The organism is Cognatundibacterium griseum (assembly GCF_014284195.1).
Classification (GTDB): Bacteria; Pseudomonadota; Gammaproteobacteria; order Burkholderiales; family Burkholderiaceae_D; genus Undibacterium; species Undibacterium griseum.
Genome location: NZ_JACOGC010000002.1, coordinates 230,507 through 288,177, shown reverse-complemented (window position 1 = coordinate 288,177; position 57,671 = coordinate 230,507). Strand labels below are relative to the sequence as shown.

Below are 57,671 nucleotides of genomic sequence, written 5' to 3'. Positions count from 1 at the left end.
GAGTCACGCACGACACAACCGCCAAAAATCTCAGCTCCGATGCCGGTATTATTTATCGCGCAGCCCTCTGCTATCAGCTGACAACGAACCGTACCTACGCCAGTCATGCCCAAACCATGATTGATGCCTGGAGCAAGACTGTCAAAACCGTTGGCAAGGGACAGGGAGCATCCGATTTTAATTTTAATATGCCGCAAATCATTATCGGCGCAAGCCTGGTGCGGCATGTGAATCAATGGGATGACACGGCATTCAGAACCCTGCTCGCAGATAAAGCTGCCGCCACGACACATGCGGATAAAACTAATAATCATGGGAACTGGGGGGTATTACTGGATGCCAGTATCGCGGCCTATCTCGGGGATACTCAGCAGTTGGCAAAGGCGAGTCGCCGCTGGCAGGCGCTGATGCAAAGTCAGGTCGCCGATGATGGTTCTCTGCCGCTCGAAATATGTCGCAGCAATACCAGCAATTACTGCGGTGGTGCAGATAAAGGAATCAACGGTCTGAGTTACACCCATTACACCCTGTTGCCCACCACGATTGCAGCTGAAATATTGACCCTTCGCGGCTTTGATGTATACCAAAGTGAAGCCGGGCGAAAACTGGGACTGGCCTATGCCAGGGCCGCCAGCTGGACGCGTTACCCGGATACTTTTCCCTACTATCAAAGCAACGATGGCAAACTGAATGGCATACGCAATGCTGCCTACTTTTCCATTTTGCAAAAGCACTACCCCAATCCGGATGCCGGCACTGTACTGCGTGAAGGGAAAGTCGGAATGAACGGACTGGAATTGTTGATGCTGTTCCCTGCCGGCTGAACCATGGTCAAACGCCGGAAGCAAACGGATCTGTGTTTATTACGCCTTGCTTCCCGCCACTCAGCAGCGCATCCTCAGAAAATCACGCCGTCGGGCCGGAGACCTGCCCTGGGCGATACATGACACCATCACCGCAAAGCGTCTGTATTGCGGTGAGCACCATTTTTTTCCTTGCCATACTACGGGGAAAACACAAGATACTCCCCCGGAGTATCTTGAACAATCCTTTATTAATATTGAGAACAGGGTGTTTTTCCCCCATACTCCCCATTAACGGATAATTTGACTCATCTTTGCAGCCAGCTCAGACATTGGTTCTGACCAAAAAATCGACGCCGATTTCACGCCAGCATTCGATTTCTTTCTGCAGCCAGTAAGCGACTGTCGGATGTCCCGAAACCCAGTCTCTGCGCATTTCGAGCTCGATGGCTTTTTTCATTTTCAGACGCATGTCTTCGTACTCGATCTCAGCACGGGAATGCATCAGCATGACGGAGAGCCGCAACGCCAGCACTGCTTTGGTAAAGTCGGAATCGGACAGACCTTCCGCCACCTTTCTGAGGTTGCCTTTCTGGCTCAGGATAAATTTGCTCATGATGCGCTGTTCGCGCGTCGTGAAACCGGCCATATCGGCATTTTCAATCATGTAGGCGCCGTGTTTATGATAGCCGGTGTGGGATACCACCATGCCGACTTCATGCAGCGTGGCACTCCATTGCAGCAGGCGCAGGTATTCGTCGCCAGCAGGTCTGAGTTGCAGGTACAGCGATTTCACCATATCTGCGACGCGGTTGGCACGCGACATATCGGTGTGGAACAGTTGCGCCACGTGCTGCACCGCCACTTCACGCCGATCGCGTTTGTTGGCACGCAAATGCAGATCCCACATGACGCCCATGCGCAGACCGGCTTCAATCGGAATCAGCACTTCAATCTGGAATTCTGTCATCAGACCGATCAGAATTGCCAGCCCGCCCACGACCATTGCCACCCGTTCCGGTTTAATGCCGCTGAGCTCCAGATCGCTGATCTGCCCGCACTGTACGCAATACTGCTTCAGTGCATTCAGGCTGTTGAGCGTCAGCTTGCCGTCGCCAAGACCGCCTTTGATAATCGCATCTGCAATCGCCCGCATGGTACCGGATGAGCCATATGCCTTGCGCCAGTGCTGTGGCTGATACGGCGGCGCCGCATCTTCAAACATGGAACGCGCCGACAGTACTGCTGCTTCAAACGCCGCTTCCGTCAGGCGGCCATCCGGGAAAAAACTGGCGCTGTGCCTGACCGTTCCGATGCTGAACGATTCGACCTTCACAATTTCATGGCCACGGCCCAGAATCACTTCTGTGGAGCCGCCACCGATATCCATTACCAGCCGGCGTTCTCCCGGTATCGCCACAGCATTGGCCACCCCCATGTAAATCAGGCGGCCTTCCTCTTCGCCCGAAATCACATCGATCGCATGACCGATCGCCGCTTCGGCACGCGGCAGTAACTGATCGGCATTTTTTGCAATACGGATGGTATTGGTCGCCACGACCCGCAGGCTGTCAATCGGATAGGCGTTCAGGATTTCGCGAAAACGCGCCAGACAATCGATTGCACTCTGCATGGCCTCAGGGGTAAGATTACCGTCCTGATCCAGCCCTGCTGCCAACCGGATCGGTTCACGGGCGCTTTTGACAACACGGATCGCATCCCCTTCATGACGCGCAATATGCATACGAAAACTGTTGGAACCCAGATCAACGGCGGCCAGCATGTTTTCTTTCCTTTTCTATCAAACTCGGTCAAACGGTGAATGAAGTCACAGATAAAACGGCATTGCATGGTGCTGAAAAATGATATTAATCATTTTTTGTGACCAGCAGGTGACGCTTGTTTTATGGTGTGACAAAAAAACGTCTTTGCAAAGATTCCAGCCCTGTCGTTTTCAATACTTCAGCCAGACGCTCCGCAGGTCGTTTGGCGGGTAAACCTTTGTATTCAGCAATAATCAGTTCATTTTTCATGGAATGTTCCCATCCCACCAGCTCGGTCACCCGGACCTGATAACCGTGCGCTTCAAGTTGCAGGCAACGCAGTACATTGGTGATCTGGCTGCCAAATTCACGTGTGTGGATCGGATGCCGCCACATTTCAGACAAAGGATTATGACGGACGGCATCACCCTTATTTTTGCGCAGCTCTGCCGCGACCTCGGCCTGGCAACACGGCACCAGCACCATAAAGCGCGCCTTCTTTTTCAGGGCAAACTGAATCGCATCATCAGTTGCCGTGTCGCAGGCATGCAGTGCTGTCACCATATCCACCTGTTCCGGCAACTCTCTGGAAGTGATCGAATCCGCCACCGACAGATTCAGGAAAGACATGCCCGGAAAATCAAGGCGCTGCGCCAGCTCTGCTGATTTTTGGACCAGTTCGTCGCGGGTTTCGATTCCGTAGATATGCGCTTTGCTTGTTGTCTGCCCGGCCTTGAAAAACAGGTCGTAGAGAATAAATCCCAGATAGGATTTTCCGGCACCGTGATCGACGAGACAGATATCAGTATGATCCTCTTGCAAGGTGTTGAGCAAAGGCTCAATAAACTGGTACAGGTGATAGACCTGCTTGAGTTTGCGGCGGCTGTCCTGATTCAGCCTGCCATCCCGCGTCAGGATATGCAACTCCTTCAACAACTCCAGTGACTGCCCCGGGCGGATATCATGCTTTTCCCCGGTAAGTCCTTCTTTATTCTGTGAGGCTGGTTTGCTGGCAGATTTTTTCATGGTGGCGCATCCGGTAACTGAATCGGAATGATAATTCCAATTCGCTGGTTCTGGCGAACTGCGCGGGGAACATCAGAAATTTCATCATTCCCCAATGCGCAAGCTGCCGCCAAAAACAAAAAAGGACACAGGTTTTCACCTGCGTCCTTTGTTTTGGTAGGCCGTGCGGGATTCGAACCTGCGACCAACGGATTAAAAGTCCGCTGCTCTACCAGCTGAGCTAACGACCCAAAACTTGCTAAAAAATAAAAGACTTATTGGTACGACATAAGTCTTTTTGGTATTCGTGGTAGGCCGTGCGGGATTCGAACCTGCGACCAACGGATTAAAAGTCCGCTGCTCTACCAGCTGAGCTAACGACCCGAAAGACCGAGATTATAGAACGATCGGGGCCGGCTGTCAATGGTGCCGCAGGATTAATAGCGTGATTCTATTTTGCGCTCAGACGATTTTTGGCAGCCTGCGCCGCTTCAGTATCAGGATACTGGCTGATCAATGTTTCCAGCGTTTTTTTGGCCGCAGCTTTTTCTTTCAGCTCGGTATAGCATCCCGCAATGTTGAGCATCGCATCGGGTGCTTTAGGATGATCGGGATAAGTTTTGACCAACTGCTGCATCGCCGGAACCGTGTTCTTGCAATCACGCTGCGCGTAATAAGAATTACCCAGCCAGTATTGCGCAGAACCGGCATATCCCGATTGCGGGTAAGCGTTCAGGAATCCGGAAAATGCTGTAACCGCATTTTTATAGTCACCCGCTTTGAACAATGACATCGCCGCATCATAGTTGCGCTGCTCGGTCGGCTCAACCGTCGTTTCCTTGCCATCCACTGTCATGCGTTTAGGCTCGATCTTGCGCAGACGATTATCGAGATCCACATAAAAATCCTGCTGACGACGCTGTGTATTGGCGACATCATTGGCCAGCACTTCCAGTTGCCCGCGCAGTTTCGCCATTTCCGCACGCAGCTGCTCGTTTTCATTTGCCAGATCGAGCGCGGTGTTTTTATCTGCCTTGGTATCGAGTTTCGCATCAAGGCGGGTATTAAGCGCATCGACTTTGCTGCGCAAATCCAGAATCGCCTTGCGCGCCTCATCGTCATCAAACAAACCGGCAGAAGCAAGTGAAGGAGCCAGCAACACAGACAGGGCTGCAATGGCAACAGAGTGGCGGACAGAAATTAATTTCATAGCATTCAGAAGAAAAATGAAAACGCCGGATCACCCAGACAGGGAACCCGGCGTCATACACGGTAAGACCGTCATGACGACAGTCCTGTCAGGTCATTACTGATAAACGATATCAGCACGGCGGTTTTCTGCCCATGCAGCTTCGTCATGCCCTGCTGCTTTTGGTTTTTCCTTGCCCAGGGAAACAGCTTCCATCTGACCATCAGACACGCCCAGCAGATTCATGGACTTGCGCACGGCCTCAGCACGTTTCTGGCCCAGTGCCAGGTTATATTCGCTGCCGCCGCGCTCATCCGTATTTCCCTGAATCAGGATCTTGCGCTTATTGGAAGTCAGATATTTGGAGTGTGCCTCGACAACAGATTTGTATTCATCCTTAACGACATAGCTGTCAAAATCAAAATACACACTGCGTTTTGCCAGCACGCCTTTCGGGTCGTCAAGCGGATCAACAGAGCCGGTTGATACGGTTTTCACTGCATTCGGATCAGCAGGTGTGGATGTCGTCGCGATCGGCTTTTCTTCAACCTTCGCCTTTTCTTGCAACGGTACTTTAGAAGCACATGCTGACATCAGCACGACACTGGAAATCATTAATGCCAGTGTTTTTGATTGGGAAGTGAGTCGCATTTTTTCTCCTGATTAAAAATAATTACACTATCAACGATAACGTTCAATGCCCATCATTTATTTCATAAAGGGACCCCAGGTGGGCTCCCTGATATCTCCGGCTTGCACCGTCAATTTCTGTTTCACCTTGCCATCGACTGACACCACGGCCAGCGCACCCCGGCGCCCGGATTCCGTTGCATACATGATATAACGGCCGTTCGGTGAAAAACTCGGGGATTCGTCTTTGGTCGTATCAGACAAACGCTGCTCCTGCCCTGTTGCCAGGTCCAGCACATACAGTTGGAATTTGTTATCACGTCGCGAGATATAGGCCAGTGTGCGGCCATCAGGGGAAATGCGCGGCGTGATGTTATAGCTGCCGTTGAATGTGACCCGTTTTGCCTCGCCGCCGCTCGCATTAATCCGGTAAATCTGCGGACTGCCGCCGCGGTCGCTCAGGAAATATACGGATTGCCCATCTGCTGAAAACTGCGGCTCAGTATCGATGCCGCTGCTGCTGGTCAGTTTCTGCAAGCCGGAACCATCTGCGTTCACCGTGTAGATTTGTGTCAGACCGTCGCGTGACAGTGCCACAGCCAGCCGGCTGCCGTCCGGTGACCATGCCGGAGCCGAATTGTTACCTTTAAAATTAGCCACGATACGTCGTTCGCCCGTTACCAGATTCTGCACCCAGACGACGGGTTTCTTGGCTTCAAAAGAGACGTACGCAACCTTGGTGCCATCAGCAGACCATGCAGGAGAAATGATCGGTTCATTGGAGCGCAGGGCGACCTTGATGCCATCACCATCGGCATCAGCCACTTCGAGACGATACTCATTGCCGGCTTTAGTCACATAAGCGATCCGGGTCGCAAATGCGCCGGGGACGCCAGTAAGTTTTTCGTAAATATCGTCAGCGATTTTATGCGCTGTCAGACGGGTGTTGGTGGGTGGAGTGGCGACAGAAAAACCTGACAGCGACACGGACTTTACCGTATCGAGCAAGCGATAACGCACATCGAAACGACCATCTGCGAGTCGCTGCACACTGCCGACCACCAGCGCCTCTGCACCACGCTTTCTCCATTCATCGAAATTCACGGACGCCGTTTCTGTGATCACCGCATCCGCATCGATAATTTTAAAATAACCGCTGCGGTTCAGATCATCTTTGATAATAGAAGTGATCTGCTGCGGCGCCAGTATTTCATCCGCAAAAGCGGCAATCGCCACCGGAATCTGGCTGGAACCGACGCCCGATACCTCCACCCGTAACTGGGCCTGCACCGGTGTGTGCAGCAAACTGCCCATCGCCAGCAATGCGGCACTGAATATAATTTTATTGAATACAGAACTCATTCAGAATTACTCTTCTTTCATTTTGTAAACCAGTTCCAGGCTTGGCGGGGCAAAGCCCGTTTTGTCGCGTGGGAATGGCGCAGATTTTTCAATACCTTTGGCTACGGCCTCATCAAAACCGGGCACACCGGATGATTTCAGTTTGCGTATTGGGCCACGCAGCGAACCATCGACCAACAAGTCAATATGGTATTCCACAGCAGGATTACCCGCTATATTTTCCATACCGCTGAAATTCGTATTCGACCGCACTTTAGCAGCAATTTTGGCAGCATAGCTCGGATCACCACGATTATTACCGGTGGACTTGACAGCTGTACCACTGCCACCGCTGCCGGTCACGCCAGCCTGCGCTGCCAGCCGCTGCATATTTTCTTTAAAGAGCTTATCGCTGGCTGCTTTTTCTTTGGCTTGTTGCGCTTTCTGATCAGCCAGTTTCTGTTTTTCCAGCTTCTCTCTGTCGCGCTCTTTGTCGTGCTCCTTTTCTTTCAGGCGGTCTTGTTCGCGTTGCAGCTCTTTTTGTTTCTCACGCTCTTTTTCTTTTTTCAACTGCTGCTCTTTTTCTGCAGCCAGTCTTTTTTCTTCTTCCAGCTCACGCTGGCGCGCCTCTTCTTTTTTTTGCTCGGCGAGCTGACGTTTTTTCTGCTGCAAGGCAATTTCAGGATCTTCTTTGGGTAATTCTTCCCTGATGACTGGCGGCGGAGTGTCTTTTTGCAAAACCGGTTCAGGCGGCGGTGAGATATCGGCCACCGGCTGAGGCGCGGCTTCACGGGTCGTCATATCCCAGACTTCTGCCTCGACGGCAGTCGATTCTTTATTTTGCCAGCGGATTCCCACCCACAGAAAACCGATCAGTAAAATATGCACCAGAGCCGCCAGCGCGACGGAGCGCCACTGACCGGACTGTCGCTGCGGTGACCGCGGATATCCCGGAAGAGAAACTGAATTCATAACAGATTTGGACTCGCCAACACGGACATGGTTCCGGAAATGGGTAATGGTACAACAGAGGCGCCATTCATTGAATGTTGCCTGAGGTGAAATTATAAACCTCTCAGCGATTTCTGTATGAGAAAAGCCAATCCGGCATTTGTAACCCACTGTGACAATTTCCTGCCCGCCCACATATCAGGTAATAGCGCCGGCACACGTTGAGTTCTGTAAAAATTCACGATAAAAATCGATAAACGCACGAACTTTTGCCGGAATATGACGCCCCGGCGGCAATACCGCATAAATTCCGCCGGACGGCAAACTCCATTCCGGAAAAATACGCACCAGATCACCATTGCGCAATGCATCCTGCAATGACAATTCCTCCATGACCGAAATACCTGCCCCCTGCCGTAACAGTGCCAGCAGCGAACTCGGTGCATCAACCTGAAAGCGCGATTTCATCTGCACTGTCAGCGTGCTGCCATCTGTATGGGTAAATGCCCAGGTCAGTGGTGCAGGCAACAAAGACAAGCTGATCCAGGCATGCCCGCTCAACGCTTCGGGATGTGCAGGTAAACCGTGTTGTTTCAGGTAAGCCGGAGCTGCCACGACAAACTGACGAAACTCTCCAAGTTTGACAGCGCGCTGACTGGAGTCGCGCAGCCAGCCCATGCGAAACGACAAATCAATGCCATCGGCAATCAGATCGCTGATTTTGTCACCTGTGCGCAGATCAATCCTGAGCCTGGGATGCAAACCGGCAAAACGGGCCAATGCCGGCGCCACGGACAAACTCGCCTGATTCACGCTCGCGGCAATCCGCAGGCTCCCAGTCAGCACACCCGGCGCGGCGGTGCGTTCATTCCCGGTCTGGATCAGTGCATCCTGCAAGCCCTGTAGCAGCGGCTGACTCTGCTGTTGCAAATAGCGCCCGGCCTCCGTCAGCGCCACCTTTCGCGTGGTGCGGGTAAACAATGCAGTGCCAAGCTGCTGCTCCAACCGGTTAATCTGAATACTGACTTTGGCCTTGGCCACATTTAATTGCTCTGCCGCTGCCGTGAAACTGCCACTGTCGGCCACCGCAACGAAAATTGTCAGGGCATTCAGATCAATCTGATCCAGCGCAGCCATTTGTACTTCCTCATTCAAACTTAAATTGATAAGGATTTTAAAACAATTAATTATGAATTACACGATTTATCGTACTAATGAATCCTGTCACACTTCCAGGCATGCGTCACACGGTGACCAGACTATTTTATTTACCACAGATACAGGACTGATTATGAAAATTGCACTGATCGGCGCCACCGGCTTTATCGGTTCCGCTTTATTAAAAGAAATTTTATCCCGCCATCATCAGGTCACCGCACTGGTATCCCGTCCGGAGCGGCTGGCAGCCAATCCTCCGCAACTCAGCGTAGTGGCCACTGATGTGCAGAACCCTGTTCAGCTCACACGCCAGCTTGCCGGTTTTGACGCCGTCATCAGCGCTTTCAGCGGTCATGCCAATGGCGATGTTCTGGCTTATTACCGCTCAGGCATCCGTCACATTATCGATGCGAGCAAAGCAGCAGCCGTACCACGTTTGCTGGTGGTCGGCGGTGCCGGCTCTCTGGAGATCGCACCCGGACTGCAACTGCTGGATACGCCGGAATTCCCTGCCGCTTACCGGGCATCAGCCGAAGGTGCTCGTGAAGCGCTGCAGATGCTGCGCGAAGAAAAGACACTGAACTGGACGATGCTGAGCCCCTCCGCCATGATCGCCCCGGGTGAGCGTACCAGTCAGTTCCGCTTGGGCACGGATCAGTTACTTGTTTCAGCGAACGGTAAGAGCCACATTTCTGTAGAGGATTATGCGGTCGCCATGATCGATGAACTGGAACAACCAAGCCATTCACGCCAGCGCTTTACCGTGGGTTATTGAGCCATCCAAACACCTTGCCTGATACCGGAAAGCGACCAGGTTTTCCGGTACAAGGGAGCACAAAACAGCACTGTCCGTTGCAGATGACGCTGCTTTTGATTTTCAATTAGCAATAATGGATGCTATCTGCAACACTGCAATGGCAGTTTCTGCGTGCAGGAAATGTTTTTCGCTGAAACAGCAACTGCTTCCCCACTGTGCTTCCCTTTTCAGGCTTGTCTGCATGACTATGCAGCAAGCCTGTTTTTCTCTGGATGTCGCCTCATCAAAGGTATCCGGATCTGATCTTTGCCAATCTGTAAAAATCGAAGATCAAAAAAAACGGGGCTGAGCGCCCCGTATGATCTGAGAGTGAGGAAAATCACTGCTGATGATAGGACGTAACCCGTTCTACTTCATTTTTTGACCCCAGGAACACGGCAACCCGCTGATGCAGCGAAGTGGGCTGAACATCGAGCATGCGCTGCTGGCCATTGGTTGATGCGCCACCTGCCTGTTCAACGATGAAAGACATCGGATTAGCCTCGTACATCAGGCGCAGCTTGCCGGCTTTATCCGGCTCACGCTGATCGGCAGGATACATAAAAATCCCGCCACGGTTCAGGATGCGGTGCACATCGGCAACCATGGAAGCGATCCAGCGCATATTAAAATCCTTGCCACGCGGTCCGGTTTTACCAGCCAGCATTTCATCGACATAGTGCGTAACAGGTGGATACCAGTGGCGGGTATTCGATGCATTGATCGCAAATTCTTTGGTATCTTCCGGAATCTGCATATTGCGCTGTGTCAGAACCCAGGAGCCCATTTCACGGTCCAGCGTAAAGCAGTTTACGCCATTACCCGTTGTCAGTACCAGCACCGTCTGCGGACCATAGACAGCATAGCCAGCGGCAACTTGTTTGCTGCCTGCCTGCAGAAAATCCTGCTCGGTCGGTTCAGTCATGCCTTCCGGCGCTTTCAGTACTGAGAAAATCGTGCCGATAGAAACATTGACGTCAATGTTGCTCGAACCATCCAGCGGATCGAATAAGAGCATGTATTCGCCCTTCGGATAACGATTGGGAATCTGGTGGATGGTTTCCATTTCTTCGGATGCCATCGCAGCCAGATGGCCGCCCCATTCGTTAGCCTCCAGCAGAATTTCGTTGGACAGGATATCGAGCTTTTTCTGAACTTCGCCTTGAACATTTTCACTGCCTGCACTACCCAGCACTTCGCCGAGTGCACCTTTGCCAACGGCGTGGCTAATGGTTTTGCAGGCCCGGGCGACGACTTCGATCAGCAGACGCAACTCTGCCGGAATCGAATTATTCAGACGTTGTTCTTCAACCAGATACTGGGTCAGACTAACACGTTTCATAATGCTCCTCTTCATTAAAATTTTCAGCGGCCGCCGATATCCAGTTCGGTCCGGCGGCCATTTGCTTATGCTGCCAGCGCCTTGCTGACAACTTCTGCGACATCTTTGGATAAATTCTTGGCAGCAGCGACCTTACCCAGCGCCGCTTTCATTTTTTTCTGCAGATGCTCGGGGTATTTTTTCCAGCGATCCAGGCTGCGCGCCAGGCGGGCGGCAACCTGCGGATTGATCTTGTTAAGTGCAATCACCAGTTCCGCCCACAAGATGTAGCCGCTTCCGTCTGCAGCATGGAAACGGGATGGATTGGCATTGCAAAAACCAAAGATCAGACTGCGCGCCCGGTTAGGATTCGTCAATGTAAATGCGGGATGCTCCATCAGTTCACAAATAGTCTTCACATCGGTCGTGTGTGCAGTGGCCTGCAACATGAACCATTTGTCGATGACCAGCGCTTCCTGTTTAAATTCTTTATAGAACTTTTTGAGCGCCTTGGCTGCCTGCTTGATCTGTTTGCCGCTGCCGTTAAAATTGGTCAGCGCTGTCAGCGCAGCCAGCCGGTCGGTCATGTTTTCAGCCTCATCAAACTGCGTCAGCGCCAGCGCCAATGTGCTGTCATCGACCCATTCCAGCAAATAGGATAAGGAAAGATTTTTCAGACTGCGCTTTGCCATCGACGCTGCATCAGGACTATATTTTCCCGGTGTCAGATAAGTTTCGTAGGTTCGCAGCAAATCTGCACGTAAATGCTGCGTTAATGTGGCACGAACAAACTGGCGTGCGGTATGAATCGCTTGCGGATCAACCACGCTGAATTCTTCGGCAATCATCGCTTCGGAAGGCAAAGTCAGCATCAGTTCGCGGAATGAAGGATCAAGCGACTCATCGTTCAGTATACTGCGCCATGCCTCGATAAACAGCTGGTCGAGCTCCAGTTTCTCACCTTGCTGCACCGCTTTGGTCAGGCGAACCAGACGGCGGGACGCCAGACGCTGTCCTGCTTCCCAACGATTGAAGGGATCGCTGTCATGCGCCAGCAGATGGCTCAGATCATCATCGCTGTATTCAATATCCAGAATCACCGGTGCAGAGAAATTTCTCAATAGCGAAGGCACTGGCAGGCTTCCGACCTGGCTGAAGCGGAAAGTCTGCGTGGCGTCAGTCAGTTCAAGTACCAGATTGCTTGCTCCGGCCTGATTCTCGTAACCGTCACAATACAAAGGCATATCATGTCCGGCACTGTCCAGCAGTCCCATCGCCACCGGGATGTGGAAAGGTAATTTTTCTGCCTGCCCCGGCGTCGCTGCACAGGATTGTGTCAATGTGATTTCATATATCTGGGCCGCTGCATCATACGCAGTCTGCACCTTGACATGCGGGGTTCCGGCCTGGCTATACCAGCGCTCAAACTGCGTCAGATCACGGCCACTGGAATCCGCCATCGCAGCCCGGAAATCATCGCACTCCACCGCCTGACCATCGTGTCTCGCAAAGTACAGATCCATTCCTTTGCGGAAGCCATCATGCCCCAGCAAGGTGTAGTACATACGCACAACCTCGGCGCCTTTTTCGTAAATCGTTACAGTATAAAAATTGTTGATCTCAACAAAAGAATCCGGACGCACCGGATGCGCCATCGGCCCGGCATCTTCCGAAAACTGCACCTGACGCAATACCCGCACATCTTCAATCCGCTTCACCGCACGGCCGGTCACCGTGCCGACCAGATCAGCAGAAAATTCCTGATCCCGGAAGACAGTCAATCCTTCTTTCAGCGACAGCTGAAACCAGTCACGGCAGGTGACCCGGTTACCAGTCCAGTTATGGAAATACTCATGTCCGACAACGGACTCTATACCTGCGTAATCGACATCAGTAGCAATACGCGGATTGGCAAGCACATACTTGGTGTTGAAAATATTCAACCCCTTGTTTTCCATCGCCCCCATGTTGAAGTCACTGGTCGCGACAATCATGAAGCGATCCAGATCAAGCTCCAGACCAAAGCGGTCTTCATCCCACCGGATACTGTTTTTCAGCGAATCCATGGCATGCTGGGTTTTATCCAGATTACCGTCTTCCACCCATACCTGCAGCAGTACCTTGCGGCCAGATTGCAGCCTGTATTTTTCTTCCTGGCATACCAGCTTCCCGGCGACCAGGGCAAACAAATAAGACGGTTTTTTGAAGGGATCTTCCCATTTTGCAAAATGGCGGCCATCGCCCAGATCACCTTCTTCAATCAGATTGCCGTTTGCCAGCAAAACAGGGAATTTCTTTTTATCAGCGCGCAGCATCACGGTGTACTTCGCCATCACATCCGGGCGATCCGGGAACCAGGTGATCTTGCGAAAACCCTCAGCTTCGCACTGAGTGATGAAGTTGCCGTTGGATGCGTACAGACCGGACAAAGAAGTATTTTTTACCGGCTGAATCCGGGTTTCAATCTCCAGCACCACCTGATCAGGGGCATTGGGGATCCGCATGATTTCGCCATCAATCGTATAGGCGGACTTCTTGAGATTCACGCCGTTCATCCGCAATTGCAGCAGCTTGAGTGACGCGCCAAACAGCACCAGATCTTTTTCCGCACTGTCGTAATTTCTGCGCATGGTCAGTCTGGTCGCAACATGGGTATGGTCAAGATCCAGATCAAAGCCCATTTCTACCGTATCTACCCAATAACCGGGGGCAACATAGTCTTTACGGTAAATGGCTTGAGGTGTTGGTGCGGTATCGTTACGCATAGCCTGATGTCTCGCTGAATGAAAAATGAGGGAAGTGGTCAGAATCTTGTGAACCTGACCGGAATGCACGGATTCATGAGTCAAGATGAATTCAATATGTTCCTACACCGTCATTCTACCAATACCAGCGCCTGCAGGCACGAAACGATGCACTCACAGATATGTCTGTATGCGGAAAAATGAACGAAGCAGAACCACTTATCGGGGAACCCCGCGGCAGATAAGCAATCAGACAGTTACATACCGAAATGGAAATCAGCAATACTTCGTCTTATCATAGATACATGAACAGGCATATCGGCGTGACATCTGAATTCAGGTCAGCCCACATTGCGGTTTCAGCCCCGATATGTCCGATTATTTCAGTAAGGAGTCAATCATGAGACATTTTTTATCCGCTACTGCCATCTCTTTAGGTATGCTGCTGTCTGGATGCGCAACTACTTTTACCGGCCAGGTCACGACTTTCCACGAGTGGCCGCAACAACTATCGTCGACCAGCTACATTGTCGAGCGTTTACCGGCACAGGAAAATAATCCGGAATACAAAGTTTATGAAGAGGAATTGCGACAGCAATTGGGCTTGCATGGTTTTCAGGAAGTCGCAGCGGGCGCGACGCCGGCGCTGAAAGTGAACATGCAATATGCGACATCACCAAGCGAAATCCAGTATTCGATGCCGTGGGGCCCTTCCATGATGGATCCTTACTGGCGACTTCACTTCAGTCGGGCATATCAGTTCTATCCGTATTCGCCCTACTATTTCGGCAGCCCTTTCTACATGCTGAGAACGTCTGATGTGACGGTACGTCGCTATTACCTGCACCAGCTGGAAATCAGCATCAGTGATTTTTCCAATGGCAAGAAGCTGGCTGATATCAAAGCCAGCACGGAACAGTTGAATCCAAATATTACGGAAAGCATGCCCTATCTGATCGAGAGCGCCCTGAAAAATTTCCCTGGGCAAAACGGCAGCACAACCAACGTTGAAATTCCGCTTAATAAAAATTAACCCACTGCGGACACAAGGAAATCAGGCCGGTGGATCGCGCAGGGCCTCGACCAGAGCGCGGTCCACAATCGAGCTGGCGGAAACCTCCACGGCATCACCGGTACGCAACTGCGCCAACAGCTCTTCGCTGGAAATGGAAAAGGAGTCATACCCTTTCCTGTTAGTGAAAATGTAGCGTGTCCGTTTAGGGCTGACCCAGGCCAGTTTAAAGCGGTTAATAACGCCACTGCTGCTCATAAAATCGAGCCAGATGCCACGCTCCATTTTATCCAGCACGGGCAGCCAGGGATCGGGTAATTGCTCCGACTGATCGGTCACCTGCCGGTTCAGCTTTTTCTCGCTTGCGCGCTGGGCAATGTTGACCGCTATTTCCAACTGCCGGCGCGGTGAAAATTCCAGCGGTGCCCGGGCAATAGCTGCATGGCGTTCTGCCAGCTTGGAGAAAAACAAGACCCGCTCCGGCTCATCCCATTTGATTGCATTCAGCCAGGCATTCAACAATGTCAGCATTGCTGGCAACTTGCTGACCAGCTCTTTCCGCTCTTCCGGATTATTCTTGGGCTTCAGGCTCCAGATCAGGTCGTCCATCGTCCGCAACGCATTTTCCAGCGCATTCGGCTTTTCTTCCTTGACGTTATGCGCAATCGTTAAAATACGTATCCATTGATTGCGTAAAAACTCCTCCAGGAATCCGGCGACCTCTCCGGTTTCAACGCGGATAGCCACATCATTTTCGGCAAATTCCCGCGCCAGGCGCATCTTTTCCTGCTGCAGCGCCTGCGCAACCGGTTCGGAAATCGCCTGTTCTGCCTGCTGCTCTTCTTCCTTCAGAAAAGCTTCCAGATCGGCGACCACATTAGAAAACAACTCAATCTGCTGGTCGAAATCCTGCTGCACCCGGTCAACAATACCTTCGATCATCTGGTACAACGGATCTTCATTACTGGCATCCTGCCCCAGAAAAACACTTGATTTTGCCAGCGTATCGATCAGTACCCGGGCCGGATGGCTCTCTTTGAAAAAGAAATCCTTATCCAGCAAAGCCACTTTCAATGTCGGAATCTGAAGCTGCCCTATCAGAGACTTGATTTCTTCGGGAATGCTCGGATCATTGAACACATAATCAAAAATCCGCGCCAGAAGTTCAATGGTATTCTGATCTATGTGCGTCAGTTCCGCTGCCGGCGCTTCCTGACTGAGACGCCGCAAATAGGTGCGGTCATCCGCGGGCTGATTCTGGAATAACTGTTTCTGCAAGCCAGTCAGGTAGTCAAAAAAACGCCGGTCGATCGTCACCATCTCTGGTGCTGCCACCATCCCTTCGTCTCCTGGTCCAGCAAACGACGAGCCCGACCAGGACATTGGTTGTCCGCTTCCTGTTTCACCAGCAGCATTTCTGACCGCAGCACCCTGCCCTGTCTGCCCGATTTTCTGTGCGTTAGCAGAAAAAATACTGCGTAGCTTGTTTTCCAGATACGGGTCGCCCGACTCATGCTGACGGTCACGGACCGGAGTATGACGTTTTTTGTTTTCGCGCTTGACTGCATCGGTATCGACAACAACACCGCGCTCATGCAAAGCATCGTTTAGTCCCTGGTACACAGTTCCTAACTGCAGAAACAGGTCAGGCTGCATCAGGCTCAAGATCAGCCGGGGCGTTTCCTGTACCGATTCAAATTCCTGCCACGACTGGACGACGGCGTTTACAAAAACTTCAGGCCGGAACGGGTTTTGGGAGACGCTGATCGGAGTGCGGTTCAGTGCCAGCCCAATCCGGGAATTCAGCTCCACCAGCTTCTCGGCATTATTCACTTCCAAGGCCTTGATCAGGTTATTGCTCAATACCTTGTTTTCCATTTCCTCAAACGTCACCAGAGAAAAATCTTTGGCGCCAGGTGTTTCGGTATATTTTCTGCGGGTATTGATGATACTGACTTCTTTGGTCAGGACAGCGCTGATCTGGGATGCCAGCAAGCGATAAAACGTGGAAGGGTTGCGCTTGAGCAACTGATAAGCCTGAAAGCTTTTTGCTGCTTCTTCCGGCTGGACAGTCTGGTCCGAGACTTTAAACAAAGCCTCTGTCAGCCGCGACGAAAATGCCTCCAGCTGAGATGAAATTAGGTTGGTTGCCACCGGCACCAGACTCTGCAACATGAGCAGACGCCCGGAGCTGGAAAACTCATGCTTTTTGGCAGTATTTAAAGGAATTGTATCCATTACCCAGTTTTCAGCGCCTATCAATAATCTTTCAGACAATTTTTCCGGAATGATAATCCGCTGCACCAGATTCAGCCACCCCTGTTACGGACTGTAATAAGCTTCTGTCGCCACCGTAATCAGCACAATCAGCATCACTGCAAAAAACAGAACGATTAACAAACGCCCGAACTTGGGCGTGCCGTCATCCGTTACCGGAAAATTATTGTCAGATTCACGCATATTTTATGGTCTTATTTGTTGCTTTATGGAATCAACAAGGTGGAACCTGTTGTTTTTCTGGCTTCCAGATCGCGATGCGCCTGCTGAACTTCGCTCAAAGGGTAACGCTGACGGATGTCAATTTTCACTTTTCCGCTTTCCACCATTGCAAACAACTGTGCCGCCATCTGTTCCAGGTCTTCGCGCTTTGCCGTGTAGTTCATCAGGCTTGGCCGGGTGATGAACAATGAGCCGCGCGATGCCAGCTCGTTCAGACTGAATGCCGGTACCGGACCGGAAGCACTGCCGAAGCTGACCATCATCCCCATGGGCGACAGGCAATCGAGTGAACCAGTGAAAGTATCGCGGCCAATCGAATCGTAAACCACGGGAACGCCCTTGCCTCCGGTGATTTCCCTGACCCGTTGCACAAAATTTTCTGTATTGTAGTTGATTACATGCGCACAGCCATGTGCTTTTGCCAGTTCAGCCTTTGCATCCGAACCGACAGTGCCGATCATGGTGACGCCAATTGCCCGCGCCCACTGACAGGCAATCAGACCAACCCCGCCTGCTGCGGCATGAAACAGGATGGTTTCGCCGCCACGCAGAGGGAATGTCCGGTGAAACAGATATTGCACGGTCAGCCCTTGCAGCATCATCGCCGCCGCCGTATCAAAAGAGATACTGTCTGGCAATCTGACGATGTTGTCAGCAGGCATGATGCGCGCCTCGGCATAAGCGCCCACCGGGCGCCCCGCGTAGGCCACGCGATCGCCAACGCGCAAATGGCCGACCCCTGAGCCGACCGCCTCGACAACACCAGCAGCTTCCATCCCTAATCCGGCTGGTAAAGGCTGGGCATAAAGGCCAGTCCGGAAATACACATCAATATAATTCAGGCCGCATGCATGATGTCTGACCCTGACTTCCCCCGGTCCCGGTTCGCCGATTGGGACATCGACGTATTCCATGACTTCCGGCCCGCCGGTATGCTGAATTCTGACTGCTTTCACCATCATGCCTCCTAGATTTTTTTCTTCGATAAAAGATACATGCCGCCCATAACCAGCGCCGTACCGGCAAGCTGCCAGCCGGTAATGGGTTCGGCCAGGAAAAATGCACCTAAAAACAATGTTGAGACCGGTCCGATCATCCCTGCCTGGGAAGCCGTTGCCGCGCCGATCCGTTTTACTGCAATCATCGTCATGAAAACCGGCAGCACCGTACAAAAAATCGCATTCACCAGTGACAGCCAGTAAACCGGCATCGGCTGCCATAACATGCTGCTGGGTCTCAGGATGAAAAACTGCCCGATGCAGGCGGCACTGGAAACGCACATGGCGTAAGACACCAACCGCAGCGAACCGATCTTCATCACCAATTGTCCGGACTGAATCAGATATACCGCATAGGATACCGCAGCCCCCAATACCAGCAAGGAACCCAGCAAGACATCCGCACCACCGAATTTCAGATCATGCAGAAAAACCAGCACGATGCCCAGATAACTGACAATCAGGGCAGCCCATTCCAGCGGGGAGACCGATCTGCGGTAATACACTGCCGACATCAGCAGGACGAAAGAAGGTGTCAGAAAAAGAATCAGACGCTCCAGTCCGGCAGTAATGTATTGCAAACCCAAAAAGTCCAGAAACGAAGACAGGTAATATCCCATCAGACCAAGGATCACTAAACGCCAGCGGTCTGCAGCTGGCAAAGCAGCTGACTGGCGCATCTGCCACAGCGCAATACCAGCGAACACCGGCAGGGAAAACGCCATGCGGAACGTAATCAGCGTCACCGCATCGACGTGATAGCGATAAATCAGTTTGGCAACAATGGCCTTGGTTGAAAACAGGACTGCCCCGGCAATAGCGATCATTAAACCGCTGAGATAATGTTGCCGGGCACGTGAAGTCGGAACGGGAGAATCCATGAAAGAATTTATATTATTGAGCAGCATCTGACCGGGCGTGGCACGACTTAGCTAAAAGGTATTGTCATGCCATCTGCAATCCATTGTACGCAATCCCGCGATTTTCTTCCCGCGTAACAATTTTTTTCATCTGTCTGATCTGTATCATCGAACTGCATTTACATGACCTGAGGCATGGCTCCTGCCGGATTTCTGTCATGTCTATATGGTAAAATGCGCGTCTTCAATATCAAACCAAGCTAGGCAGGACAGCGGTTAGCAATCATCCGTTAGCGCCGATTCAGGAAAGAACGACCATGGCAGGACATAGTAAATGGGCCAATATCAAACACAAAAAAGCCGCGACTGATGCAAAACGCGGCAAAATCTGGACCCGGCTGATTAAAGAAATTACCGTTGCGGCACGCATGGGTGGCGAAGATGTGGATTCCAACCCCCGCCTGCGCCTGGCTGTCGATAAAGCGGCTGACGCAAATATGCCGAAAGAAAACGTCACGCGTGCCATACAGCGCGGTGCCGGCACTCTGGAAGGTGCGAACTATGAAGAAGTCCGCTACGAAGGCTACGGCATCGGCGGTGCGGCACTGATCGTCGACTGCATGACCGACAACCGGGTTCGCACGGTGGCAGAAGTACGTCATGCATTCAACAAATTCGGCGGCAACATGGGTACAGAAGGTTCTGTCGCTTTCATGTTCAAACATTGCGGCCAGATGTTGTTTGCACCGGGCACCAATGAAGATGCGCTGATGGAAGCGGCGCTCGAAGCCGGTGCCGAAGACATCGTGACCGATGAGGAAGGCGGAATTGAGGTGCTGTGCGCGCCGTTCGATCTGTCGGATATCCGCGCCAAGCTGGAAGCCGCAGGCTTCAAGCCGGAAGTGGCCGAAGTGACGATGAAACCAGCGACTGAAACCGTATTTACCGGTGACGATGCAGTCAAAATGCAAAAGCTGCTCGACGCGCTGGAAAACCTGGACGACGTACAGGAAGTTTATACCAACGCCATCATAGAAGAATAAGATGAAAATTCTCGTTGTCGGCTCAGGTGGCCGCGAACACGCTCTTGCCTGGAAACTCGCTCAGTCTGAACGCGTGCAGACAATCTTTGTGGCGCCGGGCAACGGTGGAACAGCAACCGATATCCGTCTCAAAAATATTCCGATTACGGATCCTGCAGCGCTGGCTGATTTTGCAGAACAGGAACATATCGGCCTGACCGTGGTTGGCCCTGAAGTCCCGCTGGCCGCCGGTATTGTGAATATTTTCCGCGACCGCGGCCTGAAAATTTTTGGTCCGACCAGAGAGGCTGCACAACTGGAAAGCTCCAAGGATTTTGCCAAAGCATTCATGCACCGCCATGCTATTCCGACTGCGGAATATCAGACTTTTGCCGATCTCAGGGCCGCACACGCATACATTGATGCCAAAGGTGCGCCGATTGTGATCAAGGCCGACGGGCTGGCTGCCGGTAAAGGCGTAGTAGTGGCAATGACGCTGGACGAAGCCCATGCAGCTGTCGATATGATGCTGTCTGACAACAAGCTCGGTGATGCCGGTGCGCGCGTCGTGATCGAAGAGTTTCTGGCTGGCGAAGAGGCCAGTTTCATCGTCATGGTCGATGGCAAGAACATTCTGCCGCTGGCAACCAGTCAGGACCATAAACGCCTGCTGGACAATGATGAAGGTCCGAATACCGGCGGTATGGGCGCCTACTCCCCTGCCCCGATCGTCACACCGCAGCTGCATGCACGGGTCATGCGCGAGATCATCGTCCCGACCGTGCAAGGCATGGCAAAAGACGGGATCGTTTTCACAGGCTTTTTGTACGCCGGTCTGATGATCGACGATCAGGGTAATCCTAAAACGCTGGAATTTAACTGCCGTATGGGAGATCCTGAAACCCAGCCTATCATGGCGCGGCTGAAAACCGATCTGGTCCAGGTCATGGAACATGCAGTCAACGGCACCCTCGACAGTGTCGAACTGGAATGGGACAGACGCACGGCCATGGGTGTGGTGATGGCGGCGGCCGGCTACCCCGATACCCCGCGTAAAGGCGATAAAATCACCGGCATTCCGGCAGAGACGGCGGATTGTGTGACATTCCATGCAGGTACAACGCTGACTGACAAGACACTGAGCTGCAACGGTGGCCGCGTGCTGTGCGTTGTCGGTCTCGGTGACACCGTGAAGCTGGCGCAAAAACATGCTTATGACGCGGTCGAAAAAATTCATTTCGATGGCGCACAGTATCGCCGCGACATAGGCTGGCGCGCGCTGAACCGCAAACATTAATCGGCAGGTGGGAGGTGGATGCCTCCTTGTAATCGTGATGGGTTGGACGCTGTCCAGCCCGTCTTGCTTTTGAAGAAAGCAACGGCATGACGGACATAACACATACTCAGGCAGTCAAACAATATTTTCTGGGACTTCAGAATCATATTGTGTCGGCGCTGGAAGCGACAGACGGAAAGCTATTCATTAGCGATAGCTGGGAGCGTCCCGAGGGCGGCGGCGGGATTTCGCGCGTCATCGAAAATGGTCAGGTATTTGAACGCGGCGGAGTCAACTTCTCACATGTCCGTGGCGCACAACTACCGGCATCGGCCGCCGCCAGCAGACCGGAACTGGCAGGCAGAGCCTGGGAAGCGATGGGCGTGTCGCTGGTATTGCATCCACGCAATCCTTATGCGCCGACAGTGCACATGAATGTCCGTTTTTTCACGACCCATGCAGCTGACGGCGAAGCAGTCTGGTGGTTTGGCGGCGGCATGGATCTGACGCCTTATTATGGTTTTGAAGAAGATGCCCGTCACTTCCACCAGACTTGTAAAGATGCGCTCACACCGTTTGGCGATCATTTGCATCCCCGTTTTAAAAAATGGTGTGACGAATATTTTTATCTGAAACACCGTCAGGAGGCTCGCGGTGTCGGTGGCGTATTTTTTGATGATTTTCATGAGCTCGGATTTGAGCGCAGTTTCGCCATGACACAGGCTGTCGGTAATGCGTTCATTCCCGCTTATCGCCCTATTCTTGAAAAGCGCCAGAACCTCGCCTATGGTGAACGGGAGCGTGATTTTCAGACCTACCGGCGCGGACGCTATGTGGAATTCAATCTGGTTTTTGACCGGGGCACCCATTTTGGTTTGCAATCCGGCGGTCGCACTGAATCCATCCTGATGTCGATGCCGCCTGTCGTAAAATGGCGCTATAACTGGACACCGGAAGCCGGCACTCCGGAAGCAGCACTGACGCAAGACTTTCTGGTGCACAAGGAATGGGTGTAAACACCGCGACACGCTGCATACTGGTTCTGGGCGGCAGTTTTGATCCGGTTCATGCAGGTCATGTCGCCCTTGCCCGCAGTCTGGCCAACATGCTGAGGCCAGATGAATTACGCATTATTCCCGCGGGTCAACCCTGGCAAAAAAACGCTCTGACGGCTACATCAGAGCAACGTGTAAGTATGCTGAGACTGGCATTTGAAAACTGGGCAAACTGCCCGGTCTGTATTGACGAACAGGAGATACAAAAAACCCGCCAGCGCCAGCCGACTTATACCATAGACACCCTGCGTGCACTGCGCAGCACATGGGGTGATGACGTATCCATCTGTTTTGCGATGGGTGCCGACCAGCTGCAAAATCTGCATACATGGCATGAATGGCGCAACCTTTTTGATGTGGCCAATTTGTGCGTTGCTGCCAGACCGGGCTTCAGTCTGGACATCGCCGCACCAGCAGTGGCCGCCGAGTGGTACCGGCGTGCAGTAACGCCGGATGTCATGCGCAGACAGGCTTATGGCGGCACCTGTATAGAACCGGAGCTGGCGGTGGATGTGTCTGCCACCCAACTGCGCACAGGATTGAAACAGCATAACCCGACAATGAGATTGCTAGTCCCTCACAAGGTGCTAGACTACATACAACAACATTCAATTTATTAAAAATGGATATTAAAAAATTACAAACGCTGGTCGTCGACGCTCTCGAAGACGTTAAAGGCCAGGATATACAGTTATTCGACACGACCCATCTGACCAGCCTATTTGATCGCGTCCTGATTGCTTCAGGGACATCCAATCGTCAGACCAAAGCGCTGGCAGCCTCGGTGCGCGACAAGGTCAAGGAAAACGGCGGTCAAATCGTCAGCATGGAAGGCGAAGTCACCGGCGAATGGGTGCTGGTTGATCTGGGTGATATGGTCGTACACATCATGCAACCGGCGATCCGCGCCTACTATCGTCTGGAAGAAATCTGGGGAGACAAGCCGGTCAAACTGGGCGCCGCCAAACGTACTGCAAGAAAGAGCGCCAGCCCAAGTGATGATGTTGCAGATAAACCGAAACGCACATCACGCAAGCCAGCCGGCAAGGCAGCGCCGCTGGAAGTGACTCCGGATATGATGGCAATCCAGACCACGCTGGATGACGAACCGAAAAAAACGACACGCAAGCCGCGCACCACCAAGACGGCTGACGGCGATGTCAAACCGGCGCGCAAACCGGCAGCAGCAGGCGCAGCAGCCAAGCCAGCCAAAATTCCAACTGGTGCACGGGTTAAAGTTGCAGCAACCAAAACAGCCATCGCGTCAGCAAAAGAGGCTGCGGCCAAACGTCCTGCGCGCAAGAAAGCTGCCGAATAAACCGGTTGCTCCATTGTTGAATGATGCTGAAGAAATGGCTGCCTTGCGCAGCCATTTTTTTAGAAAGCAGTTTACGTATATATTTCGCTGAAACTCCGTATGCAATTAATTATCGTTGCCGTTGGCCACAAAATGCCAGACTGGATAGAAACCGGTTTTCATGAATATGCAAAGCGCATGCCTCCGGAATGCCGGCTGTCCCTGAAGGAAATCAAACCGGTGGAACGTTCCGGCAGTAAAACGGCCGAAACCGTCATGGCGCTGGAACGTGCCAGAATTGAAGCTGTGATCCCCAAAAATGCCCGGATTATCGGGCTCGATGAACGGGGCAAAGACTGGACCAGCGTTGCGCTGTCTCAGAACCTGACACAGTGGCAGCAAGACGGGCGCGATGTCGTATTTCTCATCGGCGGTGCAGATGGTCTCGATGCCGGACTCAAAGCCAACGCAGACACCCTGCTGAGAATTTCCAGCCTGACCCTGCCGCACGGTATGGTCAGGGTATTGCTGGCAGAGCAGTTGTACCGCGCATGGAGCATCACGCAAAATCATCCTTATCACCGCGTCTGAATCTCACTTTCGACAAACATGCTGCCTGATAACAAAATTTACCTCGCCTCCAAAAGCCCGCGCCGCAGAGAATTGCTCTCGCAAGTTGGCATCGAATTTGAATTGCTGCGGTTACGCGATGCATCGCCACGTGGCCCGGATGTCAGTGAAATCGTCTTGCCGGGCGAACTGCCGCAGGCATATGTGAGCCGTGTCACAAAAGAAAAAGCCGATATGGCATGGAAAGTCATGCACATGCGCAAATTACCGGTACGTCCGGTGCTGGCGGCAGATACCACCGTCGTTTACGGAAATCAGATATTGGGAAAACCGGCCAGCCGGGAAGCAGCCATCGAGATGCTCACGATGCTGGCCGGTCAGACCCACCAGGTGCTGACCAGCCTCACGGTACAGCACCTGAACGGGCAGATCAGCATGACACAGCATTCCGAAGTCACCTTCAGCCCCCTGACTGAAAAACAGATTCTTGCCTATTGCAGCACCCAGGAACCCTACGACAAAGCAGGCGGCTACGGCATACAAGGCGCTGCCGCCCGCTTCATTTCACACATCAATGGCAGTTATTCTGGCATTATGGGGTTACCCTTATTCGAGACCTGTCAGGCATTACGTCAGTCCGGCATTTTTATTCCTTAATTTCCGATATTCATGAGCGAAAACCTCCTCATTAACATTACTCCGCAAGAAACCCGTGTCGCCCTGATTTTTCAGGGAGCAGTACAAGAGTTGCATATAGAAAGAACCTTGTCCCGCGGACTGGTCGGGAATATTTATCTCGGTAAAGTCGTGCGCGTGCTGCCTGGCATGCAATCTGCATTTATCGATATCGGTCTGGAACGGGCCGCTTTCCTGCATGTCGCCGACATCTGGGATGCCCGGCCACAAGAAGGCAATGCGAACGCACCGCTGATTCCGATTGAAAAACTGCTGTTTGACGGCCAGTCAGTCACCGTGCAGGTGATCAAAGACCCGATAGGCACCAAGGGTGCCCGCCTTTCGACCCAGATTTCGATTGCCGGGCGCATGCTGGTGTATCTTCCTCAGGATTCGCATATCGGCATCTCGCAAAAAATTGAAAACGAAGCTGAACGTGAAGCGCTGCGCAGCAAAGTACAGGGACTGCAGCAGCCAGATGAAAAAGGTGGCTTCATCGTCAGGACAATGGCTGAAGACGCTTCCGACGAAGATTTAAAAGCCGATATCGATTATCTGCGGCGCACCTGGTCCACCATTACACAACTGGCAAAAACCCAGCCGCCAACCACATTACTGTATCAGGATCTCAATCTGGCGCAGCGCGTGCTGCGTGATTTCGTGAATGAAGAAACCGACAGTATTCAGGTGGATTCCCGCGAGAATTATCTGATGCTGCAGGAGTTCGCCAACCGCTACATGCCTTCCGTGCTGACCAAGCTGCAGCATTACACCGGCGAACGTCCGCTGTTTGACCTGTATGGCGTCGAAGAGGAAATCGAACGGGCGCTGGGTCGCCGCGTCGATCTGAAATCCGGCGGTTACCTGATTGTCGACCAGACCGAAGCCATGACGACGATCGACGTCAATACCGGCAGCTTCGTCGCTGGTCGCAATTTTGACGATACGATCTTCAAAACCAATCTGGAAGCGGCGCACGCCATCGCCCGTCAGCTGCGCCTGCGCAATCTGGGCGGTATCATCATTCTCGATATCATCGACATGGAAAATGATGAGCACAAAGCCGCTGTGCTGTCGGAGCTGAACAAAGCACTGTCTCGCGACCGTACCAAATTGTCAGTATCTGGCTTCTCTGCTCTGGGCCTGGTTGAAGTCACCCGCAAACGCACCCGCGAATCACTGGCCCACGTCCTGTGCGAAACCTGCCCCGCATGTAACGGCAAAGGACAGGTCAAGACCGCCCGTACCATCTGCTACGAGATACTGCGTGAGCTGCTGCGGGAAGCCAAGCAGTTTAATCCGCGCGAATTCCGCATCATGGCCTCGCAGGTCGTGGTGGATATGTTTCTGGAAGAAGAATCGCAGCATCTGGCCATGCTGGGTGATTTCATCGGAAAACCGATTTCCCTGCAAGTGGAAAACATGTTCCATCAGGAGCAGTACGATATTATCCTGATGTGACAACCATGCAGCAAAAGCGCGAAAACTGGGTTGATTTTGCCAAGGGAATCGGCATTTTGCTGGTGGTATACGGCCATGTGAGCCGCGGCGTCGTCAATGCAGGCATGGCTGTGGATCTGGCCTGGTTTACAGTGGCCGACAGTGTGATCTACAGCTTTCACATGCCGCTGTTTTTTTTCCTGTCAGGTCTGTTCCTGCTACCCGGCCTAAAAAAATACGGCAGCCGCGGGCTGATTGCAGAAAAGATCGACAGCATTCTTTATCCCTACCTGCTCTGGTCGCTGCTGCAGGGCGGCACAGAAGTGCTGTTGTCACGTTTCACCACTGCCAAGACAAACATGACGGAAGTCTTGTCGCTGCTCTGGCAGCCGCGCGCGCAGTTCTGGTTTTTATATGTCCTGTTCGGCTTATTTGTGCTCATGGCAGTCACGCTGCGCCAGCATCAGCCTGTGACTGGCCGCACAACGCTGCTGGCTGTGGGCGGCGCACTGGCCGCATGGTGTTTGTCTGTATGGCTGGCGCTGTCTTTTCCGCTTGATTTCCTGGGCGGATATCTGATTTTCTTTTTGATGGGCGCTTATGGCTTTTACTGGAAAGACGAACTGCATCGCTATCTGGCACCTTACGCGATACCATTGCTGATCGCATCAGGAGTGCTGTTTGTGAGTGCCGAATGGCTGTTTCATGCGCCGTTGCGGCTGCTGTTCAGCGATCATTCTCCGTTGAACCTGTTGCTGGCCTGCAGCGGCATCATGCTGGTCAGTGGTCTGGCGATGTCAATGGCACGGTCAGGCATACGCTGGCTGCAGATATTTGAAACGTTGGGGTATTACTCCATGCCGGTTTATCTGATGCATATTCTGGCGGGCAGCGGCATGCGGATTGTTTTGAGCAGATTTCTGCATATTGATTCAGCCTGGCTGCATTTATTGGCAGGCTGCGCCGCGGGAATACTGCTTCCCGTGCTTGTTTTCCGGCTGGCACAACAACCGGTGTGGCGACCGCTGCAGTATTTATTCAGACCTCCGGCCTGGCTTTCTTTCAAGCCGGACAGACCCGCTTAGGGCCAATAATCGCAGAAGCATCCATTGCAGCAATCCGGCCTTCATCCGTCGGAACAACCCAGATTTCGACCTGGCTGTCTGCTGCATGAATGGCCATAGTCTGATCGCCGGTAGCGGCAGCATTTTTTTCCGGATCGATCTTCAGTCCCAGATAATGCAAGCCCTCCACAACCTGTCCGCGCAATACCGTATCATGTTCTCCTATCCCGCCGGTAAAAGCCAGCACGTCCAGCCCGCCGGTGCAAGCGGTCAGGCCGGCACACTCGCGCATGACCCGGTATGTGAACAAGGCAATTGCAGCCTGTGCCGCCGGTGAACCGCTCTGGCGCAATGTCCGCATATCGGCTGAAAGCCCGGAAACACCCAGCAAACCGGATTCTTTATACAGCGTCTTTTCCAGTCTGGCCGCATCCCATCCTGCCTGCATCAGATACAGTAAAACTCCCGGATCCAGCGCACCGCACCGGGTTCCCATCATCAGGCCATCCAGCGCCGAAAAGCCCATGGTGGTAGCGACACTCTTTCCTTGCAACATGGCGCATGCACTGGCACCGTTACCCAGATGTGCCATGACGACACGCTGCGCTGCTTTGCTGCTGTATTCTGCCAGTCGCTGCGCGACATAGCGGTAAGACAGCCCGTGAAAACCATAACGACGGATTCCGGCATCGCGCAATGATTGCGGCAAAGCCAGCGTTTTTTCACACACCGGCAATTCTGCGTGGAATCCGGTGTCAAAACAGGCAATCTGGGGAATGTCCGGATAGGCACGCTGAAACGCCAGAATACCTTCAAGATTATGCGGCTGGTGCAGCGGTGCCAGTGGATTCAGGGTTTGCAGGTAACTCACCGCAGCGCGATCAATCAGTACCGAGGCCGCATATTGCTCGCCGCCATGCACAACCCGATGCGCAATCGCAGTTACGTCAATATCCTTGCCGTACGACGCAATCAGGCGACGCAATTCGGTCAATGCTGCCGTAAAGGCGTCACTTCCGGTGACGCCGGTGGTCAGTGGAAAAGTCTGGCGCCCCGTTTGGTCACTGAGGCAGATACAAGGTTTCCCACCCGGCTCCAGCCCTTCCACCACGCCGGAGACAACAGCAGCATCCACCAGTTGATCGTGCAGCGGGTATAAAGCAAACTTCACCGTCGAGGAACCGGAATTCACCGACAGGATCGCTGGCTGCCGTTCTGCGGTAATGCTGTGGGTTATGGTCATGGTGTGTTTTTTCTGTATTCATGCGCCAGCAATTTCACCAGTGCGGCCGAGGCAACACGGCTTGCCACACCATCGGCACGGCTGGTCAGCGCAATCGGAACCCGCGCGCCCAGCACGATACCGCAAGTGGCCGCTCCGGCCAGATATTCAAACTGCTTGGCCAACATATTGCCGGACTCCAGATCGGGTACCATCAGGATATCCGGATCACCAGCCACTGGAGAATCGATCCCTTTGATATGCGCTGCCTCTGCAGAAATTGCGTTATCAAACGCCAACGGGCCATCGACCAATGCGCCGGTAATCTGTCTGCGCTCAACCATCTTGCACAATGCGGCAGCATCCAGTGTCGACTGCATTTTAGAATTGACCGTTTCCACTGCAGACAGCAGTGCCACCTTGGGCTGGGCAATCTGCAATGCGTGTGCCAGATTAATGGCGTTTTGCAGGATATCCGCTTTTTCCGCCAGCTCCGGTGCGATATTCAAAGCAGCATCTGTCAGCAGCAGCACTTTGTGATACATCGGCACATCCAGATGAAAGACATGCGATAAGCGGCGCTTGGTACGCAGCGCTGTGCTGTGCACCACCGCTCCCATCAGTTCATCGGTATGCAGACTGCCTTTCATCAGCGCTTCAACTTGCCCGCCTTCCGCCAGCGCAACCGCGCGATCTGCCGCCGCATGGCTATGAGGAACATCGATCAGTTCAACCTGACTGATATCGAGTCCGGCGCACCGGGCAACATCACGCAGTTTTTCAGCAGGTGCAATCAGCACGGGAATAATCAATCCCTGACGTGCGGCATCAAGCGCACCTGCCAGTGAATCAGCATCACAGGGATGAACCACGGCACAACGCACTGGCTCCAGTGCGCTGACACTGTCCAGCAGTTTTTTCTGCCGCATGCCAAGCTCAAACATGGCCACGGTCGGCAACTGCATACGTTGCCGGCTGACCTTTTCCGTCGGCGCAATTACCAGTGCATGACCGGACACAACGATGATGTCCTGCTGATTTTTAATCAGACAGTCCAGAGTAACCCGTTTTTTCTCGTCATCTTTGGACAGCACCGTGACAGTGACAGTCAGGGTGTCGCCGATACGTACCGGTTTGGAGAAATGCAGATTCTGCTCCAGATAAATCGTTCCCGGTCCGGGCAGCTGGGTTCCGAGCACAGTTGAAATCAGCGCCCCCCCCCACATACCATGCGCAATCACACCATGAAACAAGGTATTCCGGGCATACTCAGGATCAAGATGCGCCGGATTCACATCGCCGGAAACGGCTGCAAATGCCTGAATATCTGCCTGATTCAGCGTTCGTGTGTAACTCGCACTCTGCCCGATCCGGATATCGTCATACACGACATTCGAGATCAGTCCCTGCTGTGTATGCACAGGATAAACAGGATCATTCATTTTGACTTCCCCAGGTTGAAACAGACAAGGTGACGGATCTTGCCGGATTTGTTGTTAATCTTTATCTGCCGGCCGCCATCAGACGGCACGCTCAGTTCACAATATGGTAACCGCCATCCACATACAGGGTCTGGCCAGTCATACCCGATGCGGCATCGCTGATCAGAAAGGCGGCAAGCTGACCAATCTCCTGCAGAGTGACCAGGCGCTTTAATGGCGCATTCGTCTTTGCTTTTTCCATCAGCACATCAAATTCCTGCAAACCGGATGCAGCGCGGGTCGGTACCGGTCCGGGTGAAATCGCATGCACCCGCGTTCCGGCCGGTCCCATCTCCACAGCCAGATACCGCACCAGCGATTCCAGCGCCGCCTTGACCGGCCCCATCAGGCCATAGTGCGCCACCGCTTCATCTGCACCGAGATAGCTCATGGTCATCAGACTGGCTCCCGGTGCCAGATGTGGCTCGGATAAACGGGCAGCCCGCGCAAACGAATGACAGGAAATATTCATCGCCTGCAAAAATCCCTGCGCGGAACTGTCGAGCACACGTCCATGCAAATCGGTCAGCGGAGCCCAGGCAACAGAATGAATCAGGAAATCAATTTTACCCATTCTGTCTGCAGCGAACTGAATCAGCCGCTCCAGCTCGTCCTCCTTTTCAACATCGCATACCAAGAGCGGTGATTGCAACTGCTCCGCCAGCGGCGCCACGAACTGCAGCGCTTTATCGTTCAGGCAGGACAATACCATCTGCGCCCCCAGCGCATGGGCAACGGCAGCGCAGCCATACGCAATGCTGTGCGCATTTGCCAGCCCGATGATCACACCACGTTTGCCTGCTAATGAAAACAAGGATTCCGGCGTCATAGTCAATTCCATTTAAAACATCTCTGATGGCACTGCAGGTTCAGGCAAACTGCCGATGAAAACGCCGTATCGTACTGATACTGACGAGCACGCCGATACAGAAGATACCCAGAAACATCGGCCACAGCACGACGATCCCGGCACCTTTCATCAGAATGCCATAACTGGCATTGATGTAGTAATACAAAGGCGACACGTACATCCCGAAACGCATCACGGCAGGCATTGCCTCAGGCGGAGTCCAGGCTCCGGATAAAAACATCATCGGCGCCAGAATCAGAATCACCATCATGCCTGCCTGCGCCATATTTCTGGTCACGGTCGCAATCAGGATTCCTATTCCTGCCAGCGTGCTGACGTATAAGGTTGTCAGCGCAAAAAACAGCAACAGACTGCCGTTAACCGGAATCGAAAACACCGGAATCAGCATGCCAAACAGCCCCAGTGCGGTTCCTGCCAGAATCACGGCCACCATCGCTATCATCTTTGGCACCATGATCTGCATCGGTGACAGTGGCGATACCAGCAACTGTTCGATCGTTCCGCGTTCTTTTTCCCTCACCATGGCGGCTGCCGGCAAAAGCATGGAAAATAAAGTCACCACATTCAGTAATTCCGAGATTCCCATAAACCAGGCATCGTTCTGATTCGGGTTAAACCAGACCCGCGTGTGACTCCGGATCATCGGCAAATCCCTTGCTGCATTTCCGCCGCCCGGGTTGATGCCCCATTGCCCGGCGATCTGCTCCAGCCCGAACCGCGCCACAATCTGCGTCGCATCCACCGATGCGAGAAAACCCTGCACGGAATTGGAAGCATCAATCTGCAATTGCACTGCCGCTTTTTCGCCACGGGCTAAAGCGGCACCAAAGCCAGGCGGAATATCCAGCACAGCCATCGCCTTTCCATCATCCAGCAGCCGCTGCCCCTGCGCAGCATGGCTGATCGTGCCCGCCCAACGGAACTCTGGTGGCATGAAACGTCCGGCCAGTTCACGGGAAGCCGCACTGCGATCCATATCCGACAAGACTAATGCCGCATTATTTAACTGGAATGACACGCCGGACGCAGCGTTATAAATATCGGCAGAAAATGCGTACAGCACAAAAATCAGCAGCACCGGATCGCGGAATAACTGCAATAACTCTTTCCAGGTCATCGCCTGCAGGCGGCTCCACCAGATACGGTCAAATAAAAACATACGTCGGGCTCCAGAGCATCAGGTGATTCGGCGGCATCAATAACGCGGACGTTTATGAAATGCCAGAAAACCGGCACTGAACAGCACGGCGGCATAGGCTGCCAGAATCAGCATATCCGGCCACAGGGCCATCAAACCAACACCTTTCAAAAAACTGCCGATCACAATTTCTGCGTAATACATTCCAGGCAGCAGGTGCGCGATCACAGCCGCGACCGCCGACAGGGAAGGAATCGGAATAATCATTCCGGAATAGAGTACGGCAGGCACCACTGTCACAATCGCTGTTCCCACCATGGCAGCCACCTGAGTATTGACCACCACCGATACCAGCAAACCGATACCGGTCGTGCAAATCACATACAAAATCGTAGCAAGGAGAAAGAAAAGCAGATTGCCCTTGAACGGTGCGCCGAACAGCAATAACACAAACGCCGTCAGCGCACAGGCATTGATGACTGAAATACCGACATAAGGTAATAATTTCCCGATCAGGTATTCCCCCCGTGACAGCGTGGAAGAATACACATTGTAAATCGCTCCGGATTCCTTTTCCCGCACCACACCGAGCGCGGTCAGAAACGGCGGTGACAGCATCAGAATCACCATGATCAGCTTCGGCGCAACCGACCAGATGCTTTTCACTTCCTGGTTATACAGATAGCGGGTTTCCAGCTGTACAGGCTGCAAATGTGACTGAATATCTTCCTGCCGGACGCCGCTGAGTGCCGACACATGGGCCGACAGGTTTTCCAGATTAACAGCAGCATTAATGGCCGTGACATATCCTTTCGTGGTCAGGGCGCGGAATGGAAAAGTACCGTCAATCCAGGTCTGGACATCGGTTGCACGTCCCGCTCTGAGATCTTCACCGAAGCGAGGAGGAATAATGATGACTGCCCGCAGCGTGTTATCGATGACCAGTCTTTCCACCTCGGCCTCTCGCTGTGCATAGCCCTGAAATGAGAAATAGCGGGAATCCGTGAAGCGGTGCGCATAATCACGGGACAGGGATGACTGATCGTAATCAATAATCGCGAACGGAATATTTTCCACATCCAGCGACAATCCATAACCGAACAGCAGCATCAGCAAAGAAGGTACAACGAAGGCAAGTATAAAGAATAATCTGTCGCGCACGATTTCGCGCCATTCCTTATATGCCACTACCCGGATACGTCGTAAATTCATGACTGTCCTCCCCCCGGATGCCGGTCTTGCGCCTCCAGTTTGGTCACGATATGCACAAATACATCTTCCATCGATAAGCGTCGCGGCAGGATACTGACTGTTCCGCTACTCCCCAGCACGGCAGTTATCTGCTGTAAATCGCGTTCAGGCGATGGCAGCAGGACATGAATCCGAGATCCGAACAATGCTGCGTTCAGAAATCCTGCAGCCTGCAGTTGCAGCATTGCCGCCGGTGCATCCTGACAATGAATTTCATACAGTTTTCCAGCCTGCTGCTCCACATCCAGCTTGAGTTGTTCCGGTGACGCATCGGCAACGACCCGGCCTGCAAACATGAGTGCAATATGATCGCAATGCTCCGCTTCCGACATGTAATGCGTGGTTACCAGAATCGTCACATTTTCTTCCCGCGACAACCGGAACAGCACATCCCAGAAAGCGCGCCGCCCCAGCGGGTCAACGCCGGAAGTCGGCTCATCCAGAAACAGAACCTGAGGACGGTGAATCAGGGCACAGCCTAACGCCAGCCGCTGCCGCAGCCCCATGGGCAAACTGGCTGTCAGGCTGTGTCCGAAAGGCCGCAGACCCGCCATATCGAGTATCCAGTCCATACGGGCAGCCGTTTCTTTCCTTGTCAGGCCATAAATACCGGCATACAGGCGGATATTTTCCAGCACCGATAAATCGAGATACAGGGAAAATGCCTGCGACATATAGCCAATGCGTTCACGGATCTGGCGACCTCCGGTACGGACGTCGGCACCGGCAACCCGGCCTTTTCCTGCTGTCTGACTCAGAATGCCGGTCAGCATTTTAATCACGGTGCTCTTGCCCGCACCATTGGCGCCGAGCAAGCCAAAAATTTCCCCCTGGGGCACCTGAAAACTGACCTGATCGACTGCCTTGAACTCTCCGAAAGTGCGGCTCAGCTGTTCCGCTTCGATTGCCAGCCCCTGCGTGCTGCAGCGCGGGCCGTCAGACGGCAGTTGTGCCGTGCCGGCTTCAGTTTCTTGACGTACCAGATTTTTTTGCCGCAACAGGGCAATGAACACATCTTCCAGTTCAGGCTCCAGCACTTCACAAGCGGATAAGGCAATTTCCTGCAGGCATTCCAGCACCATCGCCCTGGCCTGCTGTCTGTCCGTTGTATCGGTGAACACGCGTATTTCCTGGCCCAGCACTTCCATTTGTGGAAACTGCGCAGACAAACGATGCGCGGCCAAGACTTGCTGCCCGGCGTCTGCGCACACTCCGGCGACAATGCTTCCGGCAGCCAGTACGCGGATCTTTTCCGGCTCGCCGGAAGCCAGGATTTTTCCGGCGTGCATCAGAGATACGCGGTGAAAGCGGCTGGCCTCATCCATATATGCCGTTGATACCAGTGCAGTAATGCCTTTTTCTTTCAGCAAACGTGCCAGAATGCTCCAGAATTCGCGGCGGGAAACCGGGTCAACTCCCGTTGTAGGTTCATCCAGAATCACCAGTCTGGGTTCGTGGATCAGTGTGCACACCAGTCCGAGTTTCTGTTTCATGCCGCCGGAGAGATTTTTCATAGGCCGGTCGCGAAAGCGCTCCAGCCGGGTGCTTTTTAGTAATGCCTCTTTACGCTCACTGAGCTCCTCCCGGCTTAACAGGCGCAGGCCACCGAAATAGTCGATGTTTTCCTCCACCGACAAATCCCCATACAGGTTTTGTCCCAGACCTTGCGGCATCAGGCCGATGCGGTCTTTGACCGTTTCGCTGGCTGCCTCAGAATCAACCAGTTGCCCGAATATCTGCAGACGCCCGCTGTCATGCGCCAGGACACCGGCAACCGATTTCAATAAGCTGCTTTTTCCTGCGCCATCGGGGCCGATCAACCCGTAGATTTCACCCGCCCTGACCTGCAGCGTTACCCCGTCCATAGCAATCTGGCTGCCATAACGTTTGCCCAATTCCTGCGCATCAACGACGATTTTTTCCGCCGGTTCAGCCGCCTGCATCGTCAAAGACATCATTATTTCCAGCGTGGCTTTTGCCATTCGGTACCGTCTTTCCAGCGGATGACGGCATCTGCCGGTAACCCCGGAGTCAGCTGATGTCCCGGATTGCCTGTAATGGCAAGTTTGACTGCGTACACCAGCTTGACCCGCTCATCGGTGGTTTGCACTTCTTTCGGCGTAAATTCTGCACGCGATGAAATATAGCTGACCTTCCCTTCGTAATATTTATCCGGCTGCGCATCGGTATAAATCCGTACCGGCAAACCCAGACGGACCTGACCAATACGTGATTCGGGCACATACACTTTCAGATACAGATTATCGAGATTCACCATTTCCAGCACCGCACCTCCCGGTATGACGACTTCACCGGGCTCACGCAGGCGTGTCAGGACGATACCTCCCGACGGCGCTTTAATCGTCAGGTCAGCCAAAACCGAATTGGCTTCGCTGACCGCCGCAGCGGCACGATCTTTTTGCGCACGCAAGGCATCCACTTCCTTCTGCTTCGCCTTGACTTTATCGTTGCCGAGACCCGCCTGCGCAGCGCCCTGCCGGGCACGGCTCACCGCCTGCTGCGCAGCGCTGACATCGGCACTGGCCACACGCCATCCGAGATCTGCCTGTTCATAGCGATGACGCTCAATCACGCCGCGCTCAAACAGTTCTTTATGCCGCTGCGCATCGCGTGCCGCCTGCTGTTCAACCGCTTCTGCCTTTTGCAACGCCGCCTGTGCCTGACTCAGCGTTGCATCGGCCACACTGACGCCGATCGGTACTTCTTTCTGCGCAATCTCAAGACTCGCCTGGGCGGCACCCAGCTGCGCTTCAGTGGCATTCAATGCCTGTTTTGCCTGCTCGGTTTTTGCGAGAAAACTGTCATCTTCCAGTTGCGCCACCACTGCACCGGCAACAATCGCATCTCCTTCTTTTGCCAGCATCTGACGAATCCGTCCCGGAAACTTAGCAGCCGCCACAATGCGCTCACCTTCGATTCGTCCGCTGGCGGCAATCAGCCCTTCCGGCAGCTGCCGGCTGCCGGCGAGGTAGTACATGCCGCCTGCCACAATCACAATAGCAGCTGCACCAATTAATGCTGGCCCCAATAATTGAGATTTCTTTTCCATTCTTCACTCATCCATCAAAGTTGACCGGTGACATGCAGTAATTGCAAACGTGCCAGTTCATTGTCATAAATGGCGTTATCGCGGTTGGAATACGCCTGCAGACGCCGCGTTTCTGCATCCAGCACATCGCTGTTCGGTGCGAGCCCTTCGCGGTAACGTTCTCGCGCCAGCAGCAACACTTCATCTGCCTGCTCGACAGCCTTTGCCACCAGCTGTAGGCGCGCTTTGGTTTCCTGGCGGTTCAGCCATGACTGTCTGACCTGCAAGGCAATTTTTTCCCGTGCATCCTGCTCCAGCTCGCGGATAGCCTGCGCATTGGCCGATAACTGGGAGGCCTGATGACGGATCAGTCCGCCATCAAAAATTTCCCATTTCATGACCAGCCCGACCCACCAGCCTTTATCCGCAGCGAGATACCGGTTTTCCAGTTTGTTGTAACCGGCACTGATACCAAGCTGTGGCAGTTGTCCGGACCGGATGCCGGATGCCTGCTGGCGGTAAGCTTCGCTCTGACGATCGAGCGCCTGCAGCTCCCGGCGCTCCGTACTGGCTGTTTGCAATAAGGTAGCGAGCGCTGTTTCTGTCTGACTGTCGGCAGACAGCGCCAGATCCGCCAGCGCCACCTGTTGTTCAAAGCTGCGTCCCAGCCAGCGGTTGTAAGCTGCCCGCGCCAGTTCCAGCGCATTATTGGCCTGCAAGCCGAGCTGCCGCGCATTCGCCAGTGCCACTTCGGAGGCCAGCAGATCATGGCGCGCCACATATCCTTGTGTTGCCAGCTGCTGTACATCACTGACATGCTTGCTGACTGCGTCAATATGACTCTGTGCCACGGCGACCGCATGTTCAGCGCGTAGTACCGCAATATAAGATGATGCGACAGCCAGTTTCTGTTCACTGCGTGTCAATGTGGTTTGTGCAGCTGCCGCCTCGCTCAGTGCTTCGGCTGCAGCCACGCCGGATGCAATTTTTCCGCTAGTGATCAGCGGTGCCGATATGGTGACGCCGCCAAAATAAGCGGCATCCTGGGCAAACGGCAGGCTGGCTCCTTTGAGCATAGGTAAGGCGGGAATACTGATTTTTGCAGCAGGTTCGGTTTCTGTCCGCAGATAACCGGATTCCAGCGTCAGCTTTGGCAGGTAATTTGCGCGCGCAGCACCAGTCATGGATTGTGCCGCCAACTCTTTTTGCTGTGCCGCAAAAAGCTGATGATCGCGCTGCATAGCAATGCTCCAGGCCTGTTCCAGTGTTTCCGCAGCGTTGACAGGCAAGCTCATCGCAAAAAGACTGATGCAGATCAAATAAATTGGAAATATCCTGTTTTTCATACTTTTCCAGTCATTTTCCGGCGTGGTTGTCAGACAAAAATGATCAATTAAGCAATAAAAATATCACATCATACCCTGCTGTTGATGTATAAACCATGTTGAATTGCGCGACAGCAGGCATAAGTCATCGTAGTGTATTGCTGTGAGTGCACAATCAAATTGATTCGAATCAATTCGAACAACCTTGCATTTTGTGACAATCAAAATCACGACCTGAGCCCATCACCTGAGGATTCTCCGATGCGCAAGACCAAACCTGCCCAGACGCCCGATACCGTCATTCAGCAAAGCCAGCCCGGCCCTGGCACGCCAGCAGAAAATACACCGCATTCCCCGATCTGTTATCTGACCGGAAAAGAAGCGGCAGTCAGCCCGCTGGATATGGCCCTGCAGAACCACATCGCCAAACTGACCGGTGGGATTTCTCCGGCCAGTGTCAGCTTGGCATGGATGGACTGGGCCATGCATCTGGCAACCGCCCCCGGTAAGCAACTCGATCTGATCGGCATGTGGCAGCAGCAGGCAGCAGAATGGCCTGCTTTCTTGCGGAACAATCTGGCGCAGATGACGACGCCAGCGACACCCTCCGCGAATCCGGGCGCAGCACCGGCAGCAGACAGCGCCATACCGGATAACCGCTTTTCTCATCCCGGCTGGGCTCAATGGCCATTCAATGCCATGAGCAAAGCTTTTCTGCAAACGCAGGATTTCTGGCAGAGCGCCACCACCGGCATACGCGGTGTCACCGCGCATCACGAAGATGTGGTGCAGTTCATGGCGCGCCAGCTGCTTGATGTGACGTCACCTTCCAATTACGGCTGGCTGAACCCTGAAATCATCGATGCCACACAGCAAAGCGGCGGTAAAAATCTGCTGTCAGGCTGGCTGCACTGGTTGCAGGACGTGGGTTGTGAACTCCCGGATCACTGCAATCAGGATGATCATCCGGTCAGAACTTTCCAGCCAGGTCGCGATGTCGCCCTGACAGCGGGAAAAGTAGTGTTCCGTAATCATCTGATCGAACTGATTCAATATTCTCCGCAAACCGCCACCGTTTGCGCGGAACCTGTCCTGATCGTTCCGTCCTGGATCATGAAGTATTACATCCTTGACTTGTCGCCACATAATTCCATGGTCCGGTTTCTGGTGGAGCAAGGGCATACGGTCTTCATGATCTCATGGCGCAATCCCGATAAAAATGACCGTGATCTGGGTATGGACGATTATCTCAGCAGCGGGCTATTTGCCGCACTGAATGACATTCATCATCGTTTCCACCGCCCGGTACATGCGGTGGGATATTGCCTGGGCGGTACCTTGCTGGCGATTGGAGCAGCGGCGCTGGCCGGTCAGATTGCGCGTCAGGAAATCCCTCATCCGGTGGAAATCCGCAGTATCACGCTGCTCGCTGCACAGACAGATTTCAGCGAACCCGGGGAACTCGGTCTGTTCATCGACGAAAGTCAGCTGGCAATGCTGGACGCCCTGATGTGGAAGCAAGGCTATCTGGATGGCAAGCAGATGTCCGGCTCTTTTCAGCTACTCAATTCCCGTGATCTGATCTGGTCAAAAATCATGCGCGACTACATGCTTGGTTTGCGTACCCAGCCAAACGACCTGATGTCCTGGAATGCCGATACCACCCGCATGCCGTATCGCATGCACAGCGAGTATCTGAAACATCTGTTCCTGCATAATGATCTGGCGAAAGGGCATTACGAAGTCAATCAACATGCCATCGCGTTACGTGATATTCAGGCACCGATGTTTGTGGTGGGAACAGCAAAAGACCACGTATCACCGTGGCGTTCCGTGTACAAGATTCATGTACTGACCGATGCCAAAATCGAATTTGTACTGGCCTCAGGCGGGCATAATGCGGGCATCGTATCGGAACCGGGTCACGCCCATCGCAGCTACCAGCATCTGCCTGCCGGACATCGCATGCTCAGCTACCATGATCCGGAAATCTGGCTGCAGGAAGCAGAAACAACATCCGGCTCGTGGTGGAATTATTGGGAGCAATGGCTGACTCAGCATTCATCCGCTGCCAAAATCAAGGCCCCGCATCCGCATGACGATCCGGCATTGGGTGCTGCTCCGGGAAAATATATTTTTGAAGAGTGAACACAAGCGCTGACTGGCCAAATTATATCCGGCCAGTCAGATCAATCTGAGTCAGTCTGATGCAATCCGCTTGCGGATACGGCTCAGCGCTTCAGGCGTGACGCCCAGATAATGAGCAACATCGCGCAGCTGAATACGTGCTGCAATGGTCGGATATGTTTTCAGAAAAGACTGGTAACGCGCCTCGGGCGCCATGGTCAGCAGTTCCCGCTCTCGCTGTTCCTTGCGTACGATATGCTGGGCCAGCAACTGACGGATCGCCCGCTGCCACACCGGATATTGTTCCGTCAGCTGGTTAACGGCGGCATAATCAACCTGTTCGATGTCACAGGCATCGACGGCGGTGGCGAAATAATCGGTTGTCAGTCCGGTAATCAGCACGTTAGGACAGGCAAAAAAATCACCTTCACTGATGAACGACTTGATCCATTCCTCACCACTTTCACTAAGATAAGTCAGCTTGACAATGCCGCTGCGGACAACATATACATAAGGCTGCCATTCGCCCACCGTGAAAATATTTTCGTTCTTACCGAAATGACGCAGCTGATAAGACGGCGTGAGCACGTCCCAGCCCGGCAGCGACATGCCGGCAAAATTTTCCAGCATGATTTTTGTCTGCTTCATTGCCACTTACTTTCCTTCATGCTCAAGCGCATGCCCGGCAAGTGCTGGCAACATGCGCTGTAACGGCTGCCACACTATTTCCGGCAACAGTTTTTCCATGCAATCGTGATGCTGCAGTGGACATTCCCTTTGCCGGCAAGGCGCGCATTCCAGTTTCAGCGACAGCGAGCAGGCGATATCTGAAAACGGCGGCGCGTGATCAGGATCGGTAGAACCATAAATCGCAATCACCGGCCGGTTGAGCGCCGAGGCAATGTGCAGCAGCCCGGAGTCATTGCTGACCATCGCCGTGGCTGCCGACATCAGTGCAACCGCCTGATCGAGACTGGTTTTTCCGGCCAGATGATGAACCGCCGGACACAGACTGCGAATCAGATCACAGACTTCGCTGTCCTTGCCGGACCCCAGCAGCACAATCTGGGCATTCGGATGCCGTTGCAGGATATGATGCGCGAGTTGTGCAAAATGCCCGGGTGGCCAGCGCTTTGCCGTGCCGAATTCGGCTCCCGGTGCAAAACAGATCAGCGGCTGATCCTGCCTCAGCCCCAGGCTGGATAAGGCCCGATCACGCTGTTCCGGCACGACCGTCAGCACCGGCTTCGGCAAGCCGGCAGGCAAGCCTTCAGACGGCGCAAAAGCAAGCGCTGCATAAAACGCCACCATCGGCCGCGGCTTGTTCTTGTCGTCATAATGCATGACATTAATCAGCCCATAACGGCTCTCGCCCCGGTAGCCGATACGTTTGCGAATACCTGCCATCCAGGGCAGCAAGGCAAATTTCAGCGTGTTGGGCAAAATATAGGCCGCCATATACCCACGCTCACGCAACAAACGCGAAAAACGCCAGCGCTCGCGCAATTGCAATGCGCCATGGCGGAACGGCGTCTCCAGAATCGTATCCACCTCCGTCATCGCACGCAGCACCGGCGCAACCCAGGCCGGCGCCAGCACATCGATTGCGGCTTGCGGATATTGCTGTTTCAGCAGACGCAATAATGGCTGCGCCATCACTGCATCACCAATCCAGTTGGGAGCAATCACCAGCAGGCGGGAAACACCATTTGTAGCAGTTATTGCAGAAACGTCTGTTACCGGGGATGAAACACCGTGCGTCATCGCGGGGTACGTCCCATGAGAAAAAATTCATCATTCGGCCGCATTGAGATCACATTCGCCATCCGGTTCGACAAACCGAAAAATGCCGTGATCGCGGCGATATCCCAGATATCCTCGTCATCAAAGCCGTGAGCATGGAGTTCAAGATAATCAGCATCGCCCACATTGTGTGATTCCTGGCAGACTTTGAGTGCAAAATCGAGCATCGCCTGCTCGCGCGGACTGATATCGGCCTTGTGATGATTCACTGCAACCTGATCCGCCAGCAAAGGTTTTTTAGCGTAAATCCGCAATAGTGCACCGTGCGCCACCACACAATACAGACACTGATTCCGGGCGCTGGTCGCCGTCACGATCATCTCGCGGTCAGCCTTGCTGAGATTACCGCTGCTCTTGAGCATCAAGGCATCGTGGTAAGCGAAAAAGGCACGGAATTCTTCAGGTCTGTGCGCCAGCGTCAAAAAGACATTCGGAACGAAACCGGCTTTTTCCTGGACCGCCAGGATTTTTTCGCGGATATCGTCCGGTAATGCGGTTAATTCAGGCACAGGAAAACGCGATATGGGATTCATCATAAAATTCCTTTGTCAGTCTGATTTCTGCGGCAGTTCGTCAGTTTTTATCGTCAGCTTTTTAATCGGCAAACTGCAGGCGGTACAGATTGGCGTAAACGCCTTCCTGTGCCAGAAGACTGGCATGGGTGCCGATTTCGACAATCTGGCCATCCACCAGCACTGCAATCCGGCTTGCTCTTTCTATGGTGGAAAGCCGGTGTGCAATCACCAGCGTGGTGCGTCCCTGCATCAGCTCATCCAGCGCAGCCTGCACCGCCCGTTCCGATTCAGTGTCCAGTGCCGAAGTAGCTTCGTCCAGAATCAGAATCGGAGCATCTTTATAGATAGCGCGGGCAATCGCCAGACGCTGCCGCTGGCCGCCTGACAACCGACTGCCATTATCACCGATGACGGTATTGAGCCCTTCCGGCAAATCGCGCACTACCTCTGTCAGATGCGCCGCCTGCACCGCGGCTAAAATGCGCGCCATGTCAGGCTGAGTTTCACCATAAGCGATATTTGCCGCCAGCGTATCGTCAAACAGCACCACGTTCTGGCTCACCATGGCGATCTGTTCACGCAGGCTGGAGAGGGCAATCTCCTGTATCGGCTGACCATCGAGCAAAATCTCCCCGGAATCCGGTGTGTAAAAGCGCGGAACCAGATTCACCAGCGAGGTTTTACCACCGCCTGACATGCCAACCAGCGCAATCGTTTCTCCCGGCGCGATATTCAGGTAAATGTCTTTCAGCGCTTCCTGCTGTTGGCCAGGATAAGAAAAACTGGTGCCGACAAAATCCAGCTTACCGACAGCACGGTGCGTCAATGTTTTGCCTGAATCCCGTTCAGCCGGCGTATCGATCAGCGCAAACACAGACTCAGCTGCCGCCATGCCGCGCTGCATCGGGCCATTTAAGTCGGCCAGGCGTTTGAGCGGTGTCAGCAACAGCATCATCAGGCTCACAAATTCGACAAAATGTCCGACTGTGGTGGCGTCTTCCTTCGCCTGCGACACAGCAAACATAATGACGACCGCAACAGCTACCGCTGCAGCCAGCTGCGTCAATGGTGTCGTGGAAGCAACGGCCACCGTAGTACGCATGGAATAGCCGCGCAATTTTTCATTCTTCGCTTCAAAACGCTGCTGTTCATAACGCTGCCCGCCAAAAATGCGAATCACCTGGCTGGCGCGGGTCGCTTCTTCAATGACCTGTGTCAGCTCATTATTCACATCCAGCTGATTCTGATTCAGCTTGCGCAGACGCTTGCTGACTCCCCGCACCAGCCAGGCCATGACTGGCATCAGGATCAGCGCAATCATCGTCAGCTCCCAGTTACGCCATAACAAGGCGGCCAGCAGCACCATCACCGTCAGAGAATCACGGAACAGCGTCGTTAAAGACACCTTGAGCATCTCCACAATCTGCTGGGCTTCAAACATGATAGTGTTAATGATACGTCCGCTCGACTCTGCCTGATAAAAACTGATGGGAACATTCAATATCCGGTCAAAAATCTTGGCTCGCAGTTCATTCAATAAGCGTGTTGATACCCAGCTCATCAGATAACTGGTGCTGAATGTGCAAATTCCGCGCAACAAAAAAATCCCGATGACAGCGACCGGCACTTTCCACAACGCCAGATGACTGGCATCCCCTTTAAAGCCGTGATCCAGGATATATCCCAGCGCCTTAGGGAACATGACTTCCGTCGAGGCAGTTCCCAGCATCGTCAGCAAGGCCCACCAGATGCGGGATCGGTATGGTTGGACTGCACCCCATAATCGCCGGAAAACAGCAATGGTTTCTTTGTTAATCAGACTCATATTTTTTCAATTTTTTATCATTATTCTGCGGATAGCAAGCTGCCTGCTCCGCGCAGGTCATGCATTGCGAGGTAACCTGGACATGGTCAGGATCAGTACCTTCAGTTTTTTTCAGCCCGGATTCCGGCCAGCGGCAATGCCAGCAAGATCATGAATGCAAGGCCAAACACCGCATCACGCAGTATCGCGTTAAACATGGCGCCAACCATCATCGCCACTGTCAGCATGGCTAACAACATAGCTTTTCCCCTGACATGCGGATCAGGATGATGCCGCATGCCACGCGCGATCAGCAGTTGCCGGATCCAGATCCAGAGCAATGCCAGCACGCCAGGCATGCCTAATTCGGTGGCATACAGCAAATAGTCGTTATGCGGCGTCGTCATGCTGGCACTGCTGAGACCCTGCGCTCTTTGCCGGTAATTCGGAACCCAGGAAGCAATACCATGACCAGTCCACGGTTTTTCCATGATCAATCCGGCTGTGATGCGGTAAATTTCAGCACGCATGCCATCATCATCCGTTGATTTGCGGCCTTCGGAAAAATCCTTGACCTGTTGTATGGTGCACAGCATCCGGATTTGCGCCAGTTCCCATGGCGGTGCCTGCACCTGATTAATAACGCAGCTGGCAGGCCGTGGCAATCCTGCTGCCAGCTTACAGCCAGCCGCCAGCCCGGTCGCCAGCAAGCCGATCAGCAGCACGCCGCGCCAGGACCAGCGGAAATTACGGCAAATCATCAGCAGCACAAGACATGCGAACATCAGACTGGCGGTACGGGTTTTGGATAAAAAAATGAGCACCGCCACGACATACAGCCATATCAGGATACGAAGCCAGCGATGCTCCTTATAAAGAAAGAGTTCATGCAACATCCAGGCCGCAGCAATCGCTAATAAAATCCCCAGCAAAATAGACTTATTTCCCAGGTACACGGCATAACTGTGAAACAAGCGGTTATCCGGCAGCAAATGGAAAAAATTGAGCACGAATAAAGTGGCAGCCACCACTGCAGCGCCAAAAAAAAGCCTGACCGCCCGGCGTTGCCAGGCACCTGCCGGCAGCATCAAAAACGGCAACAGGAAAAGATAGGTCTGATAATGCCCCAGTCCCGGCCAGAATTCATTTTCGATTTCCGCAGGCCGGGGCTGAAACACAGCAATCGTCAGACTGACCGCAGATAGCAGCAACACCGGCCTGAGCAAAGGATGCTGTTGCAAACGCAGCCAGTTTTCTCGCCATCCGCCTGCGACAATCAGGGCGATATAAAACAGCAGCATTCCGGCATACATGATCCCGACCGGAAAAAATAATGTCACCGGCAGCCAGGCCATGACCTGCTGCGGCGAAGTGCGCCGCCAGCTGTTGCCAGACTGATCCGGTAACGCAGTAAGTGAAGAATAAAATGCGCTGTCTTGAGTCATCTGATCAGGCGTATTCAATCGATACGTTGTTCGGAGACAGCCATTCGCTCAGACCTGCACGCAAATGATCGCCGGGATTGACCCGCCATTCGTCCGACAGATACAGCTCAACGCAGGCGTCATCATTCTGATACTGAATCAGCACCGGACAGCCTGCAGGGTTCAGATGCGGCTTTAACAAATCCTGTAACTTCCGGGTATCGGTGGCAGCGCTTAATTTCAGGCGCAGTCCCTGAGAAAACTGCACCCGGGCGCGGCCGATATCCATGACTTTTTCAGCAGTGATACGCAAGCCGCCGGAGAATCTGTCCTCAGAAACTTTCCCCATCACTGCGAGAAACTCATCTTCTTTGAGCAGATTCTTGAATTCCTCCATCAGTTCGCTGTAGACCGTCACTTCCACCACAGCGGTACTGTCATCCAGCGTCACGATCATCAGCTTGCCACGCTGGGTCATCTGGGTGCGCACGCCAGTGATGATGCCGCAGATCATGCGCGGATCGCGTGATGGCTCAACTTTCGCCAGAGTGGTTTTAATAAACTGCCGCACTTCCGGTGCGTAAGCGTCAAACAGATGGCCGGACAGATAAAAGCCCAGCGCCAGCTTTTCTTCTGTTAAACGCTGTTTGTCTGACCAGGGCGGCACACTGATGTATTCCGGTGGCGGAATCAGATCTTCATCATCACCAAACAGGCTGACCTGATTCGCTGCGGCATCTGCCTGTTCCGCCGCCTCCACTGCCAGAGAGACTGTTGCCAGCAAAATGGCGCGGTCTTTCCCCAGACAATCCATGGCTCCGGCGCGGATCAGGGCTTCGATCGTCCGGCGGTTCACCTGTCGTTTATCAACCCGGTTACAGAAATCAAACAAGTCTTTAAATGCGCCCCCAGCTTCCCGCGCAGCAACGATGTTTTCAATCGCATTCTGTCCGGAACCTTTAACCGCACCCAGTCCATAACGGATCTGGGTAGCTTTTTTCCCCGGCTCTCCCACCGGGATAAACCGGTAGTCCGACTGATTGATATCCGGCGGCAGCATTTTCAGTTTGCAGATATCGATCGCGTCTTCGACTAAGATTTTGACTTTATCGGTATCGTCCATCGCCAGCGACATATTGGCTGCCATGAAGGCGGCCGGATGATGCGCTTTCAGATACGCAGTGTGGTATGACAGCAAGGCGTAAGCAGCGGCATGCGATTTATTAAAACCGTAGCCGGCGAATTTTTCCATCAGGTCAAAAATCTCGTCCGCTTTTTCCTGTGGCAGGCCATCTTTGGCGGCACCATCGCGGAAAATCTGACGATGCTCCGCCATCTCTTCGGCCTTCTTTTTACCCATCGCACGCCGCAGCAAATCCGCACCACCCAGCGAGTAGCCACCGACCACCTGCGCCATCTGCATCACCTGTTCCTGATACACCATGATGCCGTAGGTTTCCGACAAAATACCTTCGGTGCGCGGATCGGGATAATCAAATTTCTCACCGTGTTTACGTTTGCAGAAATCCGGAATCAGATCCATCGGCCCAGGACGATACAACGCCACCAGCGCAATAATGTCTTCAAAGCGATCGGGCCGCGCATCCTTCAGCATGCCCTGCATGCCGCGGCTTTCCAGCTGGAATACAGCGACGGTTTTCGCTTTGGTCAGTAATTCGTAAGAAGCCCGGTCATCCAGCGGCAGTTTGGCCAGATCGAAATCTGCCATCGCCGGATCCAGCATTTTGATATAGCGCACTGCACGGTCAAGAATCGTCAGCGTCGTCAGCCCCAGAAAGTCGAATTTCACCAGGCCGACCGCTTCCACGTCGTCCTTGTCATATTGCGACACCACGCCGGAGTCGCCGCCCTGCGTGTACAAAGGACAAAAATCCGTCAGTTTACCCGGTGCGATCAGTACACCACCGGCATGCATACCGATGTTGCGGGTGATGCCTTCGACCTGCTGCGCCAGATCGAGCAGGGTTTTGACTTCCTCTTCGTTTTCCTGACGCTCTGCCAGCAAAGGCTCTTCGACGATCGCCTCGGCAATCGTCACCTGCTTCCCCGGTTTAAAAGGAATCAGCTTGGAGATGCCATCGCAGAAGTTATAGCCGAAATCCAGCACACGCCCAACGTCGCGGATCGCGCCTTTGGCTGCCATGGTACCGAAAGTGGCGATTTGCGATACCGCCTCTTTCCCATAGCGATCCTTCACATACTGAATCACGCGATCGCGCCCTTCCTGACAAAAATCGATATCGAAGTCGGGCATGGAAACGCGCTCAGGATTCAGGAAGCGCTCAAACAGCAAATTGTAGGCAAGCGGATCAAGGTCAGTAATCAGCAGCGAATAGGCCACCAGCGAACCCGCACCGGAACCGCGGCCGGGGCCGACCGGCACGCCATTGTTTTTCGCCCACTGGATAAAGTCCGCCACGATCAGGAAGTAACCCGGAAAACCCATCTTGATGATGGTATCGGTTTCAAACTTCAGCCGCGCTTCATAACGGGCGCGCTCTTTCTCGCGCCTTTCTTCATCCGGGAACAGATGTTGCAGACGGAATTCCAGACCGCGCTTTGCTTCAAACACCAGAAAATCATTGATCGTCATGCCGTCCGGTGTCGGAAAGTCGGGTAATTTGGGCTTACCCAGCTCCAGCGTGAGATTGCAGCGTTTGGCGATTTCAACCGAATTTCGCAGTGCGCCTGGCATATCGGCAAACAAGGCCGCCATTTCGTCCTGGGTTTTGAAGCATTGCTGATCATTGAAGCGCCTGACCCGCCGCGCATTGGCCAGCATATCGCCCTCGGCAATACACACGCGAGCCTCATGCGCTGTGTAATCCTCTTTTTTGAGGAATTGCACCGGATGGGTAGCGACCACGGGCAACCGCAATTTCTTTGCCAGCGTCACCGCTTGCCGGATATGACTTTCCATATTCGGCTGACCTGCACGCTGTATTTCGATATAAAAATGTCCTGGAAAAATACTTTCCCACCGTTGCGCACAACGTTCTGCCTGCTCCAGATTGCCATTATCAATAGCAACACCGACATCCCCTGCATGCGCGCCGGACAACGCGATCAGCCCGCCTCCCTCGCCGCGTTCATGCAATTGCTGCAGCCATTCAAACCGGATTTCCGCCCGGCCACGATGCTGATTCGCCAGCCATGCCTGCGCCAGCAGCTCACATAACTGCAGATATCCCCGGCGATTTTTGACCAGTAACAACAAGCGCGAGGGTTTATCGCGGTCATTATCATTGGTGATCCAGGCATCGCAGCCGGCAATTGGCTTCATGCCTTTGCCGCGTGCCGTCTTATAAAATTTCACCATGCCAAACAAGTTGGCCAGATCGGTCATTGCCATGGCAGGCTGCCGGTCTTTGGCAGCCATCTTGATCACGTCATCAATCCTGACCAGGCCGTCCACAATTGAATATTCGGAGTGAACACGCAAATGGACAAATTTTGGGTCACAGGTCAAAGCGTGCGCTGCTTCTGCTCCTGCCGCGGAGGATAGTGTTAATTCTGTAGTCATCCCGCTATTCTACCGTGTAGGAGTGAGCATTCATAAGTCCCGGTGTGAACTAATTTCTATCAAAATGTATATCTGCATAGAAAAAAATACACTTCATTTAATACACAGGACTCACGCAAAGCCGCCCCGGCAAGGCATGGCGGCGAAGACAGTACGCATATACGGCCAGGAGCCATAACGCCGCCGGGGCGGCTTTGCGTAAGTCCTAATACAAAAACAAGCTTTCTCCCTGCCCTTGTCATGATTCTGAAAAGTCAGATGCGGTTTCGCAAAAATCAGAGGAAAGCTTGCTATGAAATAAGCTGCAAGTTGCGCGACCGAGACATTTTGGTTCTTGCTCTGTGTTACGCTCAACTGGTACCAATGTCGTCCCGGAGTCTATTGTGTTCAGTGTGTCCCCCCAGTTTCTTGACAATCTCCGGCACCGCTGCAGAACTTTCTGGGGCGCTGCACTGTTCCTCCCCTGCTTTGCCGCCACGGCATCTGCGCCGGGCGACAGGGAAGAAGCGATTTTTCTCGATGATATCCCTGTGGTGCTGTCTGCTTCACGCCTGTCTCAGCCAATCAATGAAGCACCTGTTGCGGTCACCATCATTGATCGTCAGATGATCCGCGATTCCGGAGCCTGGGATTTATCAGAAATCTTCCGTCTGGTACCTGGCATGTATGTGGCGTACCATGCCGACCCTTATTTTTCTGGCGACAGTACCGTTGCCTATCACGGCATGGTCACCACGACCACTTCTGACCGGATGCAGGTTTTGATTGACGGCCGTTCGGTCTATGCCGGATTGTTCGGTGGTGTAAACTGGAATGACCTGCCGATCGTGATCGCCGATATTGAACGCATCGAAGTCGTACGCGGCCCCGATTCGGCCAGCTACGGTGCCAATTCCTATCTGGGTGTGATCAATATCATCACACGTCATGCCGCTGAATCTCAGGGAGGTTCCGTATCTCTGACCGGCGGCAGAAGCCGGTCAGAAGGCGTATTCCGCTATGGCGGGAAAAGCGGTGACCTCAGTTACCGCATCACCGCCAGCCTGCGCAAAGACAATGGCGAAGATGATTACATTCATAATCCCACGTCCCAGAATACGTTCTGGACACTGAATAAATTTGATAACAAAACCATGCAGATTTTTAATCTGCGCACCGATTATCAGATCAATGCCAGCGATACGCTGGAATTCCAGTTCGGATTCAATGGTGGTCCGCGCGAAGTGGGAGAATATAAAAATGTTTCTGCCATTACCCGCCAGGCTGAAAATCATTTTGAAATGCTGAACTGGCGACGGGCGCTGGATGGCGGCGGAGAACTCGCCATCAAGGCATTTCATACCGCAGAAAAAGTTGACGCTATGCTCAGGGATTCAGATGGCATCAGCGACGGAGATACCCGTTTCAACCGGTTTGACCTGGAAGTTCAGCATACCTTTTCTCCTTTTCAGGATGGCCGTCTGGTCTGGGGCGGCAGCGTGCGCTATGACAAAACCTATGCGCCGTATTATCTCGGTGTCGGCGACAACCAGTATCTGTACGGTGAGTTTCCATTTCATCTGCAGCGTCTGTTTGGTAATCTCGAATGGCGCGTGCGGCCCGATGTCATTATCAATGCGGGAGCGATGCTTGAACATAACAGCTACACCGGCAACGATGTGACGCCGCGTATCGCCGCAAACTGGCATGTGACCCCCGAACATACTTTCCGGATCAGCCATTCCAGAGCAACCCGCTCTCCCTCAGTTTATGAAAAAGTTTATGAAGCCTACTGGCGGGGTCCGGATTTTTACCCGGCCTTGCCAGAGTTGCGGCCAGAACGCGTCCAGTCCACTGAAATCGGCTATATGGGAAAAATGGGTAAGGCAGATATTGATTTCCGTATCTTTTATGACGATTACCACGATCTGATCGATGTCCGCAAGGAAGCTTCGGCTGCCAGCGGCAATCTGAATGCGGGGCGCGCGCTGATGCGGGGTTATGAATTGCAGCTGAAAGCTCCCCTGTCGGACAAAACCCGCGTCATCTATGGCCTGTCCGGCGGCGGAGTCAAAAGTGACAATATCAACGGTGTGATTTACAGCGACTCTTTACCAAAATACAATCACAGCCTGATGTTAAGTCATTCGTTCAGCGAATCATGGCAAGGCAGCCTGGTCGCCTACCAGATTGCAAAAACCAAATTCAATGCAACAGACTACAACCCGACTCAGAATCGCGGTTATTACGTAGATGGAAACCGTCGTCTGGATGGGCGCCTGAGCCGCCAGTTCCTGCTGGCAGGAAAACATGCGGAAGTCACACTGGTTGTGCAAAATATGCTGAATGCCCATTATTTTGAATACCGGCACGATAATGAATTTCCCGGCCGGCTGACGAGACTGAACTTCAAACTGGATTTTTAGCCCATGCCCTGTCTGAGCTTTCCGAACATACAGAATCCTTATCGCAAGATGACAAGATATCTGTCGGGTATGCTCACCATGTTTTTTCTGTGTGCATTCAGCATCTCCTGTTTTGCAGTCGATAGCGTCACCATCGTGCTGAGCGAGGAAGGCGGCGCTTATTCCGAATTTGCGACACACCTGCAAAATACCCTGGTCAATACTCAGAAAACCAGTGCCAGAATTATTCATGTCAACAATCTCAGCAACGACGATCTGCCACGGCAGGCAGGCAACCAGCTGTTCATTGCCGTGGGCACCCCCGCGATGGTGGTGATGGCGCAGAAACCGGCGCATCTGGCCGTGCTCAATGTACTGGTTCCACGAGCCAGTTTTATGAAAACCGCCCGTCAATATAACCGGCAGCAAGACAGCCGGCGCTTTTCAGCCGTTTTCATGGATCAGTCATGGACCCGGCAATTACGCCTGATCCGCATCAGTCTCGCGCATCGCACTCGCGTTGGTATTTTGCTAGGAAAAGAATCCACCGAATATATTCCCGCCATCCAGAGCGCTGCCAAAGAAGTGGAACTGAGTCTGCATATAGAGACCGTGACCGATGATGCAGAGTTGCTCAATGCACTGCGCAAGCTGCTCGCCAACAGCGACGCCATTCTCGCGGTGCCTGATGCGCACATCTACAACCGGAATAATTTGCCCAGTATCCTGCTGACCAGCTACCGGCAACAGATTCCCCTATTCGGCTTTTCGCCCTCGTATGTGAAAGCCGGTGCACTGGCCGCCGTATATAGCCAGCCTGCGCAAATCAGTCAGCAGGTTGCCGAACTGATCGCCAGCCTGTCTGGTACTGTCAGCCTGCCGCCGCCACAGTATCCACGCTATTTCTCAGTCAATACCAATCCGCAGGTTGCACGGTCGCTGAGTCTCAATATCGAACCGGAAGCAGAATTGCAACGCCAGCTAAGACAACAAACGGAGCAGGTGCAATGAAAGACTGGCAACTCTCCCGTCGTATCCTGTTTCTGGCGCTTGCGCCGGTCTGTACCATCACACTATTGCTGACGATGATGGTCATGCTCGTCGGCGTCACCGAAATTGATGGCGCCCTGCATGCCCGCGGCGCGCTGATCGTGCGTCATCTGGCGCCAGCCTGCGAGTACGGCGTCTTTTCCGGAAACCGCACCGTGCTGGAAGGGCTGGCACAAGCCGTCATGCGTGAAGAGGATGCAAAAGCCGTCATTATTACGGACAATGAACATCACATTCTTGCCTATGGCGGAAAACCTGAAACCCTGCGGTCCGAATACATCCAGGCGGCACTACAGGGTAAGGTACTCAAGGGAAAACACAGCAACCTGATTTTTGGTGCTCCTGTTTATCAGGGCAAACCGGAAGACGAGGAATACGACCTGTTTGACCGTTCGCCCCAGGTAACTGCTGCCCAGCCCAAACTGATGGGTTATGTGCATCTGGAGCTGAGTACTGAAGCCAGCAAGCACAGTAAAGCGATCTTTATGCTGAGCACATTACTGATCGGCATCATTGGCACTGCCGCTGCATCCATACTGGCCCTGGGTATGAGCCGCGACCTGAGTCGCCCGCTATCGCGCCTGATCAATGGCGTGCACAGAATGGCAAAAGGCGAGCTGAGCGTCCGCATTCCCGCTGCATCTGGCGGCGAATTGCAACAACTTGAAAACGGTTTCAACCTGATGGCGGAAGAAATACAGAGCAGTCACGACAAATTGCTGGAAATTAATGCCAATCTCGAAAAGATGATTGCCGACCGGACCCGTGAACTCGAGCAGAAAAATCAGGCACTGGAACATCTCTCCAATACCGACCGCCTGACCGGTCTCTACAACCGCTTCAAACTCGAAAATATTCTTGAGGAAGAGCACCTCAGATGCCAGCGCTATGGCGGCAACTTTGCGATCGCGATTGTCGATGTCGATAAATTCAAGCTGGTCAACGACACGTACGGCCACCAGACCGGTGATCAGGTACTGATCGGCATTGCCGAGATCCTGCGCAACCATGTACGCAGCCTTGATGCCGTAGGACGCTGGGGAGGTGAAGAATTCCTCGTGATTTTCCGCGAAACCGCCTCTTATGGCGCGGTTTCCATCGCAGAAAAATTACGTCACGCCATTATGGAATACGATTTTGGCGAAGCCGGAAAAATCACTGCCAGCTTCGGCGTGACCGCCTACCGCTATCCGGACAGTATTCTGGAAATGATGATACGCGCAGACAATGCGCTCTACCATGCCAAACGCGGCGGCAGAAACCGGGTTGAATTCAAAGATTTCTGATGATGGTGATGATTTTGATGATTGTTCAGGTCATCACCCTGCTTTTCCTTCCTGCCCCGTCAGCATCTGATAGCTAAACCGGGCGTCCTCCCTCTGCTCCTTCCGTACAAGAAATACGCTTTCTGTGCTGCGCTACGGTAAAATGATGCGATTCCGGGAAAATAGCAAACTGACAGTTTTTCTGATCCGGCTTTGCTATTCTTCCCCCCTGCGCCGCAGAGTGCTCCGGCATCGCAGCACAACATCAACACACATCGACCCATTATCTGATATGAGCAACGACAACAAAAATAAAGCCACAGCACCGGCAACTTCCGACACCGCAGCGCCAGCCTCTAATTTTCTGCGCGCCATCATCGACAACGATAATGCCGCTGGCACTTACCACCGCGACGGCATGCCGAACGTCATCACCCGCTTCCCGCCAGAACCCAACGGCTACCTGCACATCGGTCACGCCAAATCGATCTGCCTGAACTTTGGTCTGGCGCGCGATTACGCTGGCCGTTGCCATCTGCGCTTTGACGACACCAACCCGGAAAAAGAAGATCAGGAATACGTCGACACCATCATCGACAGCGTCAAATGGTTAGGTTTCGACTGGAACGATAGTCCCGAACAGGGCGGTGCTAGCCATCTCTACTACGCCAGCGATTATTTCGACACCTTCTACGCAATTGCCGAATACCTCATCAACGCCGGATACGCCTACGTCGACAGCCAGTCTGCCGAAGACATGGCTGCCAATCGCGGTGATTTCTCCAGGCCCGGCGTGAATTCGCCTTTCCGCGACCGCACGGCTGCCGAATCTCTGGATTTATTCCGCCGCATGAAAGCTGGTGAATTCCAGGGCGGCGAACACATCCTGCGCGCCAAAATCGACATGGCATCACCCAACATGAATATGCGCGACCCGGCGATCTACCGCATCCGTCACGCCCATCATCATCGTACCGGCGACAAATGGTGTATCTACCCGATGTACGACTACGCACATCCATTGGAAGACGCAATCGAAAACATCACGCACTCAATCTGCACCTTAGAGTTTCAGGATCACCGCCCGTTTTACGACTGGATCATCGCCCGCGCAGCCGAAGGTGGTTTCTTCAAACAACCCGTACCACGCCAGTACGAATTTGCCCGGCTGAACTTAACCTACGTCGTCACCAGCAAACGCAAACTGCGCCAACTGGTCGAACAAAATATCGTCAGCGGCTGGGACGACCCGCGCATGCCCACCATCGTCGGCATCCGTCGCCGTGGTTACACACCAGAATCCATCCAGCTTTTCTGTGAACGCATAGGCGTGACCCGCTCTGATGGCTGGATCGATTACAGCACACTCGAAGGCTGTCTGCGCGAAGACCTCGACCCGAAAGCAGCACGCGCCACCGCCGTGCTGCGCCCGTTGAAACTGATCATCGACAACTTCCCGGAAAATGAGAATGTCGCCTGCACCGCCCCCGTTCACCCGCACCACCCGGAACGCGGCAACCGCGAATTCACCATCGGCAAAGAACTGTGGATAGAACAAGAAGACTTCATGGAAGAATCCGTCAAAGGTTATTTCCGCCTGTTCCCAGGCAACAAAGTGCGCCTGCGTTACGGCTACGTCGTTGAATGCACCGGTTGCGATAAAGATGAAAACGGTAATGTGATTGCTGTGCATTGCAACTACTTCGCCGATAGTAAATCCGGCACCGAGGGCAGCGCCAATTACAAAGTCAAAGGCAACATCCACTGGGTCAACGCCGCCGATGCCTTAGAAGCCGAAGTGCGCCTGTACGACCGCTTGTTCACCGATGCCAACCCGGATGCAGGCGGCAAAGACTTCATGGCACTGCTCAATCCAAACGCATTAGAAATCGTCAAAGCCTATGTAGAACCAGGCATGAAAGACGTCACGCCAGATACGCGTTTACAGTTCGAACGCCACGGCTATTTTGTTGCTGATCGCGTGGATTCTGCTGTGGGAAAACCTGTGTTTAACCGGGTGACGACTTTGAAGGATTCGTGGGGGAAGTGACATAACCTAAGTGCCAAGTAATGCTGGATACTTTTAGTTGCTCCTGAAAAGTAAGTACTGCATGTAATTTAAAAAGAAATAGTAAGTCTAGATTGGAAGATAAATGACCGAGAATTTGGTATTTTTTAAAGCATCGAATAACCAAGCAATTCTGAGGAAATTTCAATCTAGACTTAATGAAATTCAATCAAAAAGCAATTTTGAGTCCGCTCGAAATACGCACATGAACAACATCATAAATTCGATGCTGGCCACTCCAGATGAGTGGGACTTTAAATGCGGCATTACGATAAAGTGGATTGGTAATACATTTATAGATCTCATTTCAGATAAAAATTTAATGCTCACAACAGAACATTTGGATGACATGTTTTCGATGTGCTTCAGATTCTTATTTGAGCTTTATTTATCTACAAAAACGGAACTTATTACTGAACTAAATAATGCAAGAAATTTTGCGGTTGAGAACACAAATGAATTTTCCGCTACAGCAAAAGTACAAGTCGAATATGCTATCAGGGAGATGCCTATCAGTATGCTAAAAGATTTATTAGCTAGCGAATCGATAGGCAGTATTAAAGATTTCAATAATCTACACAAGATTATCAAAGACAAACAAGATGCATGGGAAACCGAATTAAAAAATAAAGAAATCAGAGTAGAAGCAATAAAAACGTCTCTAGCAACGTATGAATCAGGGTTTAATTTTGTTGGTTTATTTCAAGGCTTCGACGATTTATCAAAACAAAAGGAATTGGAAAAAACCAATCTTCTTTTTTGGATAAAAGTTGCTGGTATCGCAATCGTTACGCCATTGATCTCAGAAATTATCTATTTATATTTTCACGTTTCAAATTTCGAACAAATAAAAATTGTCTTAGGAATTTCATTACTCCCAACGGCATCGTTGATTGCGATATTAGTTTATTTTTTTCGAATTATTTTACAAAACTACAAGTCCACTAAATCACAATTACTGCAAATTGAACTTAGAAAAACTTTGTGTAGATTTATACAGCACTATGCTGACTACTCGTCAAAACTAAAAGAAAAAGACAAAGAGTCTCTAGCAAAATTTGAGTCTATAATTTTTTCTGGAATTGTGTCTGACGATGAAAAACTTCCATCAACGTTTGATGGAATCGAACAATTAGGAAGCTTAATTAAATCATTAAGAGCATAAATGTCGCATAAAATTTGGTACGACGCCAAAGAAACAATCATCCGTAGCCTACGTTCACCACAGCAAGCGTAGCGTGCGTACCTCCGTAGGGTGCGCTATGCGCACCGTTTTACCGGATATCCCCATTTTTAAGCTGTTCGTTTTTCCTTTATTGGTGCGCATGGCGCACCCTACGCAATATCTGTCGGGCTTGTGACGTGTTTTTGTTCTGCGAGGCGCGTATTTATTGAGGGTTCGTTTTACGGATATTGACGGAGTGTCGATTGCGAGGCAGCAAGCGTAGCGTGCGTACTGCCGTAGGGTGCGCCATGCGCACCATTTCACCGGATATCCTCATTTTTAAGCCGTTCGTTTTTCCATCATTGGTGCGCATGGCGCACCCTACGCAATGTTTGTGCGGCTTGTGGCGTGTTTTTGTGCCGCGAGGCGTGTCTTTGCTGCGGAAGGGTTTTGTGGATATTGACGGATTATCGTGTTCAAGGCAGGCTGTGATTTTATTTCTCGCGCCTTTCTCATGCCAAACTATCGACGTTCGAATATCGCTGGTGGCACGTATTTCTTTACCGTGAATAGTTTTCGGCGGCGGCCGATTTTGACTCCCGAGTCGCTACGTGATGCTTTGCGTTTGGCGATACAAAAAACGCGTCTGACACATCCGTTTGAGATTGATGCATGGGTGCTGCTGCCGGATCATTTGCATTGCATCTGGACGCTGC

At 52.8% G+C, this 57,671-nt stretch carries 46 protein-coding genes and 2 tRNA genes (2 of these 48 running past the window's edge); 19 read left to right on the top strand and 29 right to left on the bottom strand.

Going from position 1 to position 57,671, the window contains the following annotated elements:
• Positions 1–824 carry the 3' portion of an alginate lyase family protein gene (locus H8K27_RS05765; protein WP_186862244.1) on the top strand. It extends 238 nt beyond the left edge of the window, so the window shows 824 of its 1,062 coding nt (coding positions 239–1,062); its start codon lies off the left edge, out of view; the stop codon is at positions 822–824.
• A gap of 304 nt (positions 825–1,128) precedes the next feature.
• On the opposite strand, the gene H8K27_RS05760 is transcribed toward H8K27_RS05765, so the two are convergent.
• From H8K27_RS05760 to H8K27_RS05720, 9 genes are all read right to left on the bottom strand, one after another.
• A complete protein-coding gene (locus tag H8K27_RS05760; RefSeq protein WP_186862243.1) occupies positions 1,129–2,586 on the bottom strand; it encodes a Ppx/GppA phosphatase family protein in 1,458 nt (485 codons plus the stop codon).
• 121 nt (positions 2,587–2,707) lie between these two features.
• Entirely contained in the window at positions 2,708–3,592 is an 885-nt protein-coding gene (locus H8K27_RS05755) for a class I SAM-dependent methyltransferase (protein ID WP_186862242.1), read from the bottom strand.
• A gap of 154 nt (positions 3,593–3,746) precedes the next feature.
• Positions 3,747–3,822 (bottom strand) — tRNA-Lys (locus tag H8K27_RS05750).
• A gap of 57 nt (positions 3,823–3,879) precedes the next feature.
• Positions 3,880–3,955 (bottom strand) — tRNA-Lys (locus H8K27_RS05745).
• A gap of 67 nt (positions 3,956–4,022) precedes the next feature.
• Positions 4,023–4,781, bottom strand: a complete 759-nt coding sequence (gene ybgF / locus H8K27_RS05740) for a tol-pal system protein YbgF (RefSeq protein WP_186862241.1) — start codon at positions 4,779–4,781, stop codon at positions 4,023–4,025.
• 96 nt (positions 4,782–4,877) lie between these two features.
• On the bottom strand, positions 4,878–5,411 hold the full coding sequence (pal, locus tag H8K27_RS05735) for a peptidoglycan-associated lipoprotein Pal (RefSeq protein WP_186862240.1): 534 nt from the start codon (positions 5,409–5,411) through the stop codon (positions 4,878–4,880).
• A 57-nt stretch (positions 5,412–5,468) separates the two neighbouring features.
• Entirely contained in the window at positions 5,469–6,704 is a 1,236-nt protein-coding gene (tolB, locus tag H8K27_RS05730; protein ID WP_230419031.1) for a Tol-Pal system beta propeller repeat protein TolB, read from the bottom strand.
• A gap of 54 nt (positions 6,705–6,758) precedes the next feature.
• Complete coding sequence (gene tolA / locus H8K27_RS05725) at positions 6,759–7,703, bottom strand: cell envelope integrity protein TolA (protein WP_186862238.1); 945 nt, start codon at positions 7,701–7,703, stop codon at positions 6,759–6,761.
• Between the two features lie 177 nt (positions 7,704–7,880).
• Positions 7,881–8,819 (bottom strand): LysR family transcriptional regulator, encoded by a 939-nt coding sequence (locus tag H8K27_RS05720; RefSeq protein ID WP_186862237.1) that lies wholly within the window; start codon positions 8,817–8,819, stop codon positions 7,881–7,883.
• A gap of 154 nt (positions 8,820–8,973) precedes the next feature.
• On the opposite strand from H8K27_RS05720, the gene H8K27_RS05715 reads away from it, so the two are divergent.
• Complete coding sequence (locus H8K27_RS05715) at positions 8,974–9,615, top strand: NAD(P)-dependent oxidoreductase (RefSeq protein WP_186862236.1); 642 nt, start codon at positions 8,974–8,976, stop codon at positions 9,613–9,615.
• A gap of 361 nt (positions 9,616–9,976) precedes the next feature.
• Here H8K27_RS05715 and H8K27_RS05710 read toward each other — a convergent pair whose 3' ends face one another.
• The gene (locus tag H8K27_RS05710) at positions 9,977–10,978 is read right to left on the bottom strand and encodes a class 1 fructose-bisphosphatase (protein WP_186862235.1); all 1,002 of its coding nucleotides are present in this window, start codon (positions 10,976–10,978) and stop codon (positions 9,977–9,979) included.
• 65 nt (positions 10,979–11,043) lie between these two features.
• On the bottom strand, positions 11,044–13,722 hold the full coding sequence (pepN, locus tag H8K27_RS05705) for an aminopeptidase N (protein ID WP_186862234.1): 2,679 nt from the start codon (positions 13,720–13,722) through the stop codon (positions 11,044–11,046).
• A gap of 379 nt (positions 13,723–14,101) precedes the next feature.
• Between pepN and H8K27_RS05700 the strand changes: the two genes are divergently transcribed.
• Positions 14,102–14,734, top strand: a complete 633-nt coding sequence (locus H8K27_RS05700) for a DUF4136 domain-containing protein (RefSeq protein ID WP_186862233.1) — start codon at positions 14,102–14,104, stop codon at positions 14,732–14,734.
• Positions 14,735–14,755: 21 nt separating this feature from the next.
• Here H8K27_RS05700 and H8K27_RS05695 read toward each other — a convergent pair whose 3' ends face one another.
• The 4 genes from H8K27_RS05695 to H8K27_RS05680 all read right to left on the bottom strand — a co-directional run bounded on the left by H8K27_RS05695 (position 14,756) and on the right by H8K27_RS05680 (position 19,091).
• Positions 14,756–16,951, bottom strand: coding sequence for a DUF1631 family protein (locus H8K27_RS05695; RefSeq protein ID WP_186862232.1), 2,196 nt, complete (start codon positions 16,949–16,951; stop codon positions 14,756–14,758).
• Between the two features lie 84 nt (positions 16,952–17,035).
• Complete coding sequence (locus tag H8K27_RS05690) at positions 17,036–17,173, bottom strand: hypothetical protein (protein WP_186862737.1); 138 nt, start codon at positions 17,171–17,173, stop codon at positions 17,036–17,038.
• A 23-nt stretch (positions 17,174–17,196) separates the two neighbouring features.
• A complete protein-coding gene (locus tag H8K27_RS05685; RefSeq protein WP_186862685.1) occupies positions 17,197–18,171 on the bottom strand; it encodes a quinone oxidoreductase family protein in 975 nt (324 codons plus the stop codon).
• A gap of 8 nt (positions 18,172–18,179) precedes the next feature.
• Positions 18,180–19,091: a DMT family transporter gene (locus H8K27_RS05680; RefSeq protein ID WP_186862231.1), complete on the bottom strand. Its 912-nt coding sequence runs from the start codon at positions 19,089–19,091 to the stop codon at positions 18,180–18,182.
• A gap of 296 nt (positions 19,092–19,387) precedes the next feature.
• Between H8K27_RS05680 and H8K27_RS05675 the strand changes: the two genes are divergently transcribed.
• The 9 genes from H8K27_RS05675 (at position 19,388) to H8K27_RS05635 (ending at position 27,490) form a co-directional block, all read left to right on the top strand.
• A complete protein-coding gene (locus H8K27_RS05675) occupies positions 19,388–20,113 on the top strand; it encodes a YebC/PmpR family DNA-binding transcriptional regulator (protein ID WP_186862230.1) in 726 nt (241 codons plus the stop codon).
• 1 nt (position 20,114) lies between these two features.
• Positions 20,115–21,389 (top strand): phosphoribosylamine--glycine ligase, encoded by a 1,275-nt coding sequence (gene purD / locus H8K27_RS05670; protein ID WP_186862229.1) that lies wholly within the window; start codon positions 20,115–20,117, stop codon positions 21,387–21,389.
• Positions 21,390–21,475: 86 nt separating this feature from the next.
• Positions 21,476–22,384: an oxygen-dependent coproporphyrinogen oxidase gene (gene hemF / locus H8K27_RS05665; RefSeq protein WP_186862228.1), complete on the top strand. Its 909-nt coding sequence runs from the start codon at positions 21,476–21,478 to the stop codon at positions 22,382–22,384.
• Positions 22,375–23,043 (top strand): nicotinate (nicotinamide) nucleotide adenylyltransferase, encoded by a 669-nt coding sequence (gene nadD, locus H8K27_RS05660; protein WP_186862227.1) that lies wholly within the window; start codon positions 22,375–22,377, stop codon positions 23,041–23,043. Before hemF ends, nadD begins: the two co-directional genes overlap by 10 nt.
• Before the next feature lie 2 nt (positions 23,044–23,045).
• Positions 23,046–23,741 carry a ribosome silencing factor gene (rsfS, locus tag H8K27_RS05655; protein WP_186862226.1) on the top strand — a complete coding sequence of 232 codons (696 nt, stop codon included), beginning with the start codon at positions 23,046–23,048 and terminating at the stop codon, positions 23,739–23,741.
• A 99-nt stretch (positions 23,742–23,840) separates the two neighbouring features.
• Positions 23,841–24,311: a 23S rRNA (pseudouridine(1915)-N(3))-methyltransferase RlmH gene (rlmH, locus tag H8K27_RS05650; RefSeq protein ID WP_186862225.1), complete on the top strand. Its 471-nt coding sequence runs from the start codon at positions 23,841–23,843 to the stop codon at positions 24,309–24,311.
• A gap of 18 nt (positions 24,312–24,329) precedes the next feature.
• Positions 24,330–24,947 (top strand): Maf family protein, encoded by a 618-nt coding sequence (locus H8K27_RS05645; RefSeq protein WP_186862224.1) that lies wholly within the window; start codon positions 24,330–24,332, stop codon positions 24,945–24,947.
• Between the two features lie 12 nt (positions 24,948–24,959).
• Positions 24,960–26,426: a ribonuclease G gene (gene rng / locus H8K27_RS05640; protein ID WP_186862223.1), complete on the top strand. Its 1,467-nt coding sequence runs from the start codon at positions 24,960–24,962 to the stop codon at positions 26,424–26,426.
• A 5-nt stretch (positions 26,427–26,431) separates the two neighbouring features.
• Positions 26,432–27,490, top strand: a complete 1,059-nt coding sequence (locus tag H8K27_RS05635) for an acyltransferase family protein (RefSeq protein WP_186862222.1) — start codon at positions 26,432–26,434, stop codon at positions 27,488–27,490.
• Here H8K27_RS05635 and H8K27_RS05630 read toward each other — a convergent pair.
• From H8K27_RS05630 to H8K27_RS05595, 8 genes are all read right to left on the bottom strand, one after another.
• A complete protein-coding gene (locus tag H8K27_RS05630) occupies positions 27,468–28,712 on the bottom strand; it encodes an acetate/propionate family kinase (RefSeq protein WP_186862221.1) in 1,245 nt (414 codons plus the stop codon). The two genes, H8K27_RS05635 and H8K27_RS05630, sit on opposite strands and share 23 nt — an antisense overlap.
• Positions 28,709–30,133, bottom strand: a complete 1,425-nt coding sequence (locus H8K27_RS05625; RefSeq protein WP_186862220.1) for a bifunctional enoyl-CoA hydratase/phosphate acetyltransferase — start codon at positions 30,131–30,133, stop codon at positions 28,709–28,711. The genes H8K27_RS05630 and H8K27_RS05625 overlap by 4 nt, the downstream gene beginning before the upstream one ends.
• 91 nt (positions 30,134–30,224) lie before the next feature.
• Positions 30,225–31,013 (bottom strand): enoyl-ACP reductase FabI, encoded by a 789-nt coding sequence (fabI, locus tag H8K27_RS05620; protein WP_230418967.1) that lies wholly within the window; start codon positions 31,011–31,013, stop codon positions 30,225–30,227.
• A 28-nt stretch (positions 31,014–31,041) separates the two neighbouring features.
• Positions 31,042–32,202 carry an ABC transporter permease gene (locus H8K27_RS05615; protein WP_186862219.1) on the bottom strand — a complete coding sequence of 387 codons (1,161 nt, stop codon included), beginning with the start codon at positions 32,200–32,202 and terminating at the stop codon, positions 31,042–31,044.
• Between the two features lie 36 nt (positions 32,203–32,238).
• The gene (locus H8K27_RS05610) at positions 32,239–33,393 is read right to left on the bottom strand and encodes an ABC transporter permease (protein ID WP_186862218.1); all 1,155 of its coding nucleotides are present in this window, start codon (positions 33,391–33,393) and stop codon (positions 32,239–32,241) included.
• Positions 33,390–35,414, bottom strand: coding sequence for an ATP-binding cassette domain-containing protein (locus H8K27_RS05605; RefSeq protein WP_222610607.1), 2,025 nt, complete (start codon positions 35,412–35,414; stop codon positions 33,390–33,392). The genes H8K27_RS05610 and H8K27_RS05605 overlap by 4 nt, the downstream gene beginning before the upstream one ends.
• Entirely contained in the window at positions 35,390–36,502 is a 1,113-nt protein-coding gene (locus H8K27_RS05600) for an HlyD family secretion protein (RefSeq protein ID WP_186862217.1), read from the bottom strand. Before H8K27_RS05600 ends, H8K27_RS05605 begins: the two co-directional genes overlap by 25 nt.
• 14 nt (positions 36,503–36,516) lie before the next feature.
• The gene (locus tag H8K27_RS05595; protein WP_186862216.1) at positions 36,517–37,776 is read right to left on the bottom strand and encodes a TolC family protein; all 1,260 of its coding nucleotides are present in this window, start codon (positions 37,774–37,776) and stop codon (positions 36,517–36,519) included.
• A gap of 291 nt (positions 37,777–38,067) precedes the next feature.
• Here H8K27_RS05595 and H8K27_RS05590 point away from each other — a divergent pair, with 291 nt between their 5' ends.
• Positions 38,068–39,954, top strand: a complete 1,887-nt coding sequence (locus H8K27_RS05590; RefSeq protein ID WP_230418965.1) for a PHA/PHB synthase family protein — start codon at positions 38,068–38,070, stop codon at positions 39,952–39,954.
• A 51-nt stretch (positions 39,955–40,005) separates the two neighbouring features.
• Here H8K27_RS05590 and H8K27_RS05585 read toward each other — a convergent pair whose 3' ends face one another.
• From H8K27_RS05585 to dnaE, 6 genes are all read right to left on the bottom strand, one after another.
• Positions 40,006–40,581: a Crp/Fnr family transcriptional regulator gene (locus tag H8K27_RS05585; RefSeq protein WP_186862215.1), complete on the bottom strand. Its 576-nt coding sequence runs from the start codon at positions 40,579–40,581 to the stop codon at positions 40,006–40,008.
• Positions 40,582–40,587: 6 nt separating this feature from the next.
• A complete protein-coding gene (gene waaF / locus H8K27_RS05580) occupies positions 40,588–41,697 on the bottom strand; it encodes a lipopolysaccharide heptosyltransferase II (RefSeq protein ID WP_186862214.1) in 1,110 nt (369 codons plus the stop codon).
• Positions 41,694–42,269, bottom strand: coding sequence for a peroxidase-related enzyme (locus H8K27_RS05575; RefSeq protein WP_186862681.1), 576 nt, complete (start codon positions 42,267–42,269; stop codon positions 41,694–41,696). Before H8K27_RS05575 ends, waaF begins: the two co-directional genes overlap by 4 nt.
• Positions 42,270–42,330: 61 nt before the next feature.
• Entirely contained in the window at positions 42,331–44,076 is a 1,746-nt protein-coding gene (gene msbA, locus H8K27_RS05570) for a lipid A export permease/ATP-binding protein MsbA (protein WP_186862213.1), read from the bottom strand.
• A gap of 101 nt (positions 44,077–44,177) precedes the next feature.
• Positions 44,178–45,500: an O-antigen ligase family protein gene (locus H8K27_RS05565; protein ID WP_186862212.1), complete on the bottom strand. Its 1,323-nt coding sequence runs from the start codon at positions 45,498–45,500 to the stop codon at positions 44,178–44,180.
• Between the two features lie 4 nt (positions 45,501–45,504).
• The gene (dnaE, locus tag H8K27_RS05560) at positions 45,505–49,023 is read right to left on the bottom strand and encodes a DNA polymerase III subunit alpha (protein WP_186862211.1); all 3,519 of its coding nucleotides are present in this window, start codon (positions 49,021–49,023) and stop codon (positions 45,505–45,507) included.
• A 383-nt stretch (positions 49,024–49,406) separates the two neighbouring features.
• Between dnaE and H8K27_RS05555 the strand changes: the two genes are divergently transcribed.
• From H8K27_RS05555 to H8K27_RS05530, 6 genes are all read left to right on the top strand, one after another.
• Entirely contained in the window at positions 49,407–51,428 is a 2,022-nt protein-coding gene (locus H8K27_RS05555; RefSeq protein ID WP_186862210.1) for a TonB-dependent receptor plug domain-containing protein, read from the top strand.
• A 69-nt stretch (positions 51,429–51,497) separates the two neighbouring features.
• Positions 51,498–52,418: an ABC transporter substrate-binding protein gene (locus H8K27_RS05550; RefSeq protein ID WP_186862209.1), complete on the top strand. Its 921-nt coding sequence runs from the start codon at positions 51,498–51,500 to the stop codon at positions 52,416–52,418.
• Positions 52,415–53,743: a diguanylate cyclase gene (locus H8K27_RS05545; protein ID WP_186862208.1), complete on the top strand. Its 1,329-nt coding sequence runs from the start codon at positions 52,415–52,417 to the stop codon at positions 53,741–53,743. Before H8K27_RS05550 ends, H8K27_RS05545 begins: the two co-directional genes overlap by 4 nt.
• A 271-nt stretch (positions 53,744–54,014) precedes the next feature.
• Positions 54,015–55,772 (top strand): glutamine--tRNA ligase/YqeY domain fusion protein, encoded by a 1,758-nt coding sequence (locus H8K27_RS05540; RefSeq protein WP_186862207.1) that lies wholly within the window; start codon positions 54,015–54,017, stop codon positions 55,770–55,772.
• Positions 55,773–55,995: 223 nt separating this feature from the next.
• Positions 55,996–56,955 carry a hypothetical protein gene (locus H8K27_RS05535; protein WP_222610606.1) on the top strand — a complete coding sequence of 320 codons (960 nt, stop codon included), beginning with the start codon at positions 55,996–55,998 and terminating at the stop codon, positions 56,953–56,955.
• A 472-nt stretch (positions 56,956–57,427) separates the two neighbouring features.
• Positions 57,428–57,671 carry the beginning of an REP-associated tyrosine transposase gene (locus H8K27_RS05530; RefSeq protein ID WP_329604345.1) on the top strand. Its footprint extends 338 nt past the window's final position, so only the first 244 of its 582 coding nucleotides appear in the window; the start codon lies at positions 57,428–57,430; its stop codon lies off the right edge, out of view.

Coding starts and splice junctions, on each gene's coding strand:
- H8K27_RS05760 (WP_186862243.1), bottom strand. CDS start 2,586: ATGCTGGCCGCCGTTGATCTGGGTTCCAACAGTTTTCGTATGCATATT.
- H8K27_RS05755 (WP_186862242.1), bottom strand. CDS start 3,592: ATGAAAAAATCTGCCAGCAAACCAGCCTCACAGAATAAAGAAGGACTT.
- ybgF (WP_186862241.1), bottom strand. CDS start 4,781: ATGAAATTAATTTCTGTCCGCCACTCTGTTGCCATTGCAGCCCTGTCT.
- pal (WP_186862240.1), bottom strand. CDS start 5,411: ATGCGACTCACTTCCCAATCAAAAACACTGGCATTAATGATTTCCAGT.
- tolB (WP_230419031.1), bottom strand. CDS start 6,704: ATGGGCAGTTTGCTGCACACACCGGTGCAGGCCCAGTTACGGGTGGAG.
- tolA (WP_186862238.1), bottom strand. CDS start 7,703: ATGAATTCAGTTTCTCTTCCGGGATATCCGCGGTCACCGCAGCGACAG.
- H8K27_RS05720 (WP_186862237.1), bottom strand. CDS start 8,819: ATGGCTGCGCTGGATCAGATTGATCTGAATGCCCTGACAATTTTCGTT.
- H8K27_RS05715 (WP_186862236.1), top strand. CDS start 8,974: ATGAAAATTGCACTGATCGGCGCCACCGGCTTTATCGGTTCCGCTTTA.
- H8K27_RS05710 (WP_186862235.1), bottom strand. CDS start 10,978: ATGAAACGTGTTAGTCTGACCCAGTATCTGGTTGAAGAACAACGTCTG.
- pepN (WP_186862234.1), bottom strand. CDS start 13,722: ATGCGTAACGATACCGCACCAACACCTCAAGCCATTTACCGTAAAGAC.
- H8K27_RS05700 (WP_186862233.1), top strand. CDS start 14,102: ATGAGACATTTTTTATCCGCTACTGCCATCTCTTTAGGTATGCTGCTG.
- H8K27_RS05695 (WP_186862232.1), bottom strand. CDS start 16,951: ATGGATACAATTCCTTTAAATACTGCCAAAAAGCATGAGTTTTCCAGC.
- H8K27_RS05690 (WP_186862737.1), bottom strand. CDS start 17,173: ATGCGTGAATCTGACAATAATTTTCCGGTAACGGATGACGGCACGCCC.
- H8K27_RS05685 (WP_186862685.1), bottom strand. CDS start 18,171: ATGGTGAAAGCAGTCAGAATTCAGCATACCGGCGGGCCGGAAGTCATG.
- H8K27_RS05680 (WP_186862231.1), bottom strand. CDS start 19,091: ATGGATTCTCCCGTTCCGACTTCACGTGCCCGGCAACATTATCTCAGC.
- H8K27_RS05675 (WP_186862230.1), top strand. CDS start 19,388: ATGGCAGGACATAGTAAATGGGCCAATATCAAACACAAAAAAGCCGCG.
- purD (WP_186862229.1), top strand. CDS start 20,115: ATGAAAATTCTCGTTGTCGGCTCAGGTGGCCGCGAACACGCTCTTGCC.
- hemF (WP_186862228.1), top strand. CDS start 21,476: ATGACGGACATAACACATACTCAGGCAGTCAAACAATATTTTCTGGGA.
- nadD (WP_186862227.1), top strand. CDS start 22,375: ATGGGTGTAAACACCGCGACACGCTGCATACTGGTTCTGGGCGGCAGT.
- rsfS (WP_186862226.1), top strand. CDS start 23,046: ATGGATATTAAAAAATTACAAACGCTGGTCGTCGACGCTCTCGAAGAC.
- rlmH (WP_186862225.1), top strand. CDS start 23,841: ATGCAATTAATTATCGTTGCCGTTGGCCACAAAATGCCAGACTGGATA.
- H8K27_RS05645 (WP_186862224.1), top strand. CDS start 24,330: ATGCTGCCTGATAACAAAATTTACCTCGCCTCCAAAAGCCCGCGCCGC.
- rng (WP_186862223.1), top strand. CDS start 24,960: ATGAGCGAAAACCTCCTCATTAACATTACTCCGCAAGAAACCCGTGTC.
- H8K27_RS05635 (WP_186862222.1), top strand. CDS start 26,432: ATGCAGCAAAAGCGCGAAAACTGGGTTGATTTTGCCAAGGGAATCGGC.
- H8K27_RS05630 (WP_186862221.1), bottom strand. CDS start 28,712: ATGACCATAACCCACAGCATTACCGCAGAACGGCAGCCAGCGATCCTG.
- H8K27_RS05625 (WP_186862220.1), bottom strand. CDS start 30,133: ATGAATGATCCTGTTTATCCTGTGCATACACAGCAGGGACTGATCTCG.
- fabI (WP_230418967.1), bottom strand. CDS start 31,013: ATGGAATTGACTATGACGCCGGAATCCTTGTTTTCATTAGCAGGCAAA.
- H8K27_RS05615 (WP_186862219.1), bottom strand. CDS start 32,202: ATGTTTTTATTTGACCGTATCTGGTGGAGCCGCCTGCAGGCGATGACC.
- H8K27_RS05610 (WP_186862218.1), bottom strand. CDS start 33,393: ATGAATTTACGACGTATCCGGGTAGTGGCATATAAGGAATGGCGCGAA.
- H8K27_RS05605 (WP_222610607.1), bottom strand. CDS start 35,414: ATGGCAAAAGCCACGCTGGAAATAATGATGTCTTTGACGATGCAGGCG.
- H8K27_RS05600 (WP_186862217.1), bottom strand. CDS start 36,502: ATGGAAAAGAAATCTCAATTATTGGGGCCAGCATTAATTGGTGCAGCT.
- H8K27_RS05595 (WP_186862216.1), bottom strand. CDS start 37,776: ATGAGCTTGCCTGTCAACGCTGCGGAAACACTGGAACAGGCCTGGAGC.
- H8K27_RS05590 (WP_230418965.1), top strand. CDS start 38,068: ATGCGCAAGACCAAACCTGCCCAGACGCCCGATACCGTCATTCAGCAA.
- H8K27_RS05585 (WP_186862215.1), bottom strand. CDS start 40,581: ATGAAGCAGACAAAAATCATGCTGGAAAATTTTGCCGGCATGTCGCTG.
- waaF (WP_186862214.1), bottom strand. CDS start 41,697: ATGACGCACGGTGTTTCATCCCCGGTAACAGACGTTTCTGCAATAACT.
- H8K27_RS05575 (WP_186862681.1), bottom strand. CDS start 42,269: ATGAATCCCATATCGCGTTTTCCTGTGCCTGAATTAACCGCATTACCG.
- msbA (WP_186862213.1), bottom strand. CDS start 44,076: ATGAGTCTGATTAACAAAGAAACCATTGCTGTTTTCCGGCGATTATGG.
- H8K27_RS05565 (WP_186862212.1), bottom strand. CDS start 45,500: ATGACTCAAGACAGCGCATTTTATTCTTCACTTACTGCGTTACCGGAT.
- dnaE (WP_186862211.1), bottom strand. CDS start 49,023: ATGACTACAGAATTAACACTATCCTCCGCGGCAGGAGCAGAAGCAGCG.
- H8K27_RS05550 (WP_186862209.1), top strand. CDS start 51,498: ATGCTCACCATGTTTTTTCTGTGTGCATTCAGCATCTCCTGTTTTGCA.
- H8K27_RS05545 (WP_186862208.1), top strand. CDS start 52,415: ATGAAAGACTGGCAACTCTCCCGTCGTATCCTGTTTCTGGCGCTTGCG.
- H8K27_RS05540 (WP_186862207.1), top strand. CDS start 54,015: ATGAGCAACGACAACAAAAATAAAGCCACAGCACCGGCAACTTCCGAC.
- H8K27_RS05535 (WP_222610606.1), top strand. CDS start 55,996: ATGAACAACATCATAAATTCGATGCTGGCCACTCCAGATGAGTGGGAC.